This is a genomic window from Facklamia hominis CCUG 36813, from assembly GCF_000301035.1.
In the GTDB taxonomy this organism is placed as follows: domain Bacteria; phylum Bacillota; class Bacilli; order Lactobacillales; family Aerococcaceae; genus Facklamia; species Facklamia hominis.
In genome coordinates this window covers 1,481,068-1,523,645 of sequence record NZ_JH932292.1, presented here as the reverse complement: position 1 = coordinate 1,523,645, position 42,578 = coordinate 1,481,068, and the positions used below count along the sequence as shown (strand labels likewise).

Below are 42,578 nucleotides of genomic sequence, written 5' to 3'. Positions count from 1 at the left end.
ATTTCCAATCCTTTTTAGTACTCTCAACGCTACAAGAGTTACAATTTCAACCCTTTTTAGTACTCTCAGCCCAACGAGAGTTACAATTTCGACCCGTTTTAGTACTCTCAACATGCTGAGAGCTACAATTTATCCCCTTTTTAGTACTCTCAGCTCACCAAGAGTTACAATTCCAACTCATTTTAGTACTCTCAAACCAACAAATGTTACAACCCCACACCGCCTTAATACCCTAGAGCCCGTGAGACCGCAACCAACTCTTTCGCCCTCACTACACAAAAAAAGCCCAGAGCTTCGCGCTCTGAGCTAGATAACAATCTTATTTATTCGGCTTCATCAATACGTCGCTGGGTCGCCTTATCAAAGAAGTGGGCTCGGTTCATATTAAAGGCAAACTCGATGCTTTCACCAGGATCTCTTTGTTGGCGGTCATCCATGCGGGCCACGAATTCATCGCTCCCCTTCTTAAGATAGATGATCGATTCCGCACCCAACAATTCAGCCACCGTAATCTCAGCCGAAGTGACGGTCTCCGGTGTGGTATCAAATACAATCGGCTCATTATGGATATCTTCCGGACGAATACCAAAAATCAATTCCTTGCCTTCGTAACCAGCCTTATCCAGCATTGCCTTGCTAGGTAGCGATACCGGAATATCCAAACCATTGGCATTGTGAATACGACCATCCTGATAGGTCACCTCGAAGAAATTCATGGCTGGTGAGCCAATGAAGCTCGCTACAAACACATTGTCTGGGCGATTATAGACTTCTTGTGGGCTACCGATTTGTTGCACCACACCATCTTTCATAATAACAATCCGCGTCGCCATGGTCATAGCTTCTGTCTGGTCGTGAGTGACATAGATCGTGGTTGTCTTGAATTGACGGTGAATCTTAGAAATCTCTGCCCGCATTTGCACCCGCAATTTAGCATCCAAGTTAGATAGAGGTTCATCCATCAAGAAGACCTTGGCTTCACGCACGATCGCCCGGCCCAAAGCCACCCGTTGTCGTTGCCCACCGGATAATGCCGCCGGCTTGCGGTCTAAATATTCTGTCAAGCCTAAAAGGGCTGCCGCTTCCTTAACCCGTTGATCAATCTTGGCCTTGTCATACTTACGCAACTTCAAACCAAAGGCCATATTATCATAGACCGTCATATGTGGATAAAGCGCATAATTCTGGAAAACCATGGCTATATCCCGATCCTTAGGTGCCACTTTGTTCATTAACTGACCATCAATATAGAGCTCTCCTTGGGTAATCTCTTCCAAACCAGCAATCATGCGAAGAGTGGTCGATTTCCCACAACCGGAAGGCCCTACAAAGACGATAAATTCCTGATCAGCCACCGACAAATTAAAATCCGTCACTGAATAATCAGTTGCATTGTCATATTTTTTATAGATATTCTTTAAGTTAATTTCTACCATCTGAAACACTCCTTTATGTCAAAACCGCAAGGCACTTCCTATCTCAACCAACTCGGTCTCACTGAGGAAGTTCCCACACAAATTGTTAACGCCACCTATTGAATCTTCTTAAAATGCTGCAGTGACGTTTGGAAATCACCGCGAGGAACAACCATGGTTAGACCGGCATAAATCAATTCGGCTCCTGAATAAATTTTACCAGAGGACTGTTCTTGATAAAAGGCGTGCGGGTCTAAATTCTTTAACTTAAGGGTCAGTTCACTCTTCTCCAAGGTCGATAAGACACGTCCATAAAAGACGATCAGCTGGTCTTGATAGCTAAACTGACAGGCCCAATCATTGGGAAAATGCTCCGGATCTAACAAGCGCGTCCGTTGACCCCTTTGGATAATCGGTCGAATGGTCTTGTAGAAAGCAACTTGCTGGGCCACTTGCCCTAATTCCTCATTCGAAAGTTGGCAAAGGTCCAATTCATAGCCCAAATTCCCCGTCATGGCCACATCCCCCCGCGTCTTCAAAGGCGTCGTTCGGTTCATCTGATGATTAGGTACAGCGGAGACATGCGCCCCCATGGCAATCGTTGGATATAAATAAGTATGACCGTGCTGAATGGCTAGTCGCTCAATCGCATCCGTATTATCGGACACCCAAACTTGTGGGAAATAGCGCATCACCCCCAGGTCATTGCGTCCCCCACCCCCGGCACAGGATTCAAATAATACGTGTGGGAAAGTCTGCGTGAGATAAGCCATTAAGTCATAGACCCCTAAGAGATGTCGGTGGGGCTGCATCAAGGTGTCACTGAGACTAGTTCCATTACCCACATCGGTGATATTGCGGTTCATATCCCACTTGATATAGTCGATGGCATATCGGCTTAAGAGATCCCCAAACAATTCTTTGAAATAAGCGACCACTTCCGGATTGGCATAATCCAGAACAAGTTGACTGCGGGCATAAGTGTGACTACGCCCTGGCACTTGAATCACCCAGTCTGGATGCTGACGGTAGAGATCGGATTCTTGCGAGATCATCTCAGGTTCAATCCATAAACCGAACTTCATCCCCCGATCATGCACATAATCAATCAGGCGGCTCAAGGGTCCCCCCAGCTTGGATTCATTGACCACCCAGTCACCCAGAGCCCGTTGATCATCTTGCCGATCGCCAAACCATCCATCGTCCAAGACAAAAAGTTCAATGCCAACTTCTTGAGCCTTATCGACAATCTGAGTCAATTTATCAAAGTTAAAATCAAAATAAGTCGCTTCCCAATTATTAATCAGGATAGGGCGCAATTGCTGGGAATAAGCCGGCGGCATAATATGGTCTAAGATAAAGGTCTGGCTAGCCTGACTCAAGGCATTTAATCCTTGAAAAGTATAAGTCATCAAAGCGACCGGACTTGAAAAACTCTCGCCTGATGCTAAGCGCCAATGCAAGAGGTCGGGATGAATACCAATGCCTAAACGCACTTCTTCCAATTGATTGCACTGGGCAAAAGCTTGGAAATTACCACTATACATTATTTGTAAGGCATAGGCCTGGCCTGCGTCATCCTGAGTCAACCGGTCTGCTAAAATAATGGCTGGTGTTTGACCATGCCCGCTGGCCCCACGACTAGACCCTATTTCAAAGTAACCTTGCTTGAGAGCTTGCCGCTGGAATCGTTTCTCGCGACCATAAGCACCCTGGAAGCTGATCACATCATAGGCCCCTGCCGGTAGATCCAACATAGCGGATAAGCAAGTGGCTAATTCAATCGTTTCCCCAGTCTGATTAACCACTTCCTGAAAACAAGTCAAAGTCGCACTGCCTTCATAAAGGGTATAATACAGATTCAAATATAGGTCCAAAACCGTGTCTTTAAGCTGCAATTTCAAGGTCTGAGCCTGTCCCTCTTTGGCATGGGGACTAGGAAGCCCGACTACTTGAGGCACCCCATCTAACACTTGATAATCGACATAACGAAAATCCGTGACTTGATTGTTAGTATGGTTGATTCGAATGGACGGCTTGCGAAAATCCCCCCGCCCCACTTGTCCCAGCACTTGACGCTGGGTATCCATGGAGAAGGTCCGGTCTTCAGACCTTGGATTTGGTGAAAAAGCATGGTCCATTTCATGCATGGCGTTAGCATGATGATAAGAAGCAATCGGCCCCCCAAAGTGTCTTAAAAAGAGTCGGCCTTCCTTTTCTTCCATAATCAAGGCCACTTGGTCATTCACTAAATAAAATAAATTCTCCGCTTTACAGATTTTCATAGCGTATCCTTCCTATTATTTAACAGAACCCAGCATACCCGCTACAAAATAACGTTGTAGACAGAAGAAGATGATCAGGGTTGGCACCATGGAAATCAAAATCGCCAACATAATCATGCCATAATCGGGTGCATAAGAGGCACCCAGGTTGGATAGAAGAATCGGCACGGTCTGCTTATCCGGCGATAAAAGCGTCACTAAAGGCCATAGGAAGTTATTCCAAGAGCTCATAAAGGTAATAATCGCTGCTGCTGCATAGGAATTCTTCATGGTTGGCATGTAAATTCTAAAGAAGAGCCCCCATTCGGATAAGCCGTCAATTCGGCCCGCTTCTAATAATTCCCGCGAAAACATCTTGGTATTTTGTCGGAAGAAGAAAATTAGAAAAGCCGTGGAGATATAAGGCAAGTAGACCGATGCGTAGGAGTTAATCCCAATGGCGGACGAGACTTGCCCCATGGATCCAAAGAGACGGAATAAGGGAATAATGATCGCCGCAAAGGGAATCATCATCGAAGCAAGCAATAAATTAAAGATAAAGTCTGACAACTTGGACCGATAGATCTCAAAGGCATAACCAGCCATCGAGGATAATAAGAGCGCCAGCACGGTTTGGCATAAAGCAACCAAGGCTGAATTAATAAAGGCCCCCATCAAGTCTGTCTGCGCCATCAAACTCTTCCAATTCTCCAATAGATGAACACCTGGTAATAAGCGACCACTGGTCACATCAATACTGGCATTGGTCGCCGACACAATCAAGAAATAAAAAGGAAAGGCAAAGACAATTGAAATCAAGAATAAAAAAAGATACATTAAGATTTTTTTATGCGGCTTCATTTTTTCCACCTACCACTAATTGAATACTCGACAAGATAATAATAACAACTGCTACTACAAAAGAAACGGCCGACGCATAACCAAAGTCAGGAGTGTACTTGAATCCTAAGTTATAGATATATTGGGACAAGGTTAAAGTAGCATTACCAGGCCCTCCTTGAGTAATGTTCATGGTCTCATCAAAAAGCTGCAAGGTCCCAATGGTTGAGGTAATCGTTGTAAAAAGAATGACTGGCTTCAAAAGTGGCGCCGTAATCCGAGTAAACTTAGTCCAAGCACTGGCTCCATCGATATCTGCTGCCTCATAAATCGAAGGTTCAATATTCTGCAAGGCCGATAGGAAGAAGATCATATTGTAACCCGTCCACCGCCAAGTAATGGCTAGAATAATGACAATCTTGGACCAAACCGGATGAGACAACCACAAGATTGGTTGGTCGATCCAATGGAAATCCATCAATAAGTTATTAATAATTCCATTATTGGCAAATAAATACTTAAAAACTAAGGAATAAGCCACTAAAGAAGTGACCGAAGGAAGATAGACAATCGTTCGGAAGATCCCCTTCCATTTTAAAGTGCGTTCATTTAAGACCACCGCAAAGAACATGGCTAAAACAATCATAATTGGCACTTGGAAAATCAAGAAAATGAGGGTGTTTTTGAAGGCCTCAATAAACACCGGATCCCGCAAGAGCCGTTGATAGTTACTTCCACCCACAAACTTAAGATTGGTTCCTGAACCGCTTTGTAGCGAGATCAGAAATGCTTGAAGCATGGGGTAAAAATAAAATAGAAAGATCAAAAGCGTTGGAATGAGGATAAAAAGCCAACCGATTTTTCGACGATCTTTTTCTGATACCATGGTAATAAACCTCCTGTAAAAAAAGAGGCTGTGACATGAGTGTTACAGCCTCCTAAATGCAAACTGGCAATACATGAGTGACATGAATCACTCCAATATATCTTTCAAATTTTTAGCAGTGCGAGACGCTTTTTGTCGCACTCTCTAGACCTGCTTCCAGTCGCATCTCCTTAGGTCTAAGCCAATCGTAGCTCGGGGGATTTTGTTCACCCTAGCTGCTACGCTTGGCTTATCCTACAGGAGATAACCGCACCTGGTCGCACTCTTTCTAAACCTGCTTCAAAAAGCTGATCCTTGCCAATAAGCACTCCCTCTCGGGCACACTTTGGTGCTTCGAGGGTTTGCTTATTGCGGCGGATCATGACGCTTTTTGTCGCACTCTTTAGTTTAATTGGTTTTCTGCTTGGGTTTGGGCGTCTTTTAAGATTTGGTCGAGGTCGCCGCCAGATAAATATTGTTGTAGCGCATTCTTAAGAATGTCTTCGACCGCATATGTATGTGAACCATAGTTAACGGATGGAATTTGTTCAGCCCATTGAGCAAAGTCTTTATAAATTTGTTGTCCGCCGAAGTAGTCTACTTCTTGATTGTAAACATCGGTTTCAAGCATTGGAGTGTAAGTTCCAAGAACCCCAATTTCATTCATTGCTTGTTCATAGAATTCTTTGCTGCCACCAATAATCGTACCGATAAATTTAGCAGCCGCTTCAGAATTTTTAGTATTTAAGACATAGAAGGAAGATCCCCCTAAGTTCGAAGCGTTAACTGATCCTTCAACATTATCTTGTTTTGGCCATGGAACCACTGCCCATTTGCCTGCTTGATCTTCTTGAGCCACAACAGATGGTGTAATCCAGTTACCTTGAGGAACGGTTGCTACTTTACCCCCGTTGAAGGCTTGTAACATTTGAGCCCAGTCAGAGTGAATATTGACGATATCTGCATCGTACATTTCTTTGAAGACCGTAAAGGCTTCTTTCAAAGCTTCATTGTCAGCAATCCAAGGTGTCACACCATCTTCTTTAGTATACCAAGCACCACTGGCATTAATCATAGCACGAATCAGACCCAAGTCATTCAAGTCCATTGATAATAGCTTCACATCGGTTGTTTCTTTAATCTTTTTACCGATTTCAGCTAATTCACGCCAAGTAATATTCGTAACATCCTCTAAAGTATAACCTGCTTCTTCCAATAAATCCTTACGGATATAAAGACCCGTTACCCCTGTATCAAAAGGTACACCGTAAGATTTATCATTAGCGGTCGTTGCTTGAACTTTATAATCTGCGAAGTCTTCTTTGTTGTAATAGTCATCTAAAGGCACAAAGGCATCTGGGAATGCGGTTAAGAAGCTTTGAGCCCGGTAATCTTCAATTAAGACAATATCAGGAAGTCCCTCTGTCACACCTGAACTTAATGACGTATTCAAACGTTGAACAATATCATTTTGCGCACTTTCCACAATATCCAAATCAAAATCCGAATTATCCTTCAAATAGATATCCCGTGCAATCTCCAAGGCCTTGATGTTAAAGTTAGGATCCCACGCCCAAACTGTCACCTTTTCCTTGGCTGAAACTTGCGTCATCGGTGCCAATGTTGCTGCTAATGTTGCAAATGCCATGACAACTACTGATAAAACCTTAAACAACTTTTTCATGATTATCCCCTTCCTTATTGTAAAGCGTTTTCTCCTTCATTATAACACAAGTTTTTTGTCTTAATATGTTCAAATGGATTGATTATATGGTAAAATGTTTCCTAGGAGGGATATTCCATGACACGTCAATGGCTGCAATTTCAACAACAAGCAGATGGTTTAGGACTGGATGAATGTGGCTTTCAACAGTATGATCAATTCCGCCAATATGACTACTCCGCTTTTCAAAATTATGTCATCCACTTTGTCCTTAGAGGGCAAGGACAAGTCGAGATCAACCGCCAGGTCTTTCAAGTGGGACCCAATCAAGGCTTTGTGATCCGGCGCGGCGACCACGCCCGCTACTTTCCCCTCGATAAGGCTTGGGAATATCGCTGGATCGGCTTAAGTGGGAGCGATTTTGACCAATATATCGGTCAGTCTTTGTTGGACCACCAACGTTACTTCTCTTACGAACCACAGATGGCTTGCTTCAATATTCTCAACCAAGTGATCGACCTCTGCTTCCAACAAAAAAATCTAGCATATCGCGAGATCCTGCTTAAAAGCCTATGTTACCAATTTCTCTATGAGATTTGTCGGGAATTTCCCAATACGGACCGCCCCATAATAACTAGCCAAACAAAGAACTATGAAGAGATCGCTAATGAGTATATCCTCACTAATTTTCAGCATCCGATTACCATTCAAGATGTGGCTCATTACGTCGGGATCAGCCGGTCCTACCTTTATAAGCTCTTTAAAGAACGCTATCAAACTTCTCCCCAGTCCTTGCTGATGACCCGTCGCATGGAATATGCCAGCTACCTCCTTGGCCATACTCAATTGACCATCAATGAAATTGCCAATGCGGTCGGTTATGACGATCAATTGTTGTTTTCCAAGACCTTTAAGCGATACTATCAACAAAGTCCTAGCCACTATCGCCAACACAATCAAGGAAACATTTAACCATATTCCATCACCCAATTGCATATAGCTTCTTGCTGGTATTTTCCCTATAATAAAAGAAGATTCTAGGAGGAGGCGTTTACATGTTACTACCGAATTATTTTGAAGACCTGTCCCTCACCGCTTTGAATGTGGAGGCTGACCGGTCTTATTTTATTCCTTACCGAAAAGCGGATGACTTCGATGGCGGCAACCGTCGACAATCCTCACGCTATATCGACCTTAATGGCATCTGGGATTTTCATTATTTTGAGAACGTCCGGCACATTGACCAAGCCTATTGGCAGGCCTATTGCCAGGAATCACTCGACTATGACCAGATTCCTGTTCCTTCATGCTGGCAACTGCATGGTTATGGGCAGATCCAGTACTCCAATACGGAATTCCCAATTCCCTACGATCCCCCCTATGTCCCTTACCACAACCCAGCTGGTCTTTACCACCGCAAGATTGAGATCGATAGTCTGGAAGAAGACTACTTCTTGAACTTTGAAGGGGTGGATTCAGCCTTCTATCTTTGGCTTAATGGGCAATTTGTCGGCTATAGCCAAATCAGTCATCGCCAGAGTGAATTTGACCTGACAGACTATCTGCATGTTGGAGAAAATGACCTGCATATCTTAGTACTCCAATGGTGTGACGGTACTTACTATGAAGACCAGGACAAATTCCGCTATTCAGGCATTTTTAGAGATGTCTACCTATTACAACGCTCTAAGGCGCGAATTACCGACTACCAAATCACTCAAAGCTTTAACGACGACCTAAGCCAAGCATCCATTCATTTGGCCCTACAAGGAGTTGGTTTGGAGAAGGAAGTCAAGCTACGTCTCTTAGACCCCCAAGGAAATACCCTCTACCAAGGGTCCATGCCTGCCAATAGTGAGCTGACCATTCCGGTCGACCAACCTCTTTTATGGAATGCGGAGACCCCTTATCTATATGAAATCTACCTTGAAAGCGACCAGGAGATCATTCGTCAAGCCCTAGGTCTGCGCCAAATTGAGATTCGCGACCAGATCTTTTATGTCAACCAAGTCCCTGTCAAATTAATCGGTGTCAACCAACATGACAGCCAACCCAATACGGGAGCAACGGTGACCTTAGATGAACAAATTAAGGACTTAACTTTGATGAAGCAGTATAACTTCAATGCCATCCGTACCGCCCACTACCCTAAGACAGCCGAGTTCTATGAACTGACCGACCGCATGGGCTTTTATGTCATTTCTGAAGCAGATATTGAATGTCACGGCGTGGTCGATCTCTATGGCTTGGGAGGTAATGATAATTATAATATGATGGCAGACGACCCTGCCTTTGCCCAACAATTCAAAGACCGAATGCTGCATTCCATGCGACCATTTATGAATTATGCTTCAATCGTCTTCTGGTCGGGAGGCAATGAATCTGGTTATGGCATCTGCATTGAAGAAATGTTACAAGCGGCTCGTGAGCTCGATCCTAGCCGGCCACTCCACTACGAGGCCTATTGGTACCACGATCGGCAAAAAACCTATAATACGGACTGCCTCGACATGTGGAGCCGCATGTATCCCTCTGTGGAAGAGATTGAGGAATTGTATTTCAGTCAACCCGCTCAAAAGCCTTTCATCCTCTGTGAATACATCCACGCCATGGGGAACGGTCCCGGTGATATCAAGGCCTACTACGACTTTATGATGGCCCATGATTCCTTTATCGGAGCCTTCGTCTGGGAATGGGCTGACCATGCGGTCAACCTTAACCGCCACCAGCCTGACCAAGAGCCCCTCTACCGTTATGGCGGTGACCACGGGGAATATCCGCATGCCGGCAACTTCTGCATGGATGGACTCATGTATCCTGACCGGACGCCACATACGGGGGTCTTGGACCATCGCCAAGTCTTCCGTCCCGTTAAATTAGTCTCCTTTGATCAAGAACATTTCCAAGCAAGGATTCAAAGTTATTATGACTTTATCAATTTAAAAGACCAGGTTGACTTTAAGCTGGAAGTCTATGATCAAGCCGGTCAACTCACCGACACCTTATCCGTGGGAAGTCTAGACTGCCCTGGACAAGGGCAAGCCACACTGGACTTGAGCCCTTATCAGGAAGCCTGTTCTGATGCTGCCATGCTACGCTTAGTTGCTTACCAACAAGCTGAAGGCTACGAACTGGGCTTTGACTGTATTCAACTCCAAGCCTACCAGCTAACTGATCTACCTGCTCAAGCCAAGACTGTTTCTGTTCAAGACCTAGTTGACCGGATCGCTGTTCATATCGATGACGTCACCCTATCCATCGCCAAGGAAAGTGGCGCCATTCAGGAACTCTCCCTCAATGGCGTTGACCAGCTCACACGTCCAAGCTATTGGACCATCTGGCGTGCCCCGATCGATAACGATCGCAACATCCGTAAGGAATGGGAACAAGCCAACTACCATCATACCCGGACGCGAATCCACGACTATCAAATTGAGGAAAGCGACCAAGGCATTGATATCCGACTCAAAGGCGTCCTCAATGCCCTCGCACGGCAGACCATTCTGGACCTTGATATTCATTGGCAAATCAGCCCACAAGGCCAGGTTCATATATCTTGCCAGGTCGAAAAGAACCCGATCATGCCTTTCCTACCGCGCTTTGGAATGGTTTTACCACTAACTAGCGAATACCAAAGCGTCAACTATCTTGGAAATGGTCCGCATGAATCCTATGAAGACAAGCACCATGCTAACTTCCAAGCACGCTTTAACCAAGATATTGACGACTTATACGAAGCTTATGTCACTCCGCAAGAAAATGGGGCTCACAATCAAGTCCTCGACCTGACTGTAAAAGGAAGTCAAGCACACATAGCCGTCCAAGCCGATAGCTCCTTATCCTTTAATCTATCTGCTTATTCCATTGACCAGCTCACTCAAGTCGCCCACCGCGATCAGCTGCAAAAGGAAGACAGCCACTATCTCATTCTTGACTACGCTCAAAGCGGTACCGGATCAAATGCCTGCGGTCCAGAACTCGCCAAGGACTATCAATTAAACGATCCAAGCTTTAACTTTAGCTTCACCTTAGCCTTGATCCAAGACTAAGCTCAAGCCAACACAAAAAGCATCGTCCAGACCCAAAGTCTTCGACGATGCTTTTTGATGTTATTAAGATGGAATCGAGTCCTTTAGCCCTTGTTCGATCTGCCACATTTTCCAGGATACCCCCATCAAGATTCCCAGAATGAATACCAGCAATAAGAATAAAACCGTCACCGGCATCTTTCCTTCCATCAAGAAACTAATAAGAAGAGAAGCCAACAAGGTGGTCACCACATTGAAGCTGGCAATGGCCCCACTGACTAAGCCGGTCGCTTGCGGATAGAGCTCGCCACCAATACTGATACATAAGGAAAAGTACACTGACATAATCGCTCCCATCAAAAAGAGGCAAAGCTGCAAGGGCAAGGCTTGCTGCAAGCATAACAAGGCCAAGGACAAGCCCAAGGTAAGCCCCGTATTCATTAGAGCCAATTGTGCGGCCCTAATCCTACGTAAAACTAGGGAGAAAGCCACTGACCCCAGGGCCCCGCCCATTTGATAGATAGCCACCGTTCGTAAGGCTGCAGCGGCTTGATAGCCCTTGGTCTGCTGAAGGAAATGTGGTGTCCAAGTCAACAAAATATATTGATAGATCGCAAAGAGGCAAATCCCCGCCAAGACAGTCATCATGGCTGGAGTAGCTAAGATCTGACTGGCCTTTTGCGGTAAAGGGGCTGATCCTTCTAACCGCCTTAAGGCCGGAAGAGGACTCAAAGCCACACGCAACCAGTAAACAAGTCCAAAACCCAGCATCAAAGCATAGATCCAGCGATAGGATAGACCCGCCGCTACCGTATGTGAAACCACAAAGGATACGAACATGCCCCCTAAAGAAAAGAAGAATTGCACCAAGATCAAGGCTGAGCCGGCTTTATCCGCCAGTAAATCAAAAAGGATGGACATGGACGGGGCATCCATCAAACCATGGCCCACCCCTCCCAACAAGGCTAGCAACAATAACCCTGTAAAGGACGTCGTCCAAGAAAAACCCAGTAGAAAGATCAAAAAGCAAAGACTCCCTAATAAAACCAAGGGTTTTCTCCCATATTGGTCGGACCACTTGCCCGCTAGATAGAGAAATAATAAAGTCCCCAGGCTCTTGGCCGAGATCAACTGGGCCACCTCACCTAGACTTCGGTCTAGGCTCTGTGCCAATTGAATCAAGGAGGCATTAATAATCACATTCAAAGCCCCCTCAAAAAACATGGCCCCATAGCTAGCCACAAAGGCACTCTCTTTTAATCGTATTGAAGGCTTCATAACGCCCCTTCCTCTCCCCATGGCTCACCGCCATTTATTACTAACCGATTATAACAAGGAAGGGATGAAAGCACAATTGAGGAAAAGCGTTACTTTCTACCACGGATTTTACTTGGCCAAAGAACAAAGACCCATCCAAGCATCATAGCTGGCCAGAAGCCATTAATCGGCGCCTCGCCCGTTTCTGGTAAGAGAGTCTTGGATTTTAAGGGCTTGGTTTGGGATTGATGATCGCTTGGATCAGAGGCTGTCGCTTCACTTGAATCGTTTGAAACCAAATCTTTATCCGCCGAATCTGTCTCAGTGGCTTCAAGAGAAGTGGAATGATCTGGATTTGAATCTTGACCAGCCGCTTCCTCATGGTCTGACTCATCGTCAACCGGTGCTGGACTAGGATTTTCTGATTCCATACTTTCATCAATAGAGTCTTGCCCTGCTTCCTCTGATTGGTCTTCTGGTGTTGAAGGAGCTGAGACGGATGGTTTCTGGTAATAGAATTGACCAGCTTGTTCTAAGAGTTGACCCACTGCTAGTAAGAGTCGGTCCTGCTTCAAGCCCGCTTGGAATTGCACACCCAGTGTCCGTCCATCTTCAGCCTGATAAGTCGGTAAGGAAATCGCAGGCTCTCCTGTCAAGTTGGCCAACTGTGTAAAAGGCGTATATCTTAAGGCCGTTAACCACTGATCATAGACCAATTGAGCTAGAGCCTCCTTATCTAACAGATGACTCTCCTTAATTTGTTGCAGATGGTCTGCAGTCAACAAGGGGTCTTCTAACTTAGGAGCCAAGAAAGCCGTGCTAGGGGTTAGATAGAGTGGATAGTTTTGGCGGAATTGCTTCATTTTTTCAGCCTGTTCATGAATGCGTTGCCAAGCTAACTCACTATCTTTTTTATCGAGATGTTGGCTATATTGATATAAAACCCAGGTTGTAGGATCCACCTCATCAAATTGAATTGCTTGTTTACGTTTTTGCTGTGATAGAAAATTCGCAAAACTACCGCTGGCTGCTGCTAAGGTATAGTAATCATGCATTAAAGAAACCCCATCGATCGGAGCAGCTACTTCCTCTAAGCTAAATCCAAGACCTTTTAGATAAGCTACCATTTGATGAACGGCTTCCTGAGCCTCGGGAGAAACATCGGTATTAACGGGAGATTGTGTGCTATAGGCAATTTTTATATTCTTGGGGTCAAATGGTATCTCTGGATAGGCACTCCCTCCAAAAAAGTCGAATAATCCAACCATGTCCGTCATATTCTTGGTTAGCGGAAAATGAACGACCTGCAAGTTGGGACGGTCAGGATTCTGGTCTAAGACACCACGACTCGGCTTGTAACCGATCAGGCCGTTCCAGGAAGCAGGAATTCGAATAGACCCTCCAGCATCTGACCCGCTCGCTACGGGTGCATAATGAGCCGCTATCCCTGCGGCCGATCCACCTGACGAGCCGCCTGCTGCATATTGGGGGTCCAGTCCATTGGCTGATCTACCATAGAGCTTGGAATCCGAAATATTCTTCAGACCTAATTCCGGATAGTTAGTCTGACCTACCACAATAAAGCCAGCCTTTTTAAGATCCTTAGTGATCCGTGAATCACTACGAGACTGCGTTCCTTCCATATAGGTCAGACCATTGGTATTATCGCCGCCCTTAATCGTATGGCCTAGACCTTTTAAGAGTAAGGGGACTCCATAAAAGGGTTGCCCTTGATCTTCTAATTCCCGTGCCTCTTTTAAGGCAGCTTCCTTACGGGTCGAGATCATGGCATTGAGCTCACCATCTTTAGCCTCAATCTCTTCAAAAGCCCAATTCACTAACTGTTCACTGGTCACTCGTCCTTGACGGATGGCCTGAGCCATTTGAGTGGCCGAGCTGGTCTCGTAATCCGCTTTGGTAAAGGGAGCCAGTGGTTGGTCTTCTGCTTGAACGACTTCTGAACTAGGCGTTTCCGTAGGAGTAACCGTCTCCTCCAACTGACTGGCCGTGGTCTCAACAACTGGATCCGTCACCGACTCCTGGGCAGCCACTTGACTAAGCGGGGCATTTAAAACTAGAGGAAATAACAAACTTGATAATAGCAAACGTTGATGCCAAAGATTTCTTTTCATAGAAAGCTCCTTTTCTCAATATTATGGATGATCATTCATCACAAACTATGAAACATTATATAAGATTAAGATTTGATCGAAAAGAAATTTGCTTAATCGTATATTAATTTGTTATCAACAAACCAAACTACATTTTTATATTTCCTTTATTTCACACTAGTATCACCGTTCTAAAATAAGAACATAAAAAATCACAAGCCAACATTCCGTCAACTTGTGATTTTATAAATATATTAGCTAATTACACTAGTACTACCGATTATCCGCCAACCACCTAGTAGCAACCGTTGCTAACGCAGCTGCACCGACTGGCATCATGTCTTCATCAAACTGAACTTCAGGGTGGTGAACAGCTTTCGGCTTTTCAACGCCCTTTGGTGGACAGAATAAGTAGAAAAATGTGCTTGGAACATAATAAGTATAATGAGCAAAATCTTCCGACCCACCACTTAAAGAAGTTCCTGGGTTAGGAATGTACTTAAATCTTTGACCATTGTCTGATAATTCACGAATATAAGTATTAGCTGCATCTGCAACTGCTGGATCGTTCACTAAAGTGGGGCAATTGCACTTAAAGCTAACCTCAGCCTCACACCGGTATGCTTGTGCTATTGCTTTGACCAATTGTGGGAAACGTTCGGCTATATAATCTCTCGTCTCATTATTATGGAAACGGATCGTTCCAGCAAGTTCCGCTTTTCCTGGAATGACATTATAGGATCCCTCTGCGATAAACTTACCAATGGTTAACGTAGCACTACGAGTGTGTGGAATTTCACGAGTCAACATGCTCTGAACACCGATAACAATTTGAGATCCCGCCAAAACTGGATCCTTACCATCTACCGGTGAAGCACCATGAGATCCCTCTCCTTTAACCACAATATCAAAATTAATCGCACCAGCTGCACCAATATTCTTACCGGGCATTACTCCAGATATTGGCATATTGGGAACTACATGGAGACCAGAAGCAGCATCAACCTTAGGGTTTTCAAGAATTCCCGCTTTAATCATAGCATCGCCACCTACCAGCAACTCTTCGGCAGGTTGAAAAATGAATTTTACTTGACCTTTAAGATTGGCTTCATTTTCTTTAAGCATCTTTGCAGCTGCTAATAACATGGACGTATGGATATCATGACCACAAGCATGCATATATTGATTCTTCGAAGCATAGTCTAAGCCCGTAGCTTCTTGGATTGGTAAGGCATCCATATCTGCACGTAATAGATATGTTTTTCCTGAAGGATCTCCTAAGACAGCCGTTACACCGTGATCTCCAATGTACTGCGCTTCAATCCCATAGGATTTTAATTGTTCTTTGACAAAAGACACCGTATTATCTAACTTAAATTCAATTTCTGGATGTTGGTGTAAATACCGTCTATTAGAAACCATGTCATCCAAAAGTTCTTTTGCTCTTACTAAATAATCCATTGTAATACCTCCTTAATTTTTTTGATTAAAACGTTTTTTATGAATTGGGCGAATGACAAGGGTCACTAACAAGAAACCAATCAAGGAAATTATCACAACCACTTGAAAGACCCGACTCAATCCCAAAGCCACATTATCTGGATGGGCATTAATAATAAAGGCACTCACCGAAGATGAAATCAAAGAAGTTAAAGAACCAGCAAAAGTAGCTAGAGCTGTCCCTGCCGATAAATCAGCAGGACTCAAACTTTCTTGAACAGAAGGAGTCACCGATACTGACCGGCAACTTTCGGCAATCCCTGTTAAGCCAAAAGAAATAAATAAAGTCATAATCGACATAGAAGGGTTAATATTCATCAGTGGAATAAAGACAATCGCTACAATTAAAGTAGCTGCAGCCATCGCTTTCCACTTATTCAATGAGCTTTTACCTAGCCATACTCCAACGAAAGATGGCAATAATAAGGTTACTAACGTTCTAGGAACCGGTAATAACCCAACAACCGTTGCACTCTTTTTCAAAACTTGGAAACCTGCTAATGATCCATATGACAGCATAGGAGATTGATAGAAATAACAAGTTATCGCAATCATTAATAAAGTCACAAATTCACGATTAGAAAATAGGCGCATTGGAACAATAGCTTGACCACCTTGTTTTTCATAATCTTTTTCAACTTTGATAAATAGGAACAAGGAAACTAAGAAAATGACGATTCCAGCAAGAATAAAAGGATTTGACCAACCTAATTTTGGCGTGTAATTCAAGGTTAAGACAAAAGCAGAAACAACCACCGCTAACATAACCACACCTTTTTTATCAATAGCAGCTTGTTTATTCAACGAACCTTTAGGAAGGTGCTTAGCAATGAGCAATAGCGCAACAAGTAAGAAGATAAATGAGAACGAAATTGAAATAGAATAAAGCCCCTTATCCTCCAAGATTCCTGATACAACAGGACCAACAAATGTACCTAATGCAACTGAACTAGCTAAAAACCCCATATATTTAGGGACATCCACCCGCTCACCCACTAGACTGACCAATATGTAAGGTGCCGCTGTGAATGTTCCTTGTGCCAAACTAAGGATTAACCGAAAAACCGAAAAAAGTACAATCGACTTCACAAAGCCTAAGGCTAAAAGAGACACGATCGAAATAGTTCCCGCTACCAAGATCAACTTTCTAAATCCGACGATTTCTCCTAACTTACCTCCGATTGGTGTCATAACTGCTACACCGATCGTTCCAAGAATAACCACTAAACCAAAATGATCTAAGGCATTCATTCTTTCCAGAATGGGAGTCATTAAAACTGCCACTGACGCACCCGAACTAGCAATAAACAACATAAGTAAGCAACACGCAGCAATAACTAGGTTCTTACTCTTTTTTGGTAAACTGATTACCGCACCCTTTTGATCCGACATAACAATTCCTCCTTATTTTTTCTTTATATCCATTTAAGGAATATATAAAGAATAGTTTATTCTATTATAATAGGTGTAAGCGGATTAATCAATCGTTTTTTGGTATAATTATTAAAATATTTCTCATGGAGGTTCCTATGAATATTGTTTTAATCATTACAAGCTCTTTTTTAAAACCCCTTTTTGAAAAAGCCGTTCAAAAAGTCCAACTAACTCAACCATTAAATCTAAATTTTAAAATTGTCGAATATACTAATTTTAATGAAATCGTCGAACTGTATGATCAAAACCAAACCAATTTAGCTGGTGTTGTTTTCTCAGGAAATTATGTCATGCGAACTGTTTTATTAAATCGTGATATTACGGTTCCTTATGTCTCAATTAGTCAAAATCTAGTTAAGTTTTATGGTCAACTACTATCCATTGTGGTTAACTACCAAAAAAACGAATTAAATGAAGTCTATATTGATTATTTGATCCCTTTTTCCAAAGATCCAACCTTAAACTATTTTATTGAGAGTGCACAGTACGAAGACATTAATTCTGGTTTACAAAAAATATCCAATAATCTGAAAGCCAATGAACTAGAAACCATCGATACAAAGATAAAAACATTTTTATTGGAACAAAAGAAAAAAAATAAAGTCAAACGCATCCTATGTTCTTTAACAAATCTCATTCCTTTTTATGAAGAAAATCAAATTCCTTATGATGTAACTAGCCCTTCTCTACCCTTTATCATCCATAGTCTAACGGATCTTTGCCAAAACATTAATGAGGCTACTCAAACGAGTAACGAATCCATTGTTGGTGTTATTGCTGTTCATAAAAACGAAGACCTCAATCGGGTCAACCAATTAACCCAAACCTTCTTTCGTCGTTATTCCATTGATGCTTTTACCTTTATCGATGAAGGCTTCATCTATTTTATGGCTTCTCAAAAATCCTTAGCTATCATTACTAATAACGGACGTACCAATGCCTTGGCGATCTATCTCAGCTCCAACGGCATTGACTTAACCCATTTCGGAATTGGCATTAACAACTTAATACCAGAGGCCCTATCGCTCGCTAAGATGGCCGTCAAAGAGAGTCTATCAAGCAACACTCAAAATGTAATTATGAAGCCTAATGGAGAGATTCAATACCTAGATACCTACAGTGAAGAAAACAAACAGCAAACATATTCCGCAGGCTACGGAAGCTTAGTGAATGAGATCGCAAAACAAAGTAATCTATCCGCCTTTACTATTCAGAAAATTTATAACTTAATTCAACAGTCTAACAACCCTCTCCTAACTTCCAAAGATCTTGCGGCTAAGCTAGAGGTTACCCCCCGTAACGCCAACCGGATCCTCAAGAACCTCAATGAAGCGGGCTATGCAAAGATTGTCACCACTTCCCCACTAACCAAACGAGGACGCCCCAGTCGGGTTTATCAAATCCTCTTCTATGATCTCCCAAATTAAAAGACTCAAGCAGGCAAGAAACCTGCTTGAGTCTTTTGAAATTTATTTAATTTTCTTGTTTGCAGTCTTCTATCCGCCGATCACTCGCTGAACGAGATAAGCTAATAAAGCAACCAGTGTCAAACTGACTAGATTCACTCCGTTATTGGATACCCAGGAAACCCCTTGTGCGATTTCCTGCCCCTTATAGGCTGGCTTATCCTGCAGGTCACCATTTGCACCAAGATATTTCCGTTGAAAGAGCGCTCCTAGCATAGAATCAATCACAGATCCTAAGAAGCCTAAAATTATAGCCCAGCTATATCCCTTCCAGCTAAAGTCAGTCAAAGTCCATAAGGCCAGGATCACACTTCCTAAAAGGCTGGCTACGAGTCCTGGAAGGGAAACTCCTCCCGATAAACCTTTTGTCACTCGCTGACCATTGGTAATGAGATAGACCGGATGATTAAAGCGACTGCCCAATTCAGAAGCTAAGGTATCAGCAGCTGCTGCCGCAAAGACGGTCAGACCGATCCATTGATAGCTCGGATCTTTGGTTTGATGATAAAAGAGAGCCATTAATAGCGAAGGCAAGGCATTACATACCACTTGTCGCCAATTTCTTGGCTTGGATTGCCCTTTTGCAAGCTGTCCTTTTTTCCCAAAACGGGTCGCTAGTGTGCCAATTAAGAAGAAGGTCAAAAGGGCATAGGCTAGGGAAGAACCTCCTAGGCCATACATACCAGCCCCCATTACTAGGGCCGTCGTCAGTCCATCTAAGCTTAATTTGCCCTTCATAGTTGCGGTAGCTAAACAAATTAAAATGACCCCTAAATACAGTAAAAACTCAGTATCCGCCCCTTGACTCGCAAAGGCCAAAAATAAGCCCAATCCCAGAGGCAGGGTCAAATTATCCAGTCCCCGAGTGCCTTGGAGTTCGATCAACATGGCAAGGAGTCCCGCAACCAGAGCAATCATCAGTTGATGAATAAGTGGCAGTGCCGGTGCAAAAAAGCTGAGACAAACTCCACTAATTACAGTTGCCATCACCAGGACCGTCCAGGAACCTGGCCATGATTTATGAGAAAAGGCTGCAATCGGATGCTTTGCACCATAGGCCTGACCGATCAGTGCCGCCAAGCCATCGCCATAAGCCATGATCAAGACACCCCCGTAGAGGGCAATCGGCCAATTCAAGAGCCAAGACATCAGCGATAGAAACAAAAGACTCAGGGCATAGTAGACCGTTCCCCAAGAATCATCCCCTCGTTCCATCGCCTGGATGACCTGCCTTTTTTTACTCCAATAATTAATACCCACAAATAAAGCGGGCACTAAGATCAAGGCCCATAGATCCTGAAACAAAGGCGTTATAAAGACCCAATTCCCCACTAAAATATGAACCAACTTACGAGAACCTTCTTCGCTCATCTGCCACTTTTTCTGCATAAGGGTTGCTAGAATGAGCACCAAGGCGATATAGGCCAACGATAAAGCAATGCCTAGATAATTATTCATTTCTTACCTCTTCTATTCTAATTGCTATCTCTAATCCCTTCCAAGCTTAACCATCCCTTTGGCTAGCGTCAAGGTCTAAACCATGAAAAAAGCCAGCAGATCGCTGGCTAAACCTCCATTTAACATGGAACAATCCATTGACTCCTCAATCGAGAGTGTTTGAAATAATGATCACACTTACGATTAAGTAGCTGTGAATGGGGGGCACTCTGTTAAATGTGCTCTTCTGTCGTACTCTGTTTAAACCTGCTCGCAAAAGCTGGGTCTTGCCAATAAGCGATCCCCCTCGAGCGCTTTTCAAGCGCTTCGGGGGCTCACTTATTGCAGTGGCACATGCTGAGACTGTTGTTGCTTTAGCAACTTACAGTCTTACATCCGTTAGGTAAACGCAATTGCTCGCACTCTGTTTAAAACGTGTTCCAACTTGCATCCCCTGAGTTCTAAGCAAATCACGTCCTGTGCGATTTTCAATCGCCCTGTCCATGCTTTACTTAGCCTACAGGGGATAAGCGCAAGTTGTCACACTCTATTATTTTCCTAATTTTTTGAGGTTTCGGATGAGTTTGATTCCGAGTAGGGCGATAGCGATCGCATAGAGATGGGAGCTGTGTTTGTCCCAATAGGATTGAACGCTATTGCTCATGTGTGAGGCTGACTGGTGTAGGTCGCTGGCATAGTCACGGCCTGTTTCCATCCAGTCGGAGGCGTAATCTTTACCGGTTTCTAACCATTGGCTGGCTTGGTCTTTTGCTTGATTAGCCAAGACTCCGGCATCATCTTTGTATTGATTGACTTTAGCTTTGGCTTGATGCTTAGCAAGTGCACGTTGAATACCATCTTGTGAAGCACTTGCTTCAATAATTTCTTTTAATTCTTTAACTTCATTTCTTAAATCTGCCATCTTGGTCACTCCTTTGACATATGATATCTCTATTGTAACAGATTTCACCTTGTATGAATATCAAAAAGCCCTTGCATCCACGCTGAGGAATCGTTAGAATAAGTCTGTTGTCCCAGTGATGACGGGGCAGCACCTCGGCACTTCTTCCTTTGGTCGAGGTTATTACTAGCAGCTATTATGCTGACTACAAAGGAGTTGGAAAAATGAATCATCACGTATCAACAAACAGCCGTTTAACGGTATCAGACATTGCCAAAGGTGGGCTGGTCGCTGCCCTATATGTGGTCCTAACCCTCTTGGTCGCCCCCGTCGCTTATGGTCCCATTCAGTTTCGCATTTCAGAAATGTTAAACTTCCTGGGTCTCTATAATCGCCGCTATGTCTATGCCATTACCCTCGGCTGTTTTTTAGCAAACATCCCGAATGGTTACGTGGATATGGTCGTTGGGTCGTTATCGACCTTCGTCTTTCTCTGGGTCGGTCGTTGGGTTAGTCAATGGCTCCTAAAGTCCTTGAAAACCAAGCAAAGACTCTCTTTCGATCCGATGTTACTGGCCTATGCCGTCATGATTATCGCCTTTATGCTACAGATGGCTCCCATTACCATCATGATCCAGTATCTCACCCAGGCTTTAGAGCCATTTTGGTCAACCTTCTGGCCACTCTTTATCTCACTAGCCTTAAATGAAGGACTGGCCATGTTATTAGGTAGTCTGATTATCTATCCAATCAGTCGGCGGATTAATTTTTATGACTAGAATTTTTCAAGAGACTCCTTTTTAAAAAGGAGCTCTTTTTTTATCGTCATCTACCTTTTTTGACACCGGGATGATACAATAAATCAGTTATTATTATTCATTAAAGGAGTTTGAAGATGTTTCATACCAGTCAACTTAAAGGGCTGATGCTAAGTTTAGCCATCGCCCTACCCGCTTATTTCCTCGGTCAGGCCTTTCCCATTATTGGCGGACCCGTCTTTGCCATCATTCTAGGGATGATTCTGGGTCACTTCAAAACATGGGATCCCAGCTTCCAACCCGGTCTACAATTTGCCGCTAAGAAACTTTTGCAATATGCCGTTATTCTCTTGGGCTTTGGATTGAATCTCCATATCGTCTTCCAAACAGGCAAAGAATCGCTGCCCATTATCCTTGCCACCATCTCGACTGCCCTGATCCTGGCCTATGTCTTAGCCAAGCTACTAAAGATTGATCCTCGGATCGCCACCCTAGTCGGAGTCGGCTCCTCCATCTGTGGAGGATCTGCCATTGCGGCTACTGCTCCCGTCATTGACGCCAAAGAAGAAGAAGTCGCTCAGGCTATCTCAGTCATCTTTTTCTTCAATCTGCTGGCAGCTTTACTTTTCCCTATTTTAGGGCAAAAATTAGGCTTCGACACCCATTCAGGTCAAGCCTTTGGAATTTTCGCTGGTACAGCGATCAACGATACCTCCTCCGTCACTGCTGCAGCAGCGACCTGGGATAATCTTTTTAACCTAGGCAACCAGACCCTTGATAAGGCGGTTACCGTCAAGCTAACCCGGACTTTAGCCATTATTCCTATCACTCTAGGCCTCGGTTGGTATCATAACCGCCAACAGACTGCTCAAGCTGACCAACAGTCCCTAGTCCACAAATTAAAAAATACTCTGCCCCTTTTTATCATCTTTTTCATCCTGGCCTCACTGATCACCACCCTCTGCATTCAAGCAGGAATCGACCCACAAGTCTTTACCCCTTTTAGTGCTATCAGTAAGTTCTTTATTATCATGGCCATGGCAGCGATCGGCATCAACACCGACCTTACCAAACTCATCAAGACCGGCTCAAAAGCCCTCATCCTAGGCGCCATCTGCTGGATCGGCATCATCCTCGTCAGCCTAAGCCTCCAAGCCAAACAACAATTATGGTAAAAACAGAGTGCGAACAATTGCGCCTAGCGCCGCAGCGGTAAGTGAGCCTTCGAAACACTCAAAGAGTGTTCGAGAAGGATCGCTTAACGTCCAGGCGCTGCAATTGTGAGCACGTTTTAAACAGAGTGCGACAACTTGCGCTTATCCCCTGTAGGCTAAGCAAAGCATGGACAGGGCGATTGAAAATCGCACAGGACGTGATTTGCTTAGAACTCAGGGGATGCAAGTTGAAACACGTTTTGACAGAGTGCGACAAAAGTCGCTTTGAGCCGTTGAGCTAAGCAAAAACACGAGCATTTTCGCAGAAAATGTTGAGGGTTTTAGCTTAGATTCTAGGCTCTGACTTTTGGAGCACGTTTCAACAGAGTGCGACGATGAGCGCTTATCCCCTGTAGGCTAAGTAAGAAATCGATCGGTGTGATGTTAATCACGCAGAGCGATTTTTGCTTAGACATAAGGGGATGCTCATCGGAGCACGTTTAAACAGAGTGCGACAAAAGTCGTTACCTAATGGATGTGAGACTGTCAATTGCTAAAGCAACAAGCTTCCTTTACCGAACTCCGATAAAATCTAAAACAACATAAACAGCCTGCGACAAAGGTAAAGAACCTTCTCGCAGGCTATTTTAATCCCAGTAAAAAAGCCAAGGTTGATTTTCAACGCTGGCCCCTTTATTTTAAAAGACTAGATTCCACAACCAGCTGATTGTGTGATTTTCCCATAGAATATAGATTCCCAAAAGAATAAAGACCAGGGGAACCAACCAAGTTTCATAGGTTTCAATTTGCTCACCAATTCCGGCAAACCGTGTTAAACGATAAGCGACGTAACACAAAGCTCCTGTTGCAATCGCAAAAACAAGCATGACTAGAACTAATTCAGACCAAGTCAGGCTAGCAAAGTAAGGAATATAAATGCCTAGATTATCCCCACCAGAGGCGAGGGTAATCAAGGCCATATTCAGCCACTGGGCAGAATGCTTTCGCCCGGTTAACCGACTGAGAATATCGGCTTCCTCGGCTTCTTCTTCGCCCACCAACGCTAAACGAATCCCTAGTGCTAAGGGAATCAACCCCAAAAGTCCGATCATTTCATCGCTTGGCAACTGCTTCAAGAAGTAGGCTACTAACAATGAAATAACCACTAGTATGGCCGTTCCAAGATACTGCCCCCAATAAATCTGCCTACGCGCTTTAGATCCATGGACCGCCGCAAAGACAATCAACAAAATGAACAAATAGTCCATCGAAGTGGAAACAAATACCACTAAAGAAGATAAAATTAATTCAAACATTGAAGATCCTTTCTTATTAAGTTCTTAATCATTAACTTTGATTCAAAAAGTGTCGAATTCGCTGCTTAAAGGCGATCGGAATATTGGAATCTAAGGCGTGATATAACTGCCAAAGAATCGTCTCTCGAATATCCCGCGGTAAAGCATTGGGACTACCGATCTCTTCTAAGATTCGCAATTGGTCAGCTAAGGTTGCCAGATCCCACTCCTCAAGATCAAGATCTCGCTCAACCAGGTCTTCCGACAAGGAATGCTGAAAGAGGTCTTCCTCAAAATCACGGACTAAGCCACAAGCCGTTGGATCAATCTGACAATCAATCCCCAAGCCAGCTGCTAAGGGTTGCAATAATTGAGCCGTTCGCTCATTGGTCACACAGATCCGATGAGGAGCACTACCATAATCCACCAATTCCTTCATTAGCTGATTGAGCATCCCTGAAGCCTCTTGCCAGTACTCCCGAGCAAATCCCGTTATAAAACAATGAGTAGAAGCAGCATCCACCCCCACTAATGAATACATAAAAAACGGTGCTTGCTTAGCAAACTCTTGGATCGGTTCTGGCATAAGGACTAGGTCCAATTGAAGATCTGCGGTTTTTGGCAATTTCTTTAAGCGAGCTAATTCCAACTCATTCAGCCGCTGGTGGCGAATCACTGGCGACCGCCCCTTGGTTGGCTGAGGAGTCGTAGCCACAATCTGATAGCCTTGCACCTCTTTTTTCATCAAAGGAATTGGCTGTCCCTTACGCAAATCAGGAATCAAGCGAGCACGCTCTGGTTGCGTTAATCCCTCCAAAGCCAGCGCCAAATCTAAGGAGGCTTGTAAAGCAGCTTTGATCACGCTTAGGTCCTTCTTAGCCACTGGTTTCCAAGGCAAGTGGTTGGAACGACAAACTTCAATACTCGGAAAAGTCTGCGGCCCTCTAACCCGGATGCCCTGATCTTGACGAAAAGCTTGAATCAAGGCGACATCTTCTGGATCCGACTCCTCCTTATTGAGAAAGCTAACCTGCAAATAATCTTGGTCTAAAAATAATTCTTGCTGGTGTAAAGGGCTAAAACAAGGTTCTTGGCTTGATTCCATCACCCGCTTCAACTGATAGACTTCTTTGGGATCTTGATAGATGGATAAAGCGATATGTTCTCCCAATATCCCTAAAACAGACAGATAGATCGTCTTTTTACCCGCTAGGTCCACTGCTATTACTTGGTTTTCATTTAATTTTTTCCATAGTTTGCATTGACGATAATCATGAGCTAACTGAAGTAGTTCCTTATCCATTCGATTCCCCCTCTCCTATAAATGTCCTATTTCCTTAATTTCAGTATAAAGGAGTCAAAGCGCTTAATCTAGTCATACTCGAAAATAAACGATATCCGCCTCCCCTCCCCATAAAGAGCAACTAGCAAGTGCATCCAAATTGACAGCCAAAATTGCTAGTCAAATCGAACTTTTCTAGTTAGACTAAAACTATAAATTAGAAAGGGTGATTCCTGTGTTAGCCGAAAAAATCTATCAACTAAGAAAAGCTAAAAACTGGTCCCAAGAAGATCTGGCCGCCAAGATTGGCGTTTCACGTCAATCTGTCTCCAAATGGGAGCGTGGCGAAGCCTTGCCCGACCTAGAACGAATGATCAGCTTATCAGATGTCTTTGGCGTATCCATCGATGATTTGATTCGATCGAATCAAATAACTGAGGATAATCAAGAAGAAGTTCAAAGCCAACCAAAAACGACACCCCCTCAAGCGGACCAAGAAAGCCCCTTAGCCGCCCTCAATGAAATCGATCTTGCTAGCGCCCATGCCTACTTACAAGTCAAGCAAGTAACCAGTCAGAGCAATGCTGCTGCCTGCTTTTTAATCATTATCGGTAGCGGTAGCTTCTTCTCCTTGCAGATGATGGCCGATGAGCTTCCAAGCGCTTTTTGGCTACAGATTATCGCCTGGGTCATCCTCCTTGCGTCAATTGCCATCGCCAGCGCTAGTTTTATGCAGAACCAACAGCTAAGCGAAGAATACCGCTGGATCGAGACTCAGCCTCATCAACTGGGCTTTCAAGTCCAAGAGATTTTAGAACGCGACCAAAAGGCCAATCGGGAGATCTGGCAAAAACAAACCATCACAGGGACTAGCCTCTGTATCCTATCGGCCCTTCCCCTTGTCATTACTTCCTCCATCCTGGATGATGACTTACCTATAGCCATTAGCCTAATCGCCACCATCGCCCTCATCAGTACTGGCGTCTATCAGCTCATGCGATCTTCTGGCCTCAAAAAGGGCTATCAGACCCTACTCCAAGGTCCTCAAGCATCAAACCGCTTGAGCCAAACCAGTGATGATGACCCTGAATTCAAGAAGGATCCCATCTTGGCACAAGTCCAAAACATCTACTGGGGCCTCGTCTTGGCTAGCTATTTAACAATCAGCTTTATTTTTAGGGCCTGGGCTTGGTCTTGGATCCTCTTTGTCATTGCTCCCTTCCTCTTTGATATAGTCCACCTCCTCTACCGCCATTACCATAAAAAATAGCACTAAATCAAAAAAATCCGCTAAGCCCCGAAACAGAGCTTAGCGGATTTTTGGTGTAGTTATTAAAAAGAGAAAAATCGGGATGACAGGACTTGAACCTGCGACCCCTAGCACCCCATGCTAGTGCGCTACCAAGCTGCGCCACATCCCGTCGTACTTAGATTTTGTCCTAATCCATCATACCTTATTTTGCGACAAGAAGAAAGAGGAAAAAGCAATTTAGCCTCTTGCCAGCCTAGTTCCCGCTTAATTCAACCCGCAATACCCCAACAATAATCAGGATCCCTCCAATAAAAATCGTCGATGTAATTGGTTCGCCTAATATCAAACTCGATGCGATCATCCCTACCAAAGCTTCCGTCGATAGAATCACAGCTACTTGGGTGGGGCTACTATATTTTTGGGCCCAGGTCTGTAAGGCAAAAGCGATCAAGGTACTGGCAAAGCTCAAATATAGGAGTGCTGCCCAACCGGTCGGATGACTGCTAAAGGATAAGTCCCCTTGCCATAAGCAGACCAACCAGGATAAAAAGGCCGCCGTCCCTAACTGACCGACCATGAGGGAAGCTGAAGATAGTTCATGAAGAAAGTGATCAATCAAAATGATCTGACCCGCAAAGAAAAGCGCACAGACCAAGGTTAAGCCATCCCCAATGTTATAGGTAAAGAGCTGGGACAAATCTTTAAAATCAATAGATAAAAGACCGATCCCCAATAAGACCAACAAGACGCCCAGCCATTTTTGCCGCGAAAGATGCTTTTTAAAAATCAATAAATTAAGCAAAGGAACAAAGACAATATTTGTCGTGGTTAAGAAGGCATTCTTGGAGGCTGTGGTATACTGCAGGCCCACCGTTTGAAAGATGAAGCCCAAAAAGACCATCAGACCAATCCACATACCAGGCTTTAATTGTTGCCAGCGCATCGTCGCTAAATCACGCCGGTAGATCAACAAACTCCCCAAAAAAGCCAAGCTAAAACGAACAGCCATGGTCTGAACAGGGGTAAAGTAATCCAAAGACAGGGCGCTCATCGCATAGCCTCCGCCCCAGATTAAGGTCACCACCAATAACGCCAACAAACTTAACTTATGCTTCATCCAACTCCCCCTCAAGACCTCAGTGATTTCTATTTAGCATTTAACCAAGATACCAAGCCCATACCGATCGGAAAGGCAAGGATCAATAAGCCATGTCCCAAGATCAGCCACTTCTTGCGAGCGATAATCGCACAGATCATCCCCACACTCCCAATCAAGGGACAGATAAAGATCAAGACTAAGCCCATGGGTCGCAAGCCAGAAGAGATCGTCAACCAATCTATAGGAATCAAAGTTGCTAGCAATAAAGTAAGGATGCCCAAAATAAATAATCCCCGACTCCACTTATTAGCACTTTTCATACGCTGTCTCTCCTTTTTATCCATGATACAAAAGTTCCCCCACTTGTCACAAGGAGCTAACATTGCTCTCTTAAAAACCAGGACATCCGTCCCGGTCTTAACCAGTGATCAAAACACCCTTATTCCGCCAAGCAACTAGCTTCTTTTTTCTCGTAATAATAAGCCCAAACCGCCAGACACCAAGCGAGGACCATCATTGGCCAAGCACGCACAATCACAGTCACTTGCGTCAAGCCAGCTTGACAAGCCACTCCCAAGGCATAAGCTAATAAGTTCAATAGGAGATAAAGTGCCTGCTTCTTGGCCTGGCCTTGCTTTAAACGCCAATACTTGGCCAATTGACTGGCTATTTCTACGATCAGCCCCGTCACCATGGAAATGTTTCCGGTATAGCCTCGATTTTTTAGTGATAAGGTCGAAAAGATGCCCATACCAAAGGACATGATCCCGATAAAGGCCCAACTATCACGGGGTAATAGCCAGAGTACAAAGAATAAGACACCAATCGCAAAGTAACCTCGCCAATAATCTTCAAAGGATTGCTTATTTCGACCGACATAATACAAATGCGTCAACAAACAACCTCCAAAAAAGGCCAATAAAGGCATTAAGAGAAAGGCCGTTCCTTGCCAATCCCCTTGTACCAAGCTAACCATCAAGCGAGTTAAGTTGCCTGTATGCAGAGTTAACATCGTGTGAATATATAACAACATACCGGCATTCAAAAAGCCCGCATAAAACCGTGCCATTAAGACCCATCCATCCCGTTCACGCTGCAGAAGTCTCACTCCTTTTTTCTTTTTATTATATAGAAAATAAAGACTCAAGCAAGACACAATTTCTAAGATCTTTAAGCCTTAATTTCTCGATTCTATTTCACTAACTCAGCAAAATCCAAGCGTCCATCAAGGCCAACAAAAAATCCAGACCGCCTAAAAAGGGATCTGGATAATCGCTTAGCATTCTTTATTTTTTAGGATTCAAGGCCTTGACCTGGTCAAATTCCTGGCTAGAAATATGGCAGTAACCATTCGGATGGGTGATCAAATAATCCTGATGATAGTCTTCCGCCGGATAATAATTGACCATGGGGGCTAATTCAGTATAAAAAGCGGCGTGTTTCGTCCTTTCCTTATCAAAGTAATCCTGGCAAATAGCCTGGCTGGCTTCATCAATGTAATAAACTCCCGTTTGATATTGAGAGCCACGGTCATTACCTTGTTGATTCTTCTTTTCAGGTTCAATGCATAAGAAAAAGGCCTGTAACAAGCGTTCTAATGGCAGTACTGCCGGATCATAGCTGATCTTAACCGCTTCTTTAAAGCCGGTGGTATCCGTGCAGACTTGACGATAGGTCGGATTCTCTGTCTGACCATTAATATAGCCCACTTGTGTATCAACTACCCCTTCTAAGAGCTGAAAGGCTCGCTCGGTTCCCCAGAAGCAACCTCCTGCAAAATAAATCGTCTTAATTTCTTCCATCCAAATCCCTCCTACAATCCATTAATCTTAGTATAAAACAATCGCTTGGACAGTCAAAGAATTTGATCTTTCTACTAGAGGGCTGTCACCAGTAAATAAATCCAATGGGCTGCAATGCCTGCTACAATTCCTCCAATGGTATGGCTAGCGATGGCTTTACCGGTCACTTCCTTGGTTCCCAAGGCATCCATCATGGCAATATGCGTAGAAATATAACCACTCCAACACATACAGATGGCTGTAAAGACCGCAATATCATTGGCATTGGCCCGCCCTGCCGCTGCCATCTTAGTCACCGTCCCAATCGCCGCACCCGTAGACCCCAAGGCCGTGATCGGAACCGCAATCGCCTCAGGCGCGCTAAAGCCAAATAGCGGATTGATAATAAATTGCAAACGATCGCCCAACCAAGGTAGAAAGGCTACCCCCTCATTGGCAGAGCCTGTATAGATTCCTGCAGCTGAAGGTCCCTTAGTAAGTATAATGACCATCGTACAGATAATCACCACCCCTGGAATGATGGCTACCCCCATATCAATCCCAACCTTCCCGCCATCTAGCAAGGACTGGATGAAGCGCGATCCCACACTACCCTCACGAATAATCCGTTGGTCTTCTGGAATCAGATCCTTGGAATAAATCTCCACCCGATCTTGAGTCCCATAGATCTTTTTACAGGCATGGATCATTAACCTCACGGAAACAATACTGCCAATAATGGCCCCGACATTCCCAATCAAGGCACTTGTGATCGCACCTGGAATATCTAAGCCCATCATACTCGTCGTCGTAATCAAGCCCATCCCAAAAGACGTCCCAAGATTAGTGAGCGCTGGCATCTGGTATTTTTTGAAATAGCGCCTAAAATTATCGTCATGGGTCAGCGTTAAAATCGCTGGATTGTCCGACAAATAACAATTCAAGATTCCCAAAGAAGACGCCCCCGGCAAATCATAAATCGGCTTCATCACTCTGGATAAAATGCGATTAACCAAGGCAATAATCCCAAATTCTGAGAAAATACCCGCTACTGCGCCCGCCAAGACGGCAATCGCCATTAAATAAAAACACACATTCATTAAGAGATCATAACCGGTATTCATCATGGTCTTAATCATATTAACACCACCCATTTTACGCCCAATGGCTATAAAAAAGGCAAAGAAAACGAAGAGTGCCACATAATTTTCTAGGCCAATATCTTTTTTTAACTTACCTGATCTTTCCTGCATAAAAGGCCTCCTTTATTCCTTAATCCATTCTTCGGATAATATTCCTCATTATAGCAAATAAGTCAGCAACTGTGACCCAGTCTCAACTTGAAAATTACTTAAAATTGATCCTTTCTACCAAAAAACCAGGCTTGAAAATCAAGCCTGGAAGATTATTTATGAGAAATTCTTTTTGACTAAGTCCTTGATTATTGACTAAATTGTGATTGATAGAGATCGGCATAAAAGCCCTGGGCTTGAATAAGTTGGTCGTGTTGACCCTGCTCAATAATATTGCCATCCTTCATCACCAAGATCAAGTCGGCATTTTTAATCGTGGATAGCCGGTGGGCAATAATAAAGGAAGTTCGCCCTTGGGTGAGTGCATCCATGGCTTTTTGTACGAGGGCTTCACTGCGAGTGTCCACATTAGACGTCGCTTCATCCAAAATCAAAAAGGCCTTATCGTCCACCATGGCTCTAGCAATCGTTAGGAGTTGCCGTTGACCTTGAGAGACTGACTCACTTTCTTCCAAGGTTGAATCTAAGCCTTGAGGTAGGGTCTTAACGAAGTGATCTAAGCCCACCACCTTCAAGACGTCATTCAACTCTTCCTCGGACACATCCGTTCGGTTATAGGCAATATTCTCACGGACGGTCCCCTTGAACAACCAGGTATCTTGCAAGACCATCGTAAAGAGATCATGCACATTCTCCCGACTCAGGTCTTTAATGGAATGGTCATCAATCACAATATCCCCTTGGCTAATTGGATAGAACTTCATCAATAAGTTAACCAAGGTCGTCTTGCCAGCACCTGTCGGACCTACAATTGCCACTTTTTGACCCGCTTGAATCTCAGCAGTAAAGTGTTCTAAGGTTGGCTTTTGATTGCCTTCATAAGTAAAGCTGACATCCCTAAAGGACACGCGGCCTTGGGCCTTTTGCGGATCCAAGTAGGCCTGAAGATGAGACTCATCGTCCATATTCGCTGCATCCATAATCTCAAAGACCCGGTCAGCACTCGCCCCGGTCGATTGAATAGCCGTCATGGCCTGACCAATCTGAGATAAAGGAGAAGTAAAGAGTCGAATGTAAGCCATAAAGGCGACGATCACTCCAAAGCTCGTCTCTCCTCTAATGGTCAAAATCGCTCCCACAATACAGACCGCAACATAGCCTAAGTTCCCCACAAAGAACATCAAGGGCATCATCAAACCGGATAAAAACTGGCTCATCTGATTCGCTTGGTAGACTTCTTCATTGGCTTGGTCGAACTTGGTCTGAACCGCCGGCTTAGCATTATAGACCTTGACAATATCTAAGCCAGAATAAACTTCCTCAATCTGTCCATTCAAGACCCCTAAGGACTTTTGTCGCATGGCAAAGTACTTCTGACTCTTTGATAAAATCGCAAACATCAGAGCAAAGCCTAATAAACTCGAACCAATAGCTGTCAAGGCCATCTGCCAGTTAGTATAGATCATCATTCCCGTCGTTCCTAATAATAAGACGACCGCTGATACCAGACTAGCCATGGATTGATTCATGGACTGGGCGATCGTATCAATATCATTGGTCACCCGGGATAGAATATCCCCGATGGTATTCTGATCAAAAAAGCTTAAAGGAAGCTGATTCATTTTGTGGGCTAAGGCTGTTCGTAAGCTCTTAGCAAAACGATTAGCCACTTCCGTCATCAGGATCGATTGACCGAAAGTCATCAAAGCACTCATTAGATAGAGGGCTGCTACTGTCAGTGCCATCTTCTTAATCTTGGCTAAAGGCATCTCCGGTTCAAGCAGTTCTTGGACGGATGCGGGTAAGTTCTTCAATTGATCCAACTTGGCTTGTTGATCCGCTTCTGGATCAGCCCCTTGATTAGAGCTAGCTTCCGCTTGCAACTGCTTGGCCAGAGACTGTTGATCTTCAACGGAGATCGTCACCCCATCCAAGGTGATGGGTTGCCATTGGTTGCTGGCAAATCCTTTTTGTAAGGCTGCTTCGAGCGGTGCCATTTTTTCCATTTTAGGCGTCATTCCTTGGGTGATCTCATCCACCAAGTCCGACAGACGATTGGGGGTGATAATTGACAAGACCGATCCCCCGATCGCCAGCAATAGACTCACGATAATTCCAATTCGATAAGGGCGTAAGGCGCTCAAGAGGCGCTTCATTGAAGCACCCAGATTCTTGGGTTTTTCAGTGACCTTGCCCATGCTTCCAGGTCTAGCCATGATTCAATTCCTCCTCACTCAATTGCGATAAGGCGATTTCGCGGTAGACAGGACAGGTCTGCAATAATTCTTGGTGTTTGCCCTGACCCACGATCTTACCTTGATCGAGTACGATAATTAAGTCTGCATGCATGATAGTTCCAATCCGTTGGGCAACAATTAACTTAGTTGAGTCGCCGGTTGCTTCTTCCAACTCCTTACGTAAGTTTGCATCGGTCTTATAGTCCAAGGCCGAGAAGGAATCATCGAAGATAAAGATCTCAGGATCCTTGGCAATCGCCCGAGCAATCGAGAGCCGCTGCTTTTGTCCCCCAGAGATATTGTTGGCTCCCTGGGATAAGACACTGGCTTCTTGATCATCCATGGCTGCCACAAAGTCACTGGCTTGAGCTATGCTTAAAGCCCGCTTCACCTGGTCATCATCAATTGGCTTCTGGCTTTGACCAAAGCGGATATTGGCATCAATCCGGTCATTAAAGAGAACCGTCTTTTGAGGGACATAGCCCAGCTTGTGATACAAGTCTTCCAAGCGATAATCCCGCACGTCGACCCCGTCCACCAAGACACTCCCACTGGTCACATCATAAAAGCGGGGGATCAAATGAATCAAGGTCGACTTACCAGACCCTGTAGCCCCAATAAAGGCCACCGTTTGCCCTGGTAGGGCCGTAAAGGAAATATCCTCTAAGACCGGTTCCTTGGCATCTGGATAAGCAAAGGACACCTGCTTGAACTCTACCTTTCCAGCTTGCCCTGGTAAACCAGTTGTCTGAGATCCGTCCTTGATTTTGATAGGCATCTCTAGAACCTCGTTGATCCGATTCATCGATACCTGAGCCCGTGGCACCATCATAAAGATAAAGGCCAACATTAAGAAGGACATAATTACCTGCATGGCATAGGAAGAAAAGACAATCATATTTCCAAAGAGCGAGATCTTATCCACCATCGCTGCTTGATCGATCAAATGCGCCCCCATCCAATAAATAATTAAAGCCAAGCCATTCATGACCAAATACATCATGGGCGACATAAAGGCAAACATCTTTTGGTTGAAGGTTTGAAGCTTAGTCAATTCGTCATTCACTTGGTCAAACTTGGCTTCCTGATAAGCTTCCGCATTAAAGGCTCGAATGACCCGCATACCGGTTAAATGTTCCCGCATCAAACGGTTCAACTGGTCAATCGCTTCTTGAATCAACTTAAAGCGGGGAACAACCACCCACATAATAAGGGATACTCCTGTCAATAAGACTAAGACCGCGATCCCAGTAGCTGCCGACCATTGCCAGCTCTTATTAAGAATTTTTTGAACTGCCCAAACTGCCGTAATTGGTGCTTTTACCAACATCTGAAAACCCATGGCCAAGAATTGTTGAACCTGGGTGATATCATTGGTATTTCTAGTAATGAGACTCGCCGTTGAGAAGCGATGCAACTCCTCTTGGGAAAAGCGGGTCACTTGATCAAAAAGCTGCCGCCCCGTCTCTCTCGCAAAACGAGCAGAGACTAAGGATACCACATAGCCAGTCACCATGGCACTCAACATCGATCCCAGGGCACAGGCCAGCATCCAAGCACCATTCTCAACGATCTGGCTTAATTGACTGCCTTCACTTTGTACCAAAACGGTAATTTGCGACATATAGTCTGGCATCTTTAAGTCCAAATAAACTTGTAAGACGATTAAAGCAATCGCAATCACGCTATCGATATAGTCCCTCATCGTCCATTGTTTCACCCATTTAATCATGTTCACCCTCCTCCATAACTTCAATATTCGCCACCATTTGCTTCATGACCCGTATAAAAACAGCCAAGTCTTCCTCGTTAATCCCTTGAACCATCTGTAATTCAAGATCACGTACGTGATCTAACCCCGTTTGATAACGATCAAGTGCTAAGTCCGTTAGACGAACCTGCTTGGACCGTGCATCCCGGTCAGCGACTTGACGCTCAATATAACCATTCGCTTCCATCTTCTTCAAAACCGCTGAAATCGTGGCCCGCCTTAAATTTAAGGCTTTTTCTAAATCCCGCTGCAGAACCGGCTGATCCCGATGATCCATTAAATAGGAAAATATTTTTATTTGTGTGGGATTGGGTGCCTTAGGCTGAGTATGACAAGCCGTCTGTGACTTCAACTGTGCCATCCTACGAATCCAAGCCACATGTAAATCTTTAATACTATTCAATACCTCTTCTTTCATAAGAACCTCCTGATTTAAAAGATTATACACGGACGGATCGAATTGTCAACTAGCTAACAATATTTTGAACAAATCTTCCTCTCAATAAAAAAGCCTTACTCCAGAAATCCCCTCGGATTCCCTGAGTAAAGCTTTCTTGATTATTGAATCTTATGTTTAGCCATTTTTTCCTGGAAGATGTCTTGCATGATCTTTTTTAAAGCTTGGGCCTCTTGGTCAGGGAGATCTCCTTCTTGCTTGGCGACCGCATAAAGCTCAGGGTACTGCTGAGCCACTCGTTCAACCGTCTTGGTCGTTGCGTGCTTACGAACGATCCAAGGGATCTTCTTAATCCATTCTGCTGGAACCAAGTCTAATATCTTTTTTGCCGCCGCTTGATCACTGATCTCAGCCGTTGATAAGCCTTTTTGAATTAAAGCCTCTTCTTGTTCACTGAATTGATGCATTCTAAGTTACTCCTTTTCACTTATTTTTATGGCTGAAACTAACTTATCTAAGCCATAAACGATTGTAAGGGCCATTATGACACGCAAGCTTATTTATCACAAGAAAAAAGCTCATTTCTCATCAACCTTATCACTTGAGAACCAGCAAGCAGAATCGATCGCTACTTCTCTCCAGATTATCGGCTCCTAATTATGCACGGTCATAGAAACTCCCAATTAAAACCCCCATAAATAAACCAATCCCCGCCCCAATGGCAAGCTGATCAATGATAATTCCTAAGCCTGTTCCCAGGCAAAGACAAATACCGATCGCAGCTCCTAGCGAGTCATCGCGCTTATTCCGTCCTGAAGTAGCTCGACTTGCTTGATCGCGGACATAAGCCACCAAAACAACCACCAAGACCGCCACGATCATCAATGGCCAAATTTTTGAAAAAATTAGTCGCATTTAAACCCTCTCTTTCTTGAATCCTTAGTCCTTAGCATAACGCTTGATTAATTTAGGCAGATTCTCTAGATCCACCCATTCTTCCGAGTAGCCACAGGACCGGCAGACATAACGATTAACGGGAACCGCAGATAGGATTGTTTTACCTGTCATAATATTATTTCCGGCTCCATAAGCTCCCGCTGCCCCAGGAATAAAAATGAGTGACTGCCCTTTGCACTTTGGACAAATTCCTGTATTTTTCATATTATTTCCTCCTTCATCTAAGCATCATAATTTTGGTTCAATATAACCCAAGGCCATGGCCTGATTATAGGCTTCTAACAAATTATTGACCCCCAGCTTCGCGTAGATGGAAGCTAAGTGATTATAAAGGGTCCGTTCACTAATAAAAAGCTCGAGGGCAGCCTCCTTTTTACTTTGACCTTGAACTAATTTTTGCAGAATCTCAATCTCTCTTGGCGTAAGAGGATCCACCATCGAAGGCTTTGCGGTCAAGACTCGGCCTTCTTGAACCTCGGTCAAACGATCCATTAAATCGCCAATTTCAACCGACTTATGAATAAAAGCCTGAACCCCTAAATCAAAGGCCAAACTCTGATAGTTGGTCAAGTCATAAGCCGTTAGTATCACAATCGGCGTTTGAATGGATTGATCTCTTAATTGACGAATTAGATCAAAGCCGGTTAAGTCCGCCTTAAGATTAATATCTACTAGCAGAATATCATAATTCTGACGGCCTACTTGGTCAAGGAAAGCCTGAGGGCCATCCACATAGTCACATAAGTCAACCACTGCCTGATCCTCCAACAAGCATTTAAGACTTTGACCAAATAAATGATGATCATCCAGCAATAATAGTTTCATGATGGCCTCCTTTTAAACGAACACGTGCCGTTAATACCTCGCCATTTAATTGATAATCCAGGTCGCCACTTTGGGTATCCACGATCAAGCGCATCAATAGAACACCGCGTTTCGAAGATTGAATCAAGGCTAAGTCCTGAGCACTGGCACCATCACTCTCGACCTCCAACAACACGTCCGCCCCCTCCAAGGCGACACGATAAGACACATAAGTCCCCGTCGAATGCTTATAAACATTATTAAGCAATTCCTTACTGAGGATACACAGCAAACGCAAGCTAGCTGGATCCAAGACTCGATTTAAGTCCGGCTGAATCTGATCGTCAAAGACCAATTTGCTTTGAGGATAGAGCGCTTGTACCGAGTGAAAAACCTGCGTCAAATTCTCAGTTAAATCCTCATTATCAAAGAGGTGATTTTGATAATAAGTCATTTGGTCCCGTGCCTTTTTTTCAAGGTCGATTAAGACTTGCTTTACATAAGCATAATCCGGTTCCTTCATGGACAATAAATTCTTAACCGCATAAATTGGTTGGATCAGATCATCATGAATCCATCGTGCAAAGGATTCCCGGTCTTGGGTTAGATAGTCCGATAAATAATAGGCTCGATAAATCTTCTCATAGGTCTGGTCTTTCTCCTTAAGAAACAACATTAAACAAAGCTCAAAAGACAGAAAGATCAAGTGAATCACGATATGAACAATCACTGGCTCCAAGCCTAACAAATTGATCAAGATTAACATGACCAGTAAGAAAGCAAGCGTAAAGCCTTGCGTCATCTTTCTAGAAAGGGGCAAAATCGAGACCGAAACGAACTTTCCCGAGCCAAGGGGTTGTAGAAAATAATAGCTGGTAAGGGCGACACTCGTTAATAAGACGAGGCAAGCATACAACAAAGGCAGTTGCAAGGACAAGCCAATTAAGACAAAGGATGCAACAACAAAGAAATAATCCGTTCTCGTCAAGCTTTGACGTTTAGCTAAAAAGCCATATAGATACGTATATAGGGTTCCAAAAATGGTCATGGAGAACAGGTTGAAAAAAACAGCTTCATTCAGCCCAGCCTGCTGATGGAATAGATAAGCCCAGTAAATCAACAAGAGTCCATGCATCAGAACCAGTATTGCGATTTTTTTATACATGATATTAATAATAACTCCTTACAATCCCCTCAACGGTCCGTCGCCTTTTAAGCCAGAGACCCACACCGATCAGTAATAATAACTTCGTTACCAAATAATATTCTACCATAGATTGATGGTGGTAGATGGCGAGTGATAAACCCGCCAAGATCCCATTAACCAAGACCGTTTGATATTGAATGGCATTCAAGCGACCCAGATTCTCCCTTGATAGAATCGCATTCACTAGACCCCAAGTGATTAAAAAGCTTTGAATAAATAGAATCATCAGCATCAGCAGGAATTCACTTCCCATTGAATGATTGAAAGCCTGTAGCCCCTCGAATAATAGACTCGGAAGCCATAATATTAGGCTGGCTAGATAAAGGCTCACGAGATAGCCCCTTACTAGGTACTTCAAAGAAAGCCCATTTGCTAAAAGAAACTCCAGACGCTTAGTCTGTTTATCCCGAATTAACGATGGCTTAGCTAATTCCGTCACGATCACCCCATAAAGGCAAAGCATTCCTTCCAACTGCAGCCATAAAGTAAGACCTCCATGGCCGGGTGACGAACCCTGAACAGCTCCAAACAAGCCCATCCCTAAAAAAATCAAGCCCGCAAACAAAACAGCATTCCGGTCGAGGAGGGCTTTCACTTGTAATCGAATAAAAGTCATGACCAGGTCCCCTCCTGCCTAATAACCCCTTCCTTACTTAGATGGCGCCATTTCAAAGCAAGCAAGCCCGCTAAAACCAGGGTTAAGCTAACATTTACCAGCAACACTAAACTGGAAAGTGCAATATGATGATTAGCTAAAAATTGTAAAAATTGATTGGAAAAGCTCCCCATCCCATAAATCAGCAAATTAAGGCTGATAAAAAGTAGGTATTTAACAAATTTCAAATGTTTTTGCCCTAAGACCAACACATTAAAATACAAAATCGTCATAAAAACCAAGATAGCGGTGGACCCAAACAGACCTAGAATAGCTAAAAAACCAAGTTCAAATGCTGGTAAAAAAACAAAAGCCATCAACAAGGCAAAAGGAATCAGCATTGAAAAACGACACATCTGTAAACTATAAGCTAGCATCAAGGGCTTAATATCAATGCCCGAAGCCAGGAAAAAGTCCAAACGATGGCTCAGCTTATCCTTAACGGTCACATCCACTACCATTGACGTGCCCAATAGAAGACCCATGCCTAACATGAGTGCCCAGATTAATAATAACAAGGGATCGCTCCCAAACCGGCCCGAGACCTGACTAAGGTGATAGACCCCCAGATAGAAGACCCCACTAAATACCAGCGCTAACAAAGAATTGAATCGGTAATCACGACTATGCCAAATCATCGACTGCACAGCCTTATTCAATGGCGTCTGCTCTCTCATTTCAACCCCTCCTCAATGAAAATATCCTCCAACCGTTCCCCTTTCAAATCTTGAATCCGCTTGGTAAAGACGATCTGTCCCTCTTTAATCATCGTGACCCAATCAGCCACTTTTTCAATCTCCTCAAGGTCGTGGGAGGTGAAGACGATGGTTTTACCCTGATCTTTTAAGACATCAACCACTTGACGAATCTGAATCCGCGAGATCGGATCGACCCCAGAAGTGACCTCATCTAGAAAGATCAGCGAACGATCCATTAAGATAATGGTCAACAGAGATAATTTTCGCTTCATTCCCTTAGAATAGGTCGACACTTTACGCTCTAAATCCGCTTGAATCCCTAATTGCTGAGCCCAAGCCTGATAATCCTTTAACTCAAAGCCAAAATAGCACCCGAATAAACGCAGATTCTCCAAGCCCGTCTTATCTTCATAAAGATAGTCATTCTCCAGCAACATAGCATGCTTGCCCTTCAATTGAACAGTCCCTTGATCTGGCTGATAAAGTCCCGTTATTAATCGCAACAAACTAGTCTTACCTGCTCCATTGGGTCCCATTAGTGCATGAACGGTATTTTGTTCAATCCTTAATGAAAAATCATTAAATAAGGTCTTGTGCTCAAAGTTCTTGCTTAGATGATCGACTTTTATTGCCCACATGGTCATTCCCCTCTTTCATCGACTTTAGCTTTATTCTACTAAGGCAGGAGATAGCCTACCTGAGTAATCCCTGCAAGAATTCAAAAAAGCCCTCAAAGCGAGGAAGACTGCTTCCAATAAAAAAAGCAAGCCTTTCAAACCGCTTGCTTTTGATCGATGAATGATCGATTAATTAAATCCCAAATAATAAATACCTGTCACAATTAGAGGCACCGCTCCGACTAAGAAGATGATCAGCGATAACTGAGCCTTTTTCTTATATAAAGAAAATTCAAGCGATTCTTGTTGAGTCAAAGCCCGACGGGCATACTTCCTACGAAACAACAAATAGGTCACTAAGCCCGTTCCATGCCCATCCGACAAGCTAAAAGCCCCCCATAAGCGAGGGTGCTTCATCCCCCGCGCTCTTGCATCAATGGCAACCAACTGATAGAGATTATAATTCAACAAAAGAGCCCCCATTAAAAAGACCGCTCCCGAGACCACCATGATCACTTGATAGTTATTCATTATTTACCCTCCCTTAAAACCGTTGAATAATTTCTAGATAGATAAGCCCAGCTACTAGTAGCGATAAAACAAAGACAATCGACAATGCCAGTTGAAAAGGAATCCAGCGACTGATCGCCAAAACAAAGAGGATCCCTAATAAAGCAAACAACACGACTCGAATTAATAACTTATTACTTTTAACCACATCGGTACTTTCATTCAGATGCTGCATATAATCGGCACTTCCCTTCAATAAAACATCGAGACTAACCTGATACAAATCACTCAGAGCAATCACATTCAATACATCGGGATAAGTTTTATTATTTTCCCAATTTGAAATAGACTGCCTGGAGACACCCAGCGATTCTGCCACCTCTTCTTGAGTCAACTTTGACTTTAGCCGGGCTTCTTTTAATAAGCTTCCTATGGTCATCTTTTTTTCCTCCTTCTAGTCATGACTTTAAGCGATCCATCCTGAAAATACCATCCAGCTTCTTTGACATCCTCAAAAAACAGGGTAAAAATTCTTTGACACGGTCAAAATTTCCCTGTCAAAAATCATTGACATCGCCTTCTAATCAGTTTTGTGCCAGTCCAAGCAAGTTCTTAAAACTATTTTACTTGAGTAAGGCCACGAAAAAAAGAGGCTTTGAATCCTAGCACTTAAGCAAGTTATTCAAGCCTCACTCATTGATTGAATGATAAATGGGAATGCTGAATCGACTTAGTGATTCTTCACCGCCTCTAGCAATTCAGTCAGCTCTTTGGTAAAAGCACCCTCCTTTTCCAAATGATCTCTCTGGTAAAGCTGAGTAAATTCTTCTCCAAAGGCGACTATTTTGAGTCGATAAGTTGTCTTATCAGACACTTCTTCAAGCAGAATATGATCTATCTCACTGACTTTAATTTGCTTCAATAAGGACGTCGTTCCCAAAAATACCAGCACCGAATCCTTATTGATTCCTTGAAAAAAGGCTACAGAATAAAGGAGCAAGACGGAACTTCCCGCAAGGGCATAATCTTGAATCGTAGACCCCCATTGATAAGCCATATAAAAAGCAAGCACGGCATAGGCGATAAGTATCCACTGGACTAGCGGACGCTGCTTAATGAAAATGGTCATCTTACTTTATAGCCAATAATTATAGCCAAAACCTGCTAAAAACAAGCCTAGGACTAAATTCTTCAAATACACCCTCCCCTTCCATATTGCATTGATCGTTTCGATTAAACTCTCTTCGATAACTCTCCCCGATTAACAAGATTAATAACGTTTTTCGTAATATTGATTGATAAAGAAGGATAATAAGGGATAAGCCACTACCGCAAGCACTAATAGACCCGCTGGTAAATAAGCCTTCATCGACAGACAAATCACTGCCACCACACCCATCAAGACCATTAGAATCGATGTCATGCGTGCATTAACCTTGTCCCTAATCTTCTCATTGCGTTCATCCTGCACAAGGATCCGGTAATGCGAGTCAGTCTTCATTTGCTTAATGTGTCGAAACTTTAAATAGGCAATCGTGACACTGATTGAAAAAACAAAGGTCAATAGAATCGTCATAGTGTCATTCTGTCTAAAGACCCATAATAATATTAAACTGACCATCCCGATTAAATAGCCCAAATACCAAATTTTATCCTTGTTCATTCTGGTC

At 43.8% G+C, this 42,578-nt stretch carries 40 protein-coding genes and 1 tRNA gene (1 of these 41 running past the window's edge); 6 read left to right on the top strand and 35 right to left on the bottom strand.

All coding sequences use genetic code 11. The features are described from left to right. Nucleotides 1–323: 323 nt before the first annotated feature. From HMPREF9706_RS07115 to HMPREF9706_RS07095, 5 genes are all read right to left on the bottom strand, one after another. Nucleotides 324–1,436 carry an ABC transporter ATP-binding protein gene (locus HMPREF9706_RS07115; RefSeq protein ID WP_006908689.1) on the bottom strand — a complete coding sequence of 371 codons (1,113 nt, stop codon included), beginning with the start codon at nt 1,434–1,436 and terminating at the stop codon, nt 324–326. A gap of 95 nt (nt 1,437–1,531) precedes the next feature. Further along, entirely contained in the window at nt 1,532–3,700 is a 2,169-nt protein-coding gene (locus tag HMPREF9706_RS07110; RefSeq protein ID WP_006908688.1) for an alpha-galactosidase, read from the bottom strand. A 15-nt stretch (nt 3,701–3,715) separates the two neighbouring features. Further along, complete coding sequence (locus tag HMPREF9706_RS07105) at nt 3,716–4,540, bottom strand: carbohydrate ABC transporter permease (protein WP_006908687.1); 825 nt, start codon at nt 4,538–4,540, stop codon at nt 3,716–3,718. Then, nucleotides 4,527–5,405 (bottom strand): carbohydrate ABC transporter permease, encoded by an 879-nt coding sequence (locus HMPREF9706_RS07100; protein WP_006908686.1) that lies wholly within the window; start codon nt 5,403–5,405, stop codon nt 4,527–4,529. Before HMPREF9706_RS07100 ends, HMPREF9706_RS07105 begins: the two co-directional genes overlap by 14 nt. A gap of 382 nt (nt 5,406–5,787) precedes the next feature. After that, nucleotides 5,788–7,068, bottom strand: a complete 1,281-nt coding sequence (locus tag HMPREF9706_RS07095) for an ABC transporter substrate-binding protein (protein ID WP_006908685.1) — start codon at nt 7,066–7,068, stop codon at nt 5,788–5,790. A 117-nt stretch (nt 7,069–7,185) separates the two neighbouring features. Here HMPREF9706_RS07095 and HMPREF9706_RS07090 point away from each other — a divergent pair, with 117 nt between their 5' ends. Together HMPREF9706_RS07090 and HMPREF9706_RS07085 are read left to right on the top strand one after the other, a co-directional pair. Then, nucleotides 7,186–8,019, top strand: a complete 834-nt coding sequence (locus HMPREF9706_RS07090) for an AraC family transcriptional regulator (RefSeq protein WP_006908684.1) — start codon at nt 7,186–7,188, stop codon at nt 8,017–8,019. Between the two features lie 83 nt (nt 8,020–8,102). Beyond that, nucleotides 8,103–11,096: a glycoside hydrolase family 2 gene (locus tag HMPREF9706_RS07085; RefSeq protein ID WP_006908683.1), complete on the top strand. Its 2,994-nt coding sequence runs from the start codon at nt 8,103–8,105 to the stop codon at nt 11,094–11,096. 63 nt (nt 11,097–11,159) lie between these two features. Here HMPREF9706_RS07085 and HMPREF9706_RS07080 read toward each other — a convergent pair whose 3' ends face one another. From HMPREF9706_RS07080 to HMPREF9706_RS07065, 4 genes are all read right to left on the bottom strand, one after another. Next, the gene (locus tag HMPREF9706_RS07080; RefSeq protein ID WP_006908682.1) at nt 11,160–12,353 is read right to left on the bottom strand and encodes an MFS transporter; all 1,194 of its coding nucleotides are present in this window, start codon (nt 12,351–12,353) and stop codon (nt 11,160–11,162) included. 89 nt (nt 12,354–12,442) lie between these two features. Continuing rightward, nucleotides 12,443–14,464: an amidase family protein gene (locus HMPREF9706_RS07075; protein WP_006908681.1), complete on the bottom strand. Its 2,022-nt coding sequence runs from the start codon at nt 14,462–14,464 to the stop codon at nt 12,443–12,445. A gap of 252 nt (nt 14,465–14,716) precedes the next feature. Continuing rightward, nucleotides 14,717–15,904: a M20 metallopeptidase family protein gene (locus HMPREF9706_RS07070; protein WP_006908680.1), complete on the bottom strand. Its 1,188-nt coding sequence runs from the start codon at nt 15,902–15,904 to the stop codon at nt 14,717–14,719. A 12-nt stretch (nt 15,905–15,916) separates the two neighbouring features. After that, nucleotides 15,917–17,335: an MFS transporter gene (locus tag HMPREF9706_RS07065; protein ID WP_006908679.1), complete on the bottom strand. Its 1,419-nt coding sequence runs from the start codon at nt 17,333–17,335 to the stop codon at nt 15,917–15,919. A gap of 137 nt (nt 17,336–17,472) precedes the next feature. Here HMPREF9706_RS07065 and HMPREF9706_RS07060 point away from each other — a divergent pair, with 137 nt between their 5' ends. Continuing rightward, a complete protein-coding gene (locus HMPREF9706_RS07060; protein ID WP_006908678.1) occupies nt 17,473–18,804 on the top strand; it encodes a winged helix-turn-helix transcriptional regulator in 1,332 nt (443 codons plus the stop codon). 69 nt (nt 18,805–18,873) lie between these two features. On the opposite strand, the gene HMPREF9706_RS07055 is transcribed toward HMPREF9706_RS07060, so the two are convergent. Then, on the bottom strand, nt 18,874–20,301 hold the full coding sequence (locus tag HMPREF9706_RS07055) for a DUF92 domain-containing protein (RefSeq protein WP_006908677.1): 1,428 nt from the start codon (nt 20,299–20,301) through the stop codon (nt 18,874–18,876). 529 nt (nt 20,302–20,830) lie between these two features. Continuing rightward, complete coding sequence (locus HMPREF9706_RS07050; RefSeq protein ID WP_006908676.1) at nt 20,831–21,202, bottom strand: hypothetical protein; 372 nt, start codon at nt 21,200–21,202, stop codon at nt 20,831–20,833. 203 nt (nt 21,203–21,405) lie between these two features. On the opposite strand from HMPREF9706_RS07050, the gene HMPREF9706_RS07045 reads away from it, so the two are divergent. Both HMPREF9706_RS07045 and HMPREF9706_RS07040 read left to right on the top strand, forming a co-directional pair. Continuing rightward, nucleotides 21,406–21,960: a QueT transporter family protein gene (locus tag HMPREF9706_RS07045; protein WP_006908675.1), complete on the top strand. Its 555-nt coding sequence runs from the start codon at nt 21,406–21,408 to the stop codon at nt 21,958–21,960. Nucleotides 21,961–22,076: 116 nt separating this feature from the next. Continuing rightward, a complete protein-coding gene (locus tag HMPREF9706_RS07040) occupies nt 22,077–23,114 on the top strand; it encodes a YeiH family protein (RefSeq protein WP_006908674.1) in 1,038 nt (345 codons plus the stop codon). A 677-nt stretch (nt 23,115–23,791) separates the two neighbouring features. Here the strand turns inward: HMPREF9706_RS07040 and HMPREF9706_RS07035 are convergent. Continuing rightward, entirely contained in the window at nt 23,792–24,409 is a 618-nt protein-coding gene (locus HMPREF9706_RS07035; RefSeq protein ID WP_006908673.1) for a CadD family cadmium resistance transporter, read from the bottom strand. A 31-nt stretch (nt 24,410–24,440) separates the two neighbouring features. After that, nucleotides 24,441–25,691, bottom strand: coding sequence for a DUF7309 domain-containing protein (locus tag HMPREF9706_RS07030; RefSeq protein WP_006908672.1), 1,251 nt, complete (start codon nt 25,689–25,691; stop codon nt 24,441–24,443). A 214-nt stretch (nt 25,692–25,905) separates the two neighbouring features. Between HMPREF9706_RS07030 and HMPREF9706_RS07025 the strand changes: the two genes are divergently transcribed. Next, nucleotides 25,906–26,940 (top strand): helix-turn-helix transcriptional regulator, encoded by a 1,035-nt coding sequence (locus HMPREF9706_RS07025; protein WP_006908671.1) that lies wholly within the window; start codon nt 25,906–25,908, stop codon nt 26,938–26,940. Between the two features lie 77 nt (nt 26,941–27,017). Here the strand turns inward: HMPREF9706_RS07025 and HMPREF9706_RS07020 are convergent. The 22 genes from HMPREF9706_RS07020 to HMPREF9706_RS06915 all read right to left on the bottom strand — a co-directional run. Next, a tRNA-Pro gene (locus HMPREF9706_RS07020) sits at nt 27,018–27,091 on the bottom strand. Nucleotides 27,092–27,175: 84 nt separating this feature from the next. Then, nucleotides 27,176–28,039 (bottom strand): DMT family transporter, encoded by an 864-nt coding sequence (locus tag HMPREF9706_RS07015; RefSeq protein WP_006908670.1) that lies wholly within the window; start codon nt 28,037–28,039, stop codon nt 27,176–27,178. 29 nt (nt 28,040–28,068) lie between these two features. After that, nucleotides 28,069–28,341, bottom strand: a complete 273-nt coding sequence (locus tag HMPREF9706_RS07010; protein WP_006908669.1) for a hypothetical protein — start codon at nt 28,339–28,341, stop codon at nt 28,069–28,071. Nucleotides 28,342–28,460: 119 nt separating this feature from the next. Further along, nucleotides 28,461–29,090 carry a DUF1275 family protein gene (locus HMPREF9706_RS07005; protein WP_006908668.1) on the bottom strand — a complete coding sequence of 210 codons (630 nt, stop codon included), beginning with the start codon at nt 29,088–29,090 and terminating at the stop codon, nt 28,461–28,463. A 217-nt stretch (nt 29,091–29,307) separates the two neighbouring features. Continuing rightward, the gene (msrA, locus tag HMPREF9706_RS07000; protein WP_006908667.1) at nt 29,308–29,823 is read right to left on the bottom strand and encodes a peptide-methionine (S)-S-oxide reductase MsrA; all 516 of its coding nucleotides are present in this window, start codon (nt 29,821–29,823) and stop codon (nt 29,308–29,310) included. 74 nt (nt 29,824–29,897) lie between these two features. Beyond that, a complete protein-coding gene (locus tag HMPREF9706_RS06995) occupies nt 29,898–31,055 on the bottom strand; it encodes a CD0519/CD1768 family membrane protein (protein WP_006908666.1) in 1,158 nt (385 codons plus the stop codon). A gap of 188 nt (nt 31,056–31,243) precedes the next feature. Continuing rightward, the gene (locus tag HMPREF9706_RS06990) at nt 31,244–33,271 is read right to left on the bottom strand and encodes an ABC transporter ATP-binding protein (protein ID WP_006908665.1); all 2,028 of its coding nucleotides are present in this window, start codon (nt 33,269–33,271) and stop codon (nt 31,244–31,246) included. Continuing rightward, a complete protein-coding gene (locus HMPREF9706_RS06985; RefSeq protein ID WP_006908664.1) occupies nt 33,264–35,024 on the bottom strand; it encodes an ABC transporter ATP-binding protein in 1,761 nt (586 codons plus the stop codon). The genes HMPREF9706_RS06990 and HMPREF9706_RS06985 overlap by 8 nt, the downstream gene beginning before the upstream one ends. After that, nucleotides 35,017–35,481 carry a MarR family winged helix-turn-helix transcriptional regulator gene (locus HMPREF9706_RS06980; protein WP_006908663.1) on the bottom strand — a complete coding sequence of 155 codons (465 nt, stop codon included), beginning with the start codon at nt 35,479–35,481 and terminating at the stop codon, nt 35,017–35,019. Before HMPREF9706_RS06980 ends, HMPREF9706_RS06985 begins: the two co-directional genes overlap by 8 nt. Before the next feature lie 140 nt (nt 35,482–35,621). Continuing rightward, entirely contained in the window at nt 35,622–35,927 is a 306-nt protein-coding gene (locus HMPREF9706_RS06975) for a hypothetical protein (RefSeq protein WP_006908662.1), read from the bottom strand. 190 nt (nt 35,928–36,117) lie between these two features. Then, complete coding sequence (locus tag HMPREF9706_RS06970) at nt 36,118–36,375, bottom strand: hypothetical protein (protein ID WP_006908661.1); 258 nt, start codon at nt 36,373–36,375, stop codon at nt 36,118–36,120. 24 nt (nt 36,376–36,399) lie between these two features. Continuing rightward, nucleotides 36,400–36,621, bottom strand: a complete 222-nt coding sequence (locus tag HMPREF9706_RS06965; protein WP_006908660.1) for a hypothetical protein — start codon at nt 36,619–36,621, stop codon at nt 36,400–36,402. 24 nt (nt 36,622–36,645) lie between these two features. Continuing rightward, nucleotides 36,646–37,242 carry a response regulator transcription factor gene (locus HMPREF9706_RS09370; protein ID WP_006908659.1) on the bottom strand — a complete coding sequence of 199 codons (597 nt, stop codon included), beginning with the start codon at nt 37,240–37,242 and terminating at the stop codon, nt 36,646–36,648. Next, nucleotides 37,220–38,386: a sensor histidine kinase gene (locus HMPREF9706_RS06955; RefSeq protein WP_006908658.1), complete on the bottom strand. Its 1,167-nt coding sequence runs from the start codon at nt 38,384–38,386 to the stop codon at nt 37,220–37,222. Before HMPREF9706_RS06955 ends, HMPREF9706_RS09370 begins: the two co-directional genes overlap by 23 nt. A 4-nt stretch (nt 38,387–38,390) precedes the next feature. Then, a complete protein-coding gene (locus HMPREF9706_RS06950) occupies nt 38,391–39,044 on the bottom strand; it encodes a hypothetical protein (RefSeq protein ID WP_006908657.1) in 654 nt (217 codons plus the stop codon). Beyond that, nucleotides 39,041–39,760: a hypothetical protein gene (locus HMPREF9706_RS06945; protein WP_006908656.1), complete on the bottom strand. Its 720-nt coding sequence runs from the start codon at nt 39,758–39,760 to the stop codon at nt 39,041–39,043. The genes HMPREF9706_RS06950 and HMPREF9706_RS06945 overlap by 4 nt, the downstream gene beginning before the upstream one ends. Further along, complete coding sequence (locus HMPREF9706_RS06940) at nt 39,757–40,419, bottom strand: ABC transporter ATP-binding protein (protein ID WP_006908654.1); 663 nt, start codon at nt 40,417–40,419, stop codon at nt 39,757–39,759. Before HMPREF9706_RS06940 ends, HMPREF9706_RS06945 begins: the two co-directional genes overlap by 4 nt. A gap of 168 nt (nt 40,420–40,587) precedes the next feature. Further along, on the bottom strand, nt 40,588–40,929 hold the full coding sequence (locus HMPREF9706_RS06935) for a hypothetical protein (protein WP_006908653.1): 342 nt from the start codon (nt 40,927–40,929) through the stop codon (nt 40,588–40,590). Nucleotides 40,930–40,942: 13 nt separating this feature from the next. Then, complete coding sequence (locus HMPREF9706_RS06930; RefSeq protein WP_006908652.1) at nt 40,943–41,347, bottom strand: helix-turn-helix domain-containing protein; 405 nt, start codon at nt 41,345–41,347, stop codon at nt 40,943–40,945. A gap of 291 nt (nt 41,348–41,638) precedes the next feature. Continuing rightward, nucleotides 41,639–42,037 carry a hypothetical protein gene (locus HMPREF9706_RS06925; protein ID WP_006908651.1) on the bottom strand — a complete coding sequence of 133 codons (399 nt, stop codon included), beginning with the start codon at nt 42,035–42,037 and terminating at the stop codon, nt 41,639–41,641. 141 nt (nt 42,038–42,178) lie between these two features. Then, the gene (locus tag HMPREF9706_RS06920; RefSeq protein ID WP_006908650.1) at nt 42,179–42,571 is read right to left on the bottom strand and encodes a DUF2178 domain-containing protein; all 393 of its coding nucleotides are present in this window, start codon (nt 42,569–42,571) and stop codon (nt 42,179–42,181) included. Further along, nucleotides 42,558–42,578, bottom strand: partial view of a helix-turn-helix transcriptional regulator gene (locus tag HMPREF9706_RS06915; protein ID WP_006908649.1) — the 3' end only. The gene runs 195 nt beyond the window's last position; only the last 21 of its 216 coding nucleotides appear in the window; its start codon lies beyond the right edge, outside the window; it ends in the stop codon at nt 42,558–42,560. The genes HMPREF9706_RS06920 and HMPREF9706_RS06915 overlap by 14 nt, the downstream gene beginning before the upstream one ends.

Excerpts from the sequence above, each read along its gene's own strand:
- HMPREF9706_RS07115 (WP_006908689.1), bottom strand. The coding sequence starts at position 1,436 with ATGGTAGAAATTAACTTAAAGAATATCTATAAAAAATATGACAATGCA.
- HMPREF9706_RS07110 (WP_006908688.1), bottom strand. The coding sequence starts at position 3,700 with ATGAAAATCTGTAAAGCGGAGAATTTATTTTATTTAGTGAATGACCAA.
- HMPREF9706_RS07105 (WP_006908687.1), bottom strand. The coding sequence starts at position 4,540 with ATGAAGCCGCATAAAAAAATCTTAATGTATCTTTTTTTATTCTTGATT.
- HMPREF9706_RS07100 (WP_006908686.1), bottom strand. The coding sequence starts at position 5,405 with ATGGTATCAGAAAAAGATCGTCGAAAAATCGGTTGGCTTTTTATCCTC.
- HMPREF9706_RS07095 (WP_006908685.1), bottom strand. The coding sequence starts at position 7,068 with ATGAAAAAGTTGTTTAAGGTTTTATCAGTAGTTGTCATGGCATTTGCA.
- HMPREF9706_RS07090 (WP_006908684.1), top strand. The coding sequence starts at position 7,186 with ATGACACGTCAATGGCTGCAATTTCAACAACAAGCAGATGGTTTAGGA.
- HMPREF9706_RS07085 (WP_006908683.1), top strand. The coding sequence starts at position 8,103 with ATGTTACTACCGAATTATTTTGAAGACCTGTCCCTCACCGCTTTGAAT.
- HMPREF9706_RS07080 (WP_006908682.1), bottom strand. The coding sequence starts at position 12,353 with ATGAAGCCTTCAATACGATTAAAAGAGAGTGCCTTTGTGGCTAGCTAT.
- HMPREF9706_RS07075 (WP_006908681.1), bottom strand. The coding sequence starts at position 14,464 with ATGAAAAGAAATCTTTGGCATCAACGTTTGCTATTATCAAGTTTGTTA.
- HMPREF9706_RS07070 (WP_006908680.1), bottom strand. The coding sequence starts at position 15,904 with ATGGATTATTTAGTAAGAGCAAAAGAACTTTTGGATGACATGGTTTCT.
- HMPREF9706_RS07065 (WP_006908679.1), bottom strand. The coding sequence starts at position 17,335 with ATGTCGGATCAAAAGGGTGCGGTAATCAGTTTACCAAAAAAGAGTAAG.
- HMPREF9706_RS07060 (WP_006908678.1), top strand. The coding sequence starts at position 17,473 with ATGAATATTGTTTTAATCATTACAAGCTCTTTTTTAAAACCCCTTTTT.
- HMPREF9706_RS07055 (WP_006908677.1), bottom strand. The coding sequence starts at position 20,301 with ATGAATAATTATCTAGGCATTGCTTTATCGTTGGCCTATATCGCCTTG.
- HMPREF9706_RS07050 (WP_006908676.1), bottom strand. The coding sequence starts at position 21,202 with ATGGCAGATTTAAGAAATGAAGTTAAAGAATTAAAAGAAATTATTGAA.
- HMPREF9706_RS07045 (WP_006908675.1), top strand. The coding sequence starts at position 21,406 with ATGAATCATCACGTATCAACAAACAGCCGTTTAACGGTATCAGACATT.
- HMPREF9706_RS07040 (WP_006908674.1), top strand. The coding sequence starts at position 22,077 with ATGTTTCATACCAGTCAACTTAAAGGGCTGATGCTAAGTTTAGCCATC.
- HMPREF9706_RS07035 (WP_006908673.1), bottom strand. The coding sequence starts at position 24,409 with ATGTTTGAATTAATTTTATCTTCTTTAGTGGTATTTGTTTCCACTTCG.
- HMPREF9706_RS07030 (WP_006908672.1), bottom strand. The coding sequence starts at position 25,691 with ATGGATAAGGAACTACTTCAGTTAGCTCATGATTATCGTCAATGCAAA.
- HMPREF9706_RS07015 (WP_006908670.1), bottom strand. The coding sequence starts at position 28,039 with ATGAAGCATAAGTTAAGTTTGTTGGCGTTATTGGTGGTGACCTTAATC.
- HMPREF9706_RS07010 (WP_006908669.1), bottom strand. The coding sequence starts at position 28,341 with ATGAAAAGTGCTAATAAGTGGAGTCGGGGATTATTTATTTTGGGCATC.
- HMPREF9706_RS07005 (WP_006908668.1), bottom strand. The coding sequence starts at position 29,090 with ATGGCACGGTTTTATGCGGGCTTTTTGAATGCCGGTATGTTGTTATAT.
- msrA (WP_006908667.1), bottom strand. The coding sequence starts at position 29,823 with ATGGAAGAAATTAAGACGATTTATTTTGCAGGAGGTTGCTTCTGGGGA.
- HMPREF9706_RS06995 (WP_006908666.1), bottom strand. The coding sequence starts at position 31,055 with ATGCAGGAAAGATCAGGTAAGTTAAAAAAAGATATTGGCCTAGAAAAT.
- HMPREF9706_RS06990 (WP_006908665.1), bottom strand. The coding sequence starts at position 33,271 with ATGGCTAGACCTGGAAGCATGGGCAAGGTCACTGAAAAACCCAAGAAT.
- HMPREF9706_RS06985 (WP_006908664.1), bottom strand. The coding sequence starts at position 35,024 with ATGATTAAATGGGTGAAACAATGGACGATGAGGGACTATATCGATAGC.
- HMPREF9706_RS06980 (WP_006908663.1), bottom strand. The coding sequence starts at position 35,481 with ATGAAAGAAGAGGTATTGAATAGTATTAAAGATTTACATGTGGCTTGG.
- HMPREF9706_RS06975 (WP_006908662.1), bottom strand. The coding sequence starts at position 35,927 with ATGCATCAATTCAGTGAACAAGAAGAGGCTTTAATTCAAAAAGGCTTA.
- HMPREF9706_RS06970 (WP_006908661.1), bottom strand. The coding sequence starts at position 36,375 with ATGCGACTAATTTTTTCAAAAATTTGGCCATTGATGATCGTGGCGGTC.
- HMPREF9706_RS06965 (WP_006908660.1), bottom strand. The coding sequence starts at position 36,621 with ATGAAAAATACAGGAATTTGTCCAAAGTGCAAAGGGCAGTCACTCATT.
- HMPREF9706_RS09370 (WP_006908659.1), bottom strand. The coding sequence starts at position 37,242 with ATGAAACTATTATTGCTGGATGATCATCATTTATTTGGTCAAAGTCTT.
- HMPREF9706_RS06955 (WP_006908658.1), bottom strand. The coding sequence starts at position 38,386 with ATGTATAAAAAAATCGCAATACTGGTTCTGATGCATGGACTCTTGTTG.
- HMPREF9706_RS06950 (WP_006908657.1), bottom strand. The coding sequence starts at position 39,044 with ATGACTTTTATTCGATTACAAGTGAAAGCCCTCCTCGACCGGAATGCT.
- HMPREF9706_RS06945 (WP_006908656.1), bottom strand. The coding sequence starts at position 39,760 with ATGAGAGAGCAGACGCCATTGAATAAGGCTGTGCAGTCGATGATTTGG.
- HMPREF9706_RS06940 (WP_006908654.1), bottom strand. The coding sequence starts at position 40,419 with ATGTGGGCAATAAAAGTCGATCATCTAAGCAAGAACTTTGAGCACAAG.
- HMPREF9706_RS06935 (WP_006908653.1), bottom strand. The coding sequence starts at position 40,929 with ATGAATAACTATCAAGTGATCATGGTGGTCTCGGGAGCGGTCTTTTTA.
- HMPREF9706_RS06930 (WP_006908652.1), bottom strand. The coding sequence starts at position 41,347 with ATGACCATAGGAAGCTTATTAAAAGAAGCCCGGCTAAAGTCAAAGTTG.
- HMPREF9706_RS06925 (WP_006908651.1), bottom strand. The coding sequence starts at position 42,037 with ATGACCATTTTCATTAAGCAGCGTCCGCTAGTCCAGTGGATACTTATC.
- HMPREF9706_RS06920 (WP_006908650.1), bottom strand. The coding sequence starts at position 42,571 with ATGAACAAGGATAAAATTTGGTATTTGGGCTATTTAATCGGGATGGTC.